Below are 55563 nucleotides of genomic sequence, written 5' to 3'. Positions count from 1 at the left end.
GCGGCGATCACCGGCGAACTGCCGGAGGCGGCGCTGAACAACATCGTCCGCAACACCCAGGCGATCGGCCGCTGGGACGTGCTGCTGCCGATCGTCGCCCGCATGGACGCACGCCTGCAGAAGCGGGTGATCAACCTGCCGGTGATCCAGGACGACGCGATCTTCGGCGACATCGTCCGCGCGGTGTTCCGGCTGCCGGACATCCGCCCGGTGATCCTGCTGCTGACCCAGCTGGAAGCCGATGCCCGCAGCCGCCTCGATGCGGTCGCGCGCCAGATCGGCCTGAGCCTGCCGGACCCGGCCCTGCTGCTGCCGCTGATCGGCGGCCGCTGAACCGGCGTGGCCGCTCGCGGGAACGGCCATAAAATGCGTGTATGAAACACGCAAAATTGCGGTCGCGGGCCTGCTGCGCTAAGGTCCGGCGCCGCCGCCGAGCCATCCGCACGGCGCCCGACCACGCCCATCCCGATCAGCGCCGCCAGCTGCGCTGCCGCCACCGAACGCCAACCCCGAACTTCGCCATGACCGCGCCTGTCCTGTACCGCCTTGAGGCCGATGTCGCGACGCTGACCCTGAACCGGCCGGACACCCTGAACAGTCTCGATCTCGCCACCATCGACGCCCTGCTGGCCGGTGTCGACCGGGCGCTGGCCGAGCAGGCCCGGGCGCTGGTGCTGACCGGCAGCGGCCGGGCGTTCTGCGCCGGCGCCGATCTGGGTGCCGACAGCCTCGCCGGAGTCGCGCCGCAGGACATCGACCTCGGTGCTGCCATGCGCAGCCACTACAACGTCATCGTCGAACGCCTGCACCGCCTGCCGATCCCGGTCGTGGTGGCGGTCAATGGCGTTGCCGCCGGTGGCGGCGCGGCGCTGGCGCTGGCCGGCGATCTGACGATTGCGGCGCGCTCGGCCTCGTTCCGCTACCTGTTCATCGACCTCGCGCTGATGCCGGACATGGGCGCTACCTGGCAGCTGCCGAGGCGGGTCGGGCAGGCGCGGGCGCGCGGGCTGTCGCTGCTGGGGGATACGCTCGATGCCGAAACGGCCGCCCAGTGGGGCCTGATCTGGCAGGTGTTCGACGACGCAGCCCTGCCGGCGGCCGCGCAGGCGCTGGCCGTGCGGCTGGCGGGCAAGTCGCCATCAGCGCTGCGCGAGACGCGGGCCGCTCTGGATGCGGCGCTGGCGGTCGATCTGCCGGCCCAGCTTGAGCAGGAAGCGGCCGGTCAGACCCGGCTCGGCCGCGAGCCGGGCTTTCTCAAGGCCGTGACGGCGTTCCTGGCCCGACGGACCCGCAAGCCGGGCTGACGCGCCGGCGGGTCTGCCGCCTCACCACTTGATGAACGGCGGCGGGCTCAGCGGATGGCGCTTGAACCAGCTGCCGGCGAGGCCCATCAGCGTCTTGTGGAAGCCTTCATTGGGGTAGGCGGCCTTCAGCGCCCGAACCGTATCGCCAGCGATGCCGAACTTGACCAGCCCCAGCGACACGTCGACCAGATCGGCCTTGCGGAACGCTTCGACCAGCGGATACGCCGGGTCCTTGAAGGCGCGCAGCTTGTGGTGTTCGTCGATCATCAGCTCGATTTCCGTGGCCCAGGCGTCGAGCCCCTCGGCGGCCAGATAGTCACGCGCGCGGCGCGACGACGGCGGCAGGTAGTCGATGGTGCCGTCCGACCAGATGCCGAGATCGTGAAAGCAGGCGGCGATCGCGATCTTCCGGCGGTCGTCGTCGCCGGCCTGCGGCAGCAGCGCCAGCGTAAAGGCTGCCATCCGCTGGCAATGGTTGCGGTAACCGGGGAAAGCCGGGCCGATCTGCGCCTTCCAGGATTCCAGCAGGGTGTCGAGCAGGGCCAACGGTGCCATGGGTGTCGGGTCCGGGTCAGGAATGGTGGCCGCATGGTCGCCCTAAACCGGCGGCGGTCGAAGTGGCCTGATGGACAAACAGCGCCGGAATCGGGCCAACTGCGGCGGGTTCCTTCAACGCCGTTCATGCCATGTCTGAAGCAGCTGCCCGGCCGGTCATCGCGGTCGTCGTCTTCGACCAGATCAGCCCGTTCCACCTCGCGGTGCCCTGCGTGGTGTTCGGCGATCCGCATCCCGGCCTGCCGTCGTTCGACCTGCGCGTCTGCGCCGTGACACCGGGCCGGCTGATGACCACGGCCGGCTTCCCGATCGAGATCGGCCACGGCCTGGAAGCCCTGCGCGAGGCGGCAACCATCATCGTGCCGAGCTGGCACGATCCGGCCGAGCCGCCGCCAGCCGTGCTGCTCGACGCACTGCGCGCCGCCGCCGACCGCGGCGCCCGGATCGTCGGCCTGTGCCTCGGTGCCTACGTGCTGGCCGAGGCCGGCCTGCTCGACGGCCGTCGGGCGACCACCCACTGGGGCTACGCGCAGGATTTCGCGGCCCGCTATCCGGCCGTCCGGCTCGACCCGCAGGTGCTCTACGTCGACGAGGGCGCGATCGTCACCTCCGCCGGTACCGCCGCCGGCATCGACTGCTGCCTGCATCTGCTGCGCATGGCCTATGGCGTGGAAGTCGCCAATGGCGTCGCCCGGCGCCTGGTCGTGCCACCGCACCGGCAAGGCGGGCAGGCGCAGTTCATCGACCAGCCGCTGCCCGGTTCGGCGCGCGATTCACGGCTTGCCGAGGTCATCGACTGGCTGCGCGCGAATCTTCACCAGCCGCACAGCCTCGATGCGCTGGCCGCCCGCGCGCTGATGAGCCGGCGCACCTTCACCCGCCAGTTCCGCTTGCAGACCGGTGCCACGGTCGGCGACTGGCTGCTGGCCGAGCGGCTGGCGTTCAGCCAGCGGCTGCTGGAAACCACCGGCCAGCCGATCGAGCGGATCGCCCAGCTGGCCGGGCTCGGCTCGACCTCGTCGCTGCGCGCGCACTTCCAGCGCAGTTTCGGCGTGTCGCCCTCGCAGTGGCGCCGCAGCTTCAAGGGCGGCTGAAGGCGCCTGCATGGGAAGCCCCGCCGCCGCCGGGAGAACGGCGGCTGCGGGGCAGGGTGCCGCCGGCCGCTTACGGCGCGGCGTAGCTTTCGACGACGCCGACGTGGTCGGTGGAGTTGCGTGCCGGTCCGGTCGCGCCGACGCCGGCACCGCGACGGGCGAAGCCGCGCACGAGATCCAGGTAGTCGGCCTGCGAGCGGGCCATCGCCACCGCCAGCACGGCGTCGCGCGCTTCCAGCAGGGTCGGCGCGTTCGGCGTCAGCTTCAGGCCGCCGATCACGTAATCCATCATCCGTTCGCGGCTTTCGCTGAAGCTGTAGCGGCCGCTGGCCAGCATCGTCGAATAGCCTTCCCAGAGCATGTTGGCCCAGATCTCGCCGGTGTTGTGGACCTCGGCATTGTCGGCGCCGTCCTGGCCGAATGCGGTCGGCGTGCCGACCGGCAGCGGCGTGCCGTTCTGGATATGCCGGAAGGTCAGCGAGTTGAATGCGAAGTTGCGTGAGAACGGCTGGCGGCGGATGCCGAAATACTGGTAGGCCGCGTTGAAGCTGGCGGTGGCGTAGTAGGCCAGCGGGTAGGCGCCGCCGTAGCCGGCATTGCCGGGCACCGTCAGATCGTCCGGGCGCGCGGTCAGCGTCAGCGCTGCGAAATCGCTCCAGCCTTCGCCCATGCCGCGGCCCTGCGAATTCGACAGGCCGCTGGCATCGCCGACCAGACGGTTCGACACGTAGTGGAAGAACTCGTGGATGATGATCTGGTTGTCGAGCGTGCCGTCGAAGTCGGTTGACGGCAGCCGGTTGAGCCGCATGCGCAGCGCCTGGCCGCGTGCCAGCTGCGCCTTCAGCGACTGGCCTGCGTCCTGCCGGATCATCACCGCCGGAATGCGGTACAGCCCGTCGGTGGTGGCCGGCAGCGGCAGGTTCACCGGCAGCTGCGGCACATCGGCATTGCCCATCGGGATCGGATCGGCGAGCGGATCGTTGTTGATCACGATCAGGCCGACCGCGCCGCTCGCAGATGCGAACTGCGCCTTGGTGGAGAACGCGCAGTTGCCGCGATCGATCAGCGCGATCTTGCCGCGCAGCTTGCGATCGGCTGCGGCCGGCAAGGTAGTACCGGTCAGCGGCAACGGCTGGCCGCCGGCGCAGCCATCGCTGCTGGAAATTCCACCGCGCTCATTGGCGACCGCGATTGGCGCGGTCACGTCGAAGGTCTGCGGGCCGAAGCTCGCGGTGCTGAACACCAGCGCCGGCCCCTGCGCGGGTGCAGTGACCCGCACCGCGCCCTTGATCGGACCATCGAACAGGTACATCTGCATGCGCGGGCTGCTGCCGTCGGCCGGCGTCAGCATGTTCGCGTTGTTGCGGCCCGAGGCGTCCTGGCCTTCGGCAAGCACCGGATCGCCGCCGTCGCCGCCACGGCCGTAGTTGCTGGTCTGGGCGTTGCCGGCCGCCTCGTCGAGGCCGCGGTCGTAGAAGATGTCGTGCAGCCAGTTGTTCAGATAGAACAGGTTGACGATCGCCGCCTGCCGCGCCGTGGCGCCAGCCGGATCGGCGTCGGCGGTGATCGGATGATCGAACGTGGCCGGGCCGGTCAGCGTGGCGCGCACATCGTTGGTGCGCGGCTGGTAGCCATCGGTCAGCGTGGCGGACGCCGGCGCGCCGAACAGCAGGCCGTTGTCGAGATAGGCGTCGGTGTTGTTGCCGGTGGTGGTGGTCGCGCCGGCCGGCAGCCAGGGGTCGCCGGTGGAGATCGGCCCGGAGTCGAGCGTCACCAGATTGGCGACCGCGCTGACCCGGGGCTGGAGGGTGGCGGGCGTGGCGCCCGGGAACGGCGCCAGGCCGTTGCCGATGGGCGCGTCGAACGGCTGGTGGATGCCGTCGGCGTCGGCAAACACGCGGTAGCGGTGCACCGCCTGGTCGACCAGGTTCTTGCGGAACAGCACGGCGCCGGTTTCCGCCGAGATCACCGTGCCGTAGGCGCGCGTCGTGCCATCGCTGCCGCCGCCGAGCACTTCCACGTACCAGCCGGCCACCAGCCGGTCGGCCAGCGGGAAGTAGACGCGGCGGGCGCGCGGCTCGCGGCTCAGGCTGAGGTCGCCGGCCGGCAGCACCCGGAATGCGGTGTAGCGGCCGCTGCCGGTCGATGGCCGCAGCGCGGTGGCCAGCACCTGGCCGCCGGCGTCGGCGATTGCGGCGGCCACCGCCTGGGCGGCGCCCAGCCGCAGCGGTCCGCCGGCACTGCCGGTAGCGGCGAAGTAGCCGGAGGTGGCGATGTGCTCGCCGCTGCTGCCGATCAGCACGCTGAACTGGCGATTGAACACCTCGACGCCGTCGACCGACTGCTGCAGGCGGACGATGCTGGCGCCGTCGCGGCTGGTGTGGACGACGCGCGCCGTCGCGGCATCGAGATCGGCGCGGCTGACGCCCAGCAGCGACGCCTGCCGGCCCGCGTATTCGCGCGCCCGGGCCACGGCCAGCGCGGCGGGCGCCAGCGTACCGGCCGGCACGATCGCGCTGCCGTCAGCCGCCCACAGGAAGGTGGCGGCGCCGAGCGCGGCGTCGACCGTCGACGCCAGGCCGGCGCGGCGCGGGGCGAGGCGGGCGATGCTGGCGGCGCGGTTGCGCAGGCTGGTGTTCGGCGCGGTGCCGGGGCTGGCGAACGAGGCGTCGAAGTTCGCCGGGGGCGGCGACAGGCTGTCGGCAGCGGCGGCACTGCCGAAGGCCGCAAAGGCGGCGGCAGCTGCCACGATCAATCGCATCATCATGCAATCTCCAGTCGGAATAAGGTCAGGGCGCGGGCCTGGCACTGCGAACGGCAATCGCCATGCCAAATCTGAAGAGGCTGTCAGGAAAATGTAACCGACTGTTCACAGTGCCGCCGCTGCTGCCCACCTCGCGACCGCTGGTAGAGATTGCCCAGCGGCATGGCCCCAAGGGCGCGAGCCCGCGTCCTGCGGCAGACTCCAGGCATGTCCGACTCCCTCGACGTCATTCCTTCCGGCCAGGCCTGCGGTGCGACCGTGACCGGCGTCGATCTGTCGCAGCCGCTGCCGGCAGCAACAACGGCCCGGTTGCGCGCGCTCTGGCTGCAGCATCAGGTGCTGTCGTTTCCCGGCCAGCAGTTGTCCGACGACGATCTCGAACGCGTCACCCGCGCCTTCGGCGGCTTCGGCGAAGACCCGTTCATCGCGCCGATTCCGGGCCGCCGGCATGTCATTGCGGTCGAGCGCCGGGCCGACGAGCGTTCCTCGCTGTTCGCCGAAACCTGGCACAGCGACTGGAGTTTCCAGCCGCGCCCGCCGGCCGGCACCTGCCTGTACGGCATCGTCATTCCGCCGGTCGGCGGCGACACCCTGTTCGCCAACCAGCATGCCGCGCTGGAGGCGATGCCGGACGCACTCCGCCAGCGCCTGGAAGGGCGCGTCGCACTGCATTCGGCGAAAAAGGCCTATGCGCCGGACGGCCTCTACGGCGCGCGCGACCAGCCCGGGCGCTCGATGGTGATCCGGCCGTCGAGCGACGCCGAAGCCGTGCAGCGTCATCCGCTGATCCGCCGCCATCCGGAAACCGGCCGGGAAGGGCTGTTCGGCTGCCTCGGCTACATCATCGGCATCGACGGCATGGACGACGCCGAAGCGCTGCCGCTGCTGTTCGAGCTATACCAGTGGCAGTCACGGCCGGAGTTCCAGTACCGCCACCGCTGGCAGCCGCAGATGCTGGTGATCTGGGACAACCGCGCGCTCTTGCACGCCGCCACCGGCGGCTACGCCGGCCATCACCGGCTGCTGCACCGGACCACGATCGCCGCCGCCTGAGGCTTCAGCGGGTCACGCGGCGCAGCACCTCGCGCATGCCGTTGGCCTGATTGGCCGGCGGAATCACGCCGTCGGCCACCAGCCGCGCGTGCAGCTTCGGCAGGTTCCAGTGCGGGCACGAGGGCATCAGGTGGTGCTCCAGGTGGTAGTGCTCGTGATGCGGCGCGAACAGCAGCTTCTCGATCCAGTTCAGCCGGGTGCTGCGCGCGTGCAGCAGCGGATCGGTGGAATCCGGATCGTGGATCGCGCCGTGATCGGCCAGCACGCGCACCCGCATGGTCAGCGGGAACGGGATCAGGAAGGCCAGCGCCCACAGCAGATACAACTCGCCATGACCAAGCGCGTGCAGCGCGCCCCAGATCACCAGCTGCCAGGCGATCGACACCGCCCCGCCGCGGCGCAGGAAGCGGCCGGCGTAGTCGGTGAAGCGTTGCGGACGGTCGTAGGCCAGCTTCTCGACCAAGCCGTTCTGCTGGAACTTCCAGTAGCCGGCGGTCATCGCGACGATGCCGATCAGGAACTTCACGCCGGATTGCCCGGACAGGTCGCGCAGCAGTTTGCGGCGCAGATTGGCCTTCGACACCGGATAACGGTCGACCATGATCCGGTCCGGATCATCCGGCGTGCCGGCCAGCCGGTGATGGGCCATGTGGTAGGCGCGGTACATCGGCATGTGGTTGAAGTTCGGCAGCGCGCACAGGTATTGGCCGACCCAGTCGTTGATCCGGCTGTTGGCGAACAGGGTCTTGTGCGCCGCCTCGTGGGTCAGGATCGCTAGGCCGACATGGACGCCGCAGAGCATCAGCACCGACAGCAGCCAGGCCAGCGGATGCGGCCAGGCGATCGGCAGCGCGAAGGCGGCGACCATCAGGCCGTAGTCCTGCGCGACCGATGCCGCGCCGCGCCAGTTGGAGCGCACTTTCAGCTGCTCGCGCAGCGCCGGGTCGAGCGTGTAGGTCTTCATCGGGTGGCCTCCGGGCCGGTACCCAAAAACTGGCCGTGACGGCCCAGCCCTTCGGCGAAACGGGTAGCGCCGGCGCGGGTTTCGCCGGTCTGGATGGTGGCGTGACCAAGCGCGAACTCGTGGGCGATCGCCTCGGCCTCGCTCAACGACCACTGATCGAGCGCGCTCTGGCGATCGCTGCGCAGGCAAGCCTGCGGGAAGGCGCTCAGTTCCAGCGCCAGCGCCGTCGCCGCGTTCAGCGCTTCGCCGGTCGGCACCCGGCGATTGGCCAGCCCGATCGCGAAGGCTTCGTCGGCATCCACGGCGCGACCGGTCAGGATCAGGTCCATCGCCCGCGACTGGCCGATCAGCCTCGGCAGCCGCACGGTGCCGCCGTCGATCAGCGGCACGCCCCAGCGCCGGCAGAAAACGCCGAACACGGCGCTGTCGTCGGCAACCCGCAGATCGCACCACAGCGCCAGTTCCAGGCCGCCAGCCACGGCCGGGCCGGACACTGCAGCGATCACCGGCTTCGACAGCCGCAGCCGCGAAGGCCCGAGCGGGCCGCTGCCGTCGACGCCGACATGGTTGATCCGCGCGGGATCGCCGCTGCTGACCGCTTTCAGATCGGCGCCGGCGCAGAACGCGCCGCCGGCGCCGGTCAGGATCGCCACCCGCAGTTCCGGATCGCGGTCGAAGGCCTCGAACGCGGCGACCAGCGCGTCGGCGGTCGGCCGGTCGACGCAGTTGCGGACCTCCGGCCGGTTGATGGTGACGGTCAGCAGCGGCGGTGCGCGGTCGACCTGTACGAGCGGGTTCATTGTTTCATTACTGATTTGTGCATGTCGAGACGTTATCGGTAATGATCCAGCGGTGCAACCAGTATCCTTCCGCGATGACCACGCCGCTGACCGCCAAGACCCTGATCCTCGACCTGCTGCTGGCCATCGAAGGCGAGCCGCTGTCGGCGCGCGACGCGATCAGCGGCGCGGCGCTGCTCGGCATCCGCGAGAACAACGTGCGCATCGCGCTGATGCGGCTGTCGGCCGAAGGCCTGATCGAAGCGGTTGATCGCGGCGTCTACCGGCTGAGCGGTGCGGCACACGAACTGGCCGGCGAGGTCGCCACCTGGCGCAGCATCGAAAGCCGCACGCGGCCGTGGAGCGGCGGCTGGCTGGTGGTGCACAGCGGACCGCTCGGCCGCAGCGACCGCAGCCGCACCAAGGCCCGCACGCGGGCGCTGGACATGCTCGGCTTCCGGGCGCTGGAGCCGGGGCTGGAAGTGCGGCCCGACAACATCGAGACCGGCATCGACGCGGTGCGCGCGCGGCTGGTCAAGCTGGGACTGGAAGCCGACGCGGCGGTGTTCGTCGCCAGCCAGTTCGATGCCGCGCGCAGCGCCCGGATCGCCACGCTGTGGGACGGTGCGGCGCTGAATGCCGCCTACCTCACGCTGCGCCGCGACCTGCTGGCCTGGCTGCAGCGGGCGGCGCGGCTGGAGCCGGATGTCGCGGCGCGCGAAGCGCTGCTGATGGGCCGCAAGGCGATCCGCCAGGTGGTGTTCGATCCGCTGCTGCCGGCGCCGATGGTCGACGTCGATGCCCGGCATGCGTTCTTCGACACCGTGCGCGCCTACGACCGCGCCGGCCAGGCGATCTGGCGGCGGGTGCGCGGCCTGCCGCCGCTGGACTGAAAGCCGGCGCGCGGTTGGGGCGGCTGCAGCCGAAATCGTTCGGCGACGGCGACGGATTCCTGCCGGTGGCGCGTTGAAGTGGCAGCAGCGCTGCGTAACCGCAGCGCGAGTTCCCGTCTCCACTTCACTCAAGAAGCCCGCCCATGCCCGTCTCGTCGTCACCGTTTCGCCGCCTGCTGGCGCCCTCGCTGCTGCTGTCGGTCCTGTCGCTCGCTGCCTGCGGCGGCGGGGGCGGCAGCGACGACACGCCCGACCTGATCAGCGCCACCCGCGTCATCGGCCAGGCCGACTACGTGTCCGGCAGCGCCAACCGGGGCGGCGCGGTATCAGCACTCGGCATCGCCCAGCCGCTCGGCCCGATCGCCACCGACGGCAGCCGTTTCTTCATCGCCGACTACGGCAATCACCGGGTGCTCGGCTATGCCGAGATCCCGACCGCGACGACGCCGGCGCTGTTCGTGCTCGGCCAGGATTCGGCCGCCGACAGCACGCCGGGCACCGGCCCGACGCGGATGGCCCTGCCGGCCAGCGTCGCGATCGCCGATGGCCGGCTGATCGTTGCCGATGCCGGCAACAACCGGGTGCTGATCTGGAACCGCCTGCCGGTCGGCAACACGCCGCCGGACGTGGTGGTCGGGCAGGTCGATCTGCTGACCGATGATCCGGGCACGGCGGCCGACAAGCTGAGCTTTCCGGTGGCGGCGACGATCGCCAACAACCGCCTGATCGTGTCCGATCAGAACAACAACCGGGTGCTGATCTGGAACACCGTGCCGACCGCGAACGGCACGCCGGCGGACGTGGTGCTGGGCCAGCAGACCTTCACCACCTCGGTCGCCGACGACGAGGAGGATGGCCTGAATTCGCCAGCCGGCATCTGGAGCGACGGCTTCCGCCTGCTGGTCGCCGACTCCGGCAACAACCGGGTGCTGGTCTGGTCGCAGCTGCCGCGCAGCAGCGGCGCCAACGCCAGTTTCGTGATCGGCCAGAGCGATTTCTCGCGGGTCACCGCCGGCGTCGGCCAGGGCGCGCTGCGCACGCCGTTCGGAGTCGCGTCCGACGGCACGCGGATCTGGATCGCCGACTCCGGCAACAACCGGGTGCTGGAGTTCGACGCCTTCCCGATTGCCAACAACGCGCTGGCGGTCGACGTCTACGGACAGGACCGCGACAGCTTCAGCGCCCGGCTGCCGAACGACGACGACCAGGACGGCGTCACCGACGACACGCCGAGCGCCCGCACGCTGTCGTCGGCCACCGGCGTCAGCGTGTTCGCCAACGTGCTGTACGTGGTCGACCGCAACAACCACCGCGTGCTCGCCTTCCCGGGCTGATCCGACGATGCCGAGGCTTCCATCCCTGGCCGCGCTGGCAGCGGCCGGCCTGCTCGCGGCCTGCGGCGGTGCCGATCTCACGGTCGGCAGCGGCACCGGTCCGACCGGGCTCTACCTCGCCTACGGCAGCACCGCGACCGGCAGCATCCAGGTGCCGGAATGCGTGGCCGCCCAGGTCACGGCGGTGCTGGTGTTCGCCGGCGACGACGCCAGCACCGGCGATTTCTCCAGCCGCGTGGTCTGGACATCATCGGCGCCGGACACCGTCTACGTGTCGGACGGCGTCCACGCCGGGCCCGATGGCGTGGTGGTGCCGGCTGGCTCGGTGATCGGCCTGAAGCCGGGCCAGGCGCAGCTGACGGCGACGTTCTCCGAGTTCAGCGCCAGCACCAGCGTGGAGGTGGTGGCGCTGGCCGGGCTGCGGATCGCGCCGGCGCTGACCGATCTGGTGCCCGATCTCGACCAGCCGTTCCAGCTGCTGCTGCGGCCCAACGCGCAGCGGCCGGAGCTGGATGTCACGACCTCCGCCCAGTGGCAGTTCGCCGCGCCGACCGCGATCGCGGCTGTCGACGCCGGCACCGGCGTGGTCAGCGCCAACAGCGCCCGCGACGGCCAGTCGGCCACGCTGGTGGCGCGGGTGCCTGGCTGCGGCCGCGAAGTCAGCCTGCCGCTGCGGGTGTCGACGCCGACGGCGTTGCAGGTCGAGTACGAGCAGGGCAGCGAACTGCGGCTGCCGGAGGGCTACAGCGAAGCGCTGACGGTCAGCGCCCGCTTCGCGACGGCCGACAGCGTGGCGCAGAACCTGGCGAGCCAGATCGAGATCGACGACCTCGACGACGACCGGCTCACGGTGGCGCGCGGCGACACCCGTCTGTATGTGCAAGCGGTCGATGCTGCGGAGGCGCCCACTGGTTTCACGCTGCGGCTGCCGGATCGCAGCCTGAGCATCGCCAGCAAGCGCTGGCAGGTCACCGATACCGCGCTGCTGCGGGTGACCTTGGCGCCGGAAGACCTGCGCATCCGCTATCCCGACACCGGCCTGCTGGTGGCCAGCGGCCTGTTCGCCGACGGCGTCACGCGGCCGATCAGCCGCCACGTCGCCTGGACCAGCGATGACCCGACGGTGAGCATCGCGGTCGGCGTCACCGACGACGCCGGCACCGTCACCGTGCCGGACGCCGAGGTCACCACGACGATCGGCGCGGCCAACACCCAGGCCACCGACGACGCCGACGATTTCGTCACCCTGCGCGGCTACGCGGCCAGCAGCCCGGACCCGAACGCGGGGCGTTCGCCGTGAGCGCGCTGCGTCTGCCCGTGCTGTCGCTGTGGTGGCTGCTGATGCTGGCCGGGCTTGCCGGCTGCCAGCGGGGTGCCCGCATCGAGCTGGAACTGGTCGCCAGCGCCGCGTTCGCCGACAGCCATCTGCTGGCGATGCCGACGGCCGTTGAGCTGATCGACGCGCGCGGCCTGCTGTTCCGGCTGCCGGTGGCACGACCGCTGGAGATTGATCTGGTGACGCTGGCCGCCGCGCCGCTGCAGCTGAGCCTGCGCGGACAGCTGCCGGCCGGTCGCTACATTGGCCTGCGGCTGGTGTTCGAACCGACGGTCTGGTTCGAGCGCCCCGGCGGGCCGCGCGCACCGCTGCTGGTCGATCCGCGCTCGGCCTTCGCCGACCTCGATCTCGACCTGGCGGCCGGCAGCCGCCAGCGGCTGATGGCGCTGCTCGATCTCGATGCCTCGGTGATCCGGCTCGGTCCGTTCCAGGACCTGCAACGCTTCCAGCCGCGCCTGAGCCTGGTCGCCGGGCAGTCGCCGAGGCGCGACGCGGGTTCCTGGGCGCCGGCGGCGGCTGAGGTCGCGGCGCTGTCGCAGGTGCTGCGCCGATAATCGGGAATGGTGAACGCATGCTGGCTGAACCGTCCTGTCCGATCGCGCCGCCGCTGCCGCGGCCGTCACCGGCGCGCGCGGTGACCGGCGACGATCCCGATCTGGCCGATGTCCGGCGCGCGGCCGAAGGCGACCAAGCGGCCTATGGCCGCATCGTCGGCCGCAATATCGATGCGCTGACGCGGGTTGCCGAGCGGATGCTCGGCAGCCGTGCCGAAGCCGAGGACGTCGCCCAGGACGTGCTGCTGCGCGGCTGGCGGCAGACCGCCAGCTGGCGGGCCGGCGAGGCGAAGTTCTCGACCTGGCTGCACCGCGTGGCACTGTCGCGCTGCACCGACCGGCTGCGGGCGCGGCGCGAGACCTCGCTCGACGACAGTCCGGAGATCGTCGACCGCAGCCCGACGCCGGAAGCCGGCCTGCAGCAGCAGTCGGTGGCGCTGCGGGTGCGCGCTGCACTGGCCACGCTGGCCGAACGGCAGCGCGCCGCCGTTGTCTTGTGCCACTTCGAGGAGATGACCAATATCGAGGCCGCCGCCGCGCTGGAAATCTCGATCGAGGCGCTTGAATCGCTGTTGTCGCGTGGGCGTCGGGCGCTGCGGGCAGCGCTGCAGCCGGATCGCGCGGCCCTGCTCGGAGATCTGACATGAATCCCGGAATGCCTGTCGAAACGTCAGCCGGAATGACCCTTCAACGTTTCGCCGAACTGGTCGATGCCTATGGCGCCGACGCCCGACGCTGGCCGCTGGCCGAGCGGGCTGCCGCCCAGGCACTGGTGGCCGCCGATCCGGCGGCCGCCGCGCTGCAGCAGCAGGCGGCGATGCTCGACGCGATGCTCGATGCCGATGTCGCCGCGCCGGCCAGCCACACGGCCCGGCGTGCGCTGATGGCGGCGCTGCCGGCACGCGGTCCGGCGCTCGCCACCCGCTGGCAGGAACTGCTGGCGCTGCTCGGCGGCTGGCGGATCGCGCTGCCGGCGCTGGCGGTGGCGCTGGTGGCGGGCGTCAACATCGGCGCCACGGTTGGCACCGGCGTGCTGTCGTCCAGCACCGACGCCAGCGCGGCAGTCGGCACGGCCACCGACAGCGAGGCACCCGACGACAGCGGCTACCGCCAGGGCTTTGCCGAGCGCCTGATCCTCGATCTCCAGAACGTACCGCAATGACGTCCGAACCCGCTTCCCCGATGACGCCTTCTCCACCAGCGCCCCGGCGCAACAACTGGTTGATCGCCTCGGCGGCGCTCAACATGTTCCTGCTCGGCGGCATCGCGGCCGCCGTGCTGTTCGGTCCGCACCGGCCGCATCGGGGCGCCGGCTTCGGCGGCCCGCCGCCGATGCACGAAAGCGGGCCCGGGCGGTCGTTCGCCGATGCGCTGTCGCCGGCCGGACGGGCGAAGGTGATGGCGATGCGGGCCGAGGACGAGACGGCGATCGACGCGCAGCTGTCGGCCTTGCGAGACGCGCGCCGGGCAATGGACCAGGCCTTCGTAGCCGAGCCGTTCGACCGGGCCGCTTTCGATGCCGCCTTCGCGGGCCTGCGGGCGGCGGAGGCGGCGATGTCGGCCCGGATGGGCGAGCGCGTCGCGGCACTGGCCGGCGCGCTGTCGCCGGAGGATCGCCGCGCTTTCGTCCGCAGCCTGCCGAGGATGCCATTCGGCCCTGGCGGCCCAGGCGGCCCCGGCGGGCCGGCAGGCCCGCACGGTCCCGGCATCGGTGGCGGCCCGCCGTCGATGCCGGAGCCGCGCTGACCGCGCCCCGGCCGGCTTCAGCGGCTGGCCAACGCGTCCGGCTGGAGGTCGGATGACGGCGCGGTCGTCATGATCACCGGCGGCAGCAGCTTGTACATCACCGGCGTGACCAGCCGCCCGATCAGGGTCGACGACACCAGCCCGCCGATGATCACCCAGGCCAGCGGCGAGTACAGCCCGGAGCCCTGCAGTGCCAGCGGCAGCAGGCCGCCGATGGCAGTGAGCGAGGTCAGCAGGATCGGCAGGAAGCGCACTTCGCCGGCCTGCTCGATCGCCTGGTTCAGCTCGACGCCGTCGCGGCGCAGCTGGTTGGTGAAGTCGACGAGCAGGATCGAGTTCTTGATCTCGATGCCGATCAGCGCGATGAAGCCGATGATCGCCGAGAAGCTCAAGGAATAGCCGCTGGCGAACAGCGCGACGAGCCCGCCCATCACGCCGAGCGGAATCACGGTGGCGACGATCAGGGTCGACTTGAAGCTGCCGAACTCCAGCACCAGCACGGCGAGGATGCCGAAGGTGGTGATCATGATCGCCGCGCCGAAGCCGGCGAAGCTTTCGGCGCGGCTTTCGGCTTCGCCGGAGATGTCGTAGCGGTAGCCGGCCGGCCAGTCGTAGGCGGCGAGCCGGTCGACCACGGCGCGGGTCAGCGCATCGGTGTTGAAGCCGGTGCGGGTGTAGCCGGAAATGGTCACCGACCGCGCCCGGTCGTAGCGCTCGATGCGGGCCGGCGATTCGACCAGCTGCAATGCCGCCAGCTGCGCCAGCGGCACCTGGCTGCCGTTGACGGTGCCGACGTGCAGGCCGTCGAGGCTGTCGAGCCCGGCGCGGCCCTGCATCGGCGCGCGCAGCACCACCGGGTAGTTGTCGCCGTCGGCGGTGCGGAAATCGCCGGCCGGCAGCCCGGCCACCGCCATCCGCAGGGTCCGGTCCAGTTCCACCGGCAGCACGCCGAGCAGGCCGGCGCGCGCCGGGTCGACCGCCAGCTGCACGTCGAGCCGGCTGCGGCGCAGCGGGTTGATGACGTCGCGGGTGCCCGGCACGGCATTGATGATGGCTTCGACTTCGGCTGCGAGCCGGCGCAGTTCGGCCAGTTCCGGACCGACGATGCGGATCGCGATCGGGGCGGCGATCGGCGGGCCGTTCTCGAACTCCTTGAGCACGATCTCCGCCCCCGGAATCTGCGCGAACTTCGCACGCAGGCGGTCGTAGACGGCGGTGGTGCGGCGTTCGTCGTAACGCGCCAGTTCGACGAACACCTCGGCGTAGTTGGCGGCCAGCTCCTTCTGGAACACGTTGTAGTAGATCTGCGGATTGCCGCGTCCGAGGTTGGCCATCACCTTGGCCACGTCCGGTTCGCCGGCCAGCGCCGTTTCCACCTGCCGTAGCACGGCGTCGCTGGCCGCCAGGCTGGCGCCGGCCGGCAGGCTGATCTGCACGAGGAACTGTGGCGTGCCGGCCTTGGGAAACAGCGAGAAGCCGATCGCCGGCACCAGCGCCAGGCTGGCGACAAACAGCAGGCCGGCAGCCGTCGCGGTGGCCGCCGGCCGGGCCAGCGCCCGGTGCAGCAGCGGCGCGTAGACGCCGCGGATCAGCTTCAGCGTGGCGCGCAGGAAGGCATTGCCCTCCTCATGCTCCTCGCGCGGCAGCATCCGCGAGGCCAGGAACGGGATGATGGTCAGGCTGACGAACAGCGAGGCGGTGACCGTGAACACCACCGCCACCGGCAGCGAGCGGATGAACTTGCCGGCGTTCTCCGGCAGCATCAGCAGCGGCAGGAAGGCGAACAGCAGGGTCGCCGTGCAGCCGAGCACCGCCAGCGAAATCTGCTTGGTGGCGAGGATTGCGGCATCGACCCGCGAATGGCCCTGGCGCAGGAAGCGGGCGATGTTTTCGGTGACCACGATCGAATCGTCGACCAGCAGGCCGAGCGCCACCACGAAGCCGGCGATCGACAGCTGGTTGATCGAGAAGCCGGCGAAATGCAGCGCCGCGACCCCGGTGGCCAGCGACAGCGGAATCGAGATCATCACCACGCCGGCCGCGCGCAGGCCGAGCGGCAGCAGGGTGATCGCCACCAGCGCGATGGCCAGCACGAAGTCCAGGCTCAGCCGCGACAGCCGGCGATCGACGTTCTTCGACTGGTCGAACGCCCGTTCCAGCTTCACGTCGGCCGGCAGCGTGGTCGCGAAGTCGGCTACTGCCGCGTCGATCGCCTGCTGGGTGGCGAAGATGTTCTGCGCGTCCTTCTGGTTGGCGGTGACCCAGATCGCCCGCCGGCCGTTGTAGCGCGCGGTGTACTCGACCGACTCGTAGTCCCAGTCGACGCTGGCGACGTCGCCGACCGTCACCAGCCGGCCGGGGCTGCCGCCGATCACCGTGCGGCGCACGGCATCGAGCGAGGCATAGCTGCCGGAGGTGCGCAGGTTGAAGCGGCGGCTGCCGATGTCGATCGGTCCGCCGGGGATATTGGTGTTCTCGCCGCTGACGGCGGCCAGCACGTCGCTGGCCTTGAGCGTCAGCTCGGCCAGCCGGTGGAAATCCAGCGCCACCCGCAGCTCGCGTTCGGGATAGGCCCAGGTCTTCGCTTCGCGGACGGCGGGGATGGCTTCCAGCCGGTCTTCGAGGTCTTCGGCGAGATCGGCCAGCCGGCCGTAGCTGGCGGTGTCGGACACCAGCGCCAGCTGCACGATGTTGACCAGCCCCGGATTGATCTTCTTGACCTCCAGCCGGGTGACGCCGGCCGGCAGCCGCGGCCGCAGCGCGGCGATTTCCCGCGACAGCTCGTCGTACTTCTTCTCGACGTCGACATCGGTCTGGAATTCCACCTGCACCAGCGCCAGCGAATCGTCGGCCCGCGTGAAGAGATGCTTGACGTCGTCGATCTCGTTGATCGCGTCCTCGATCGGCTCGGCGAGCTGCCGCTCGACCTCGATCGGATCGGCACCCGGATAGATGGCGATGACGTTGAACGCCGAGATCGGGAAGTACGGGTCCTCGGTGCGCGGAATGCTGTTCAGGCTCGACAGGCCAAGCGCGGCCAGCAGCCCGAACATCACCAGCGTGAACGGGAAATTGCGGACCGAGAAGGCCGGCAGGCTCATGGCGCGGCTCCGGCGATCACCTGCACTGTCTCGCCGTCGTGCAGGTAAGCCGCCCCTTCGGTGACCACCTGACTGCCGTCGGGCAGCGGTTCGGCAAGCGCCACGGTGTCGCCGCTGAGAAAGGCGATGCGCGGCTCACGGCTGTGCACGGTGCCGGTCGACGGATCGAACAGGTACAGCCGGGCCTTGTCCTGATCACCTTCGACCAGAGCCGCCACCGGCAGATAGCTGCGGGTCGCCGCCAGGCTGCTGGCCGGCGTGATCCGCGCGCGGCCGATCAGGCCGGTGAACGCCGGCAGCCCGGCATCGCCGGTGTCGACCGCGAGCTGGCAGCGCCAGGTGCCGGTGCGCGGATCGCTGGCGCGGGCGATTTCCTGCACCTTGGCCGCGAACCGGCGGTCGGGCAGGGCGTCGAAGCGCACGTCGGCGCGATCACCGACCGCTACCCGCAGCGCATCGCGATCAGCCAGGCCGACCTCCAGCACGGTGCCGCTGCCGCTGGCCGACACGGTCAGCACCGGGCTGCCGGCGGCGACCAGCTCGCGCGGTTCAGCGTGCCGCGCCAGCACCCGGCCATCGGCGGGGGCGATGATTTCCGCGTGGCGGCGATTGAACTGGGCGGCATCGAGCTGGGCGCGTGCCACCGCTTCGGCGGTGCCGAGGTCGTCGAGCTGCTCGCGGGTCACCACATCAGCGGCGAACAGCGTCCGGCCGCGGGCCAGATCGCGCCCGGCCTTGGCCAGCGCCTCGCGCGCCTGGGCCACGGCGGCGTCGACTTCCGCCGCCTCGATCCGCGCCAGCCGCTGGCCGGCACGGACGGCATCGCCTTCGCGGACTTCCACCGCCGCGATCACGCCGCCGACCTTGAAGGCCAGCGTGGTCTGGTCGCGGCTGGCGGCGAGGCCGCTGGCCTGTACCGGCGGCTCGGCCGGCCCCCGGCTCACTGCCGCGATCCGTACCGCGCGCAGCGGCGGCGCGGCGGTATCGGGCGCCGGCCTGGGGCTGCAGCCGGCGAGCAGCGCCAGCGAAACGGCGATCGGCAAGGGCAGGCGGGCAGTCATGGCGTGGCACTCGAAACGACGGTGGACAGGGGGAAGCGGGCGCGCGTGTATTCCTGCTCGGCGCGGGCGATCTGCAGCGCGCTGCAGGCGATCACCCGGCCGAGCCGGGCTTCGGTGCGGGCGCGCTCGGCGTCAAGGAATTCGATCGGGCTGGACTGCCCGGCATCGCGCTTGTTCTCGGCGATGCGGAAGCCTTCCTCAGCCGCCGCGACGCGCGCCTCGGCGGTCAGCAGCGCGCGCTCGGCGGTCAGCGCCTGATCGTCGGCAGCCAGCTGCGCCAGCGCCAGCTGCCGGCGCAGGTCGTCGCGCAGCGCCTGCAACTGCTGGTGTTGCGCGCGGGCCTGCGATTCGGCGGCGCGCCGGCCGCCGAAGTCGAACAGCGTCCAGCTCAGCACCAGCGAGGCGGTGGACACGTCGGAATCGCGGTCGATCGCATAGCCGGTGCCCTGCACGCCGCTGTCGGCGACCAACGACAGGGTCGGCAGGAAGCTGGCGCCGGCCAGCCGGGTGGCCTGGTCGGCGGCGCTGATCCGGGCGTCGAGATCGCGCAGCTCGGGGCGGGCACCGGCAGCGGCGGCGCCGTCGGCAACGCGGTCGATCGCTGGCGACACGGCCTCGGCGACCGTCACCGGCTCGGCCTCGTCGCGATTGCGCAGCAGGTTCAGGTAGCGGCGCGCGCCGCGTTCGTCGCTGCGCGCGGCCTGGAGCCGCTGGTCGACGGCCAGCAGCTCGGCCTCGGCGCGCAGCACGCGGTCGCGGGTGGCCTTGCCGGCGGCCAGCAGCGCTTCGGCGACGCGTCGGTTCTCGGCCAGCGTGCGGACGCTGGCGTCGAGTATCTCGACGCCGGCCTGCGCCTGCGCCAGCTGGAAGTAGGCGGCCTTCACATCGCGCACCAGCGTGCGGGCGAAGGCCTCACGGCCGGCGCGGGCGCCGTCGAACTCGGCGGCGCGGATGCCGATCTGGGCGCTGATCTGCGGTGCGTAGAGCGGTGCGCTGAGCGTCAGCCGGGTGTCCTGTTCGGTGCGGCGCAGGAAGTTGATGTCGGTGTTGCCGATGGTCGGGAACTGCGTCGGGTTGGCGCCGCCGGCGGTCAGTGCGTTGAGCGTCTGGTAGATCGGGTTGACCAGATCGCCGGTTGGGATGCGGGTGACACGACCGCCGTCCGCCACCGTGTAGCGGGCGTTGAGCGCCAGCTGCGGCGCCCGCCGGGCGCGGGCGGCCGCAAGCCCCTGGGCCGCCGCCTCGACGGCGAAGTCCTGCGCCTTCAGCGCGGCATTGCTGGCCAGTGCCTCGGCGACATAGCCCGCCAGCGGATCGGCCGTCGGCAGCTCATCGGAATGCGCGGTTACCGTCAGCAGCAGCCCGGCGAGCAGCGAAAGTGCGGGGCTCGGGTGCAGCCGATCGATCCAGCTCCGGGCGCGACCCCGACCGTGATGAGAACTGGATGAATGTCCATTCATTAGACGCATGTCATGTTCCGGACCCGAAAATCAGCGGGCGATGGAGCGGGTCGCCATGTCGATGGCGTCGTTGATGAAGGCGTTCAGGGCAATGCCCTCGTGGGCGAAGATCTCGCTTTTGGTCATCACCAGCTGGGCGACGCCGTGAGTGAATCCCCACAGCGTCATCGCCACCCGCAGCGGATCGCCGAGATCCGGCCGCAGGCTGGCGTCACGCTGGCCGGCGACCAGCGCGGCCACCGTTTCGGCGTGCACGAGGCGGCCGGCCAGCATCATCCGATGGCAGACGCTGTCGACCTCCTCGAGATCGGTGTGCTGAGCCTCGGCACGCGCCAGCGCATCGAAATAGACCGGGAATTCCTGCACGAAACCGAGGTAGGCGCGGCCGATCGCCTTGACCTGGTCGACCCCGCGCGCATGCCGGCCGCGGGCTTCGGCGAAGCGCTGGCGCAGCAGGTCCAGGCCGCGCAGGCACAGCGCCAGCTGCAGTTCCCGCTTGTCCTTGAAGTACAGGTACAGCAGCGCCCGCGAGACCCGCGCGGTGCGCGCGATGTCGTCCATCTTGGCGGCGTCGAAGCCTTTCTCGGCGAACACGGCCTCGGCGGCGTCGAGCAGGTCCTCGCGGCGGCGCTCCTTCTCTTCGTAGCGGCGGGATTCGATCGGGTCCATGACGTGAATCTAGATTTTTACTAGACACGTGTCAAATAAAATTGGTCGATTGTGATGAAGGCGCCGCCAGCGGCGCGCCGCCGACGGGGCCGATCGCGACCCGCCGGCCGGCTTCCGGCGGGCACTTGGCGGGCCGCGCGCAAAGATCGCTGCAAATTGCCAGACGGCTGTTTATTCTCCGGTCGTTCAGCGAACCCGCCGAGACGGGTCGCGAGGTGCCGGCCCGGCCGGTGGGGATCATCAAAGTGGTACGGCAACGAGACGAGGCCACGGCGGCAGCATGCCGGAGAGCCACCGTCCGACCGACATCGTGCGAATGACACAGCAGTTCCAAGGGAGGAGGATTTCAATGCGTGCAGCCCAGCGTGCAGCGTGTGCCGTGGTGATCGCCGGCAGCCTGTCGCCGATCGCGGTGACGGCGACCGAATTCGGTTTCAACTTCATCGACCAGGACTTCACGGCGGTCCTGAACCAGACGCTGGTGGCCGGCGTCGCGTTTCGCCTGGAGCCGCAGGACGCGCGGCTGATCGGCAAGTCCAACATCGATCCGAACGTCTGTTCCGGCGTCTACCAGCTCTGCCAGGGCCTGAATCGCGAGCAGATCTATCCGGCGCAGAAGCTGCGGCGCTCGCCGGGCGCGGCGTCGATGAACTTCGACGACGGCAACCTGAACTTCAACCAGGGCGACGTGACCCAGAGCCCGATCGTGTGGACGCATGATCTGAAGATCGAATCCGGCGACTTCGGCTTCTTCTATCGCGGCCGCGCGATCTATGACCCGGCGCTGTACCACGGCAAGGTGCGCTACCGGAACCGCATCACGGCGGCGAACGCGGCGGCGGTCGGCACCTCGGGCACGGTGCGCAGCAATCCCTCGAACCGCTATTTCGGCCAGGTCTACGGCCCCGGCCAGGCGTTCACCGAAGCGCGCAACGAGGATGAGGGCCAGCAGATCGGCCTGCGCTACCAGTTCCTCGACACCAATTTCTTCGGCTCGGTGGCGCTGCCGGGCGAGCGCGACCTGCAGTTCCGCATCGGTCGCCAGACCGTGCAGTGGGGCGAGTCGACGGTGGCGATCCTGAACTCGGTCAACCAGGCGCAGCCGATCAACGCCAACGCCTTCTTCCGCAGCGGCAACGGCCTGCTCGAAGACCTGTACGTGCCGGTCAACATGCTGCGGCTGTCGACCAACATCGTCGAAGGCGTGTCGATCGAGGGCTACTACCAGTTCGAATGGCGGGCGGTGGAAATCCCGACGCCGGGCACCTTCAACTCCTTCGTCGATCTCGGCACCCAGGATCAGCGCGGCTTCGTCAACGCCAGCTTCGGCTCGGCGGCGGACGATTTCGACCAGGTGGCCGGTGGCCGTCTCGACAATCCGCTGACGGCGGTGACGCCGACCAGCCTGACGATTCCGCGTCTGCAGGACAACCGCGCCAAGGATCAGGGGCAGTACGGCTTCAAGCTCAGCTACTACGCCGACTGGCTGAACAACGGCACCGAGCTGAGTGCCTACTTCATGAACTACCACTCGAAGCTGCCGTACGTCAGCACCTACGCCACCGATGCCAGCTGCGCCCGGCGCGAAGGTTCGGCGGTCGGCATCGACGCTCGCAACACGACCGAGTTCCTGCAGTCCTGCCCGAACCTGCCGATCGCGCTGCAAGGCATTGCCGGCCAGACCTCGCTGACGCTCGATACCTTGCAGCTGCTGGCGGCGAGCCCCGGCTCGGCGGCCGACATCGGCGGCGATCTCGGCGCGTTCGCCAACCTGATCCTGCCGCGCCCGGGCCAGCAGGCTTCCGATGCCGTGCCGTTCGATACGGCGCGCATCCAGCTGGAGTATCCGGAGAACCGCAAGCTGATCGGCTTCAGCTTCAACACCACCTACGGCGACTACAGCTATCAGGGCGAAGTCTCGTACCGCCCGAACCTGCCGCTGCAGGTGGCGATTGTCGACCTTGCGTTCGCCGCCTTCGGCCCGACCCTGAGCCGCTGCCATGACCAGGCGATCGGCTGCTTCGGCACCACCAATACCGTGGCCTTCACCGAGGACGGCGGCAACCAGTACAGCGTCTACGACAGCAACAACTTCGTCGACGCCAACGGCAACAACCCGTACCCGGACAACCTGAGCCTGATCGTCGGTTCGGTGCCGGGCTCGGCGCGCAGCTTCCCGAACTTCATCACCCCGTATCGCGGCGGAACCATCGGCGAGAACGCGCCGAACTCCTACATCCAGGGCTGGATTCCGGGCAAGGTGCTGAACTACGTGTTCGGCGCCACCCGCGTGCTGTCGGGCACCGAGAACTGGATCGGCGCGGATCAGGTGATCCTGCTCTACGAAGTGGCTGCCACCCACGTGCTGAACCTGCCGAAGTTCGACCAGCTGCAGATCGAAGGACCAGGCGCGGCTTACACGCATGCCTCGGCCGGTGCCGATGGCTCGGGCGCCGACGGCTCGCGTCTGGCCTGCTCGACCAATCCAAGCTGCTCGTTCGGGCCGGACGGCCTGCGCTTCAACCCGTTCCAGGCCAAGCGCAACCAGTTCGCCCATTCGCTAGCCGGTGGCTACCGCGTGGTCGGCCGCATCAGCTATGAATCGGTGCTGCCGGGCATCTGCGTGCAGCCGCTGTTCATCTTCCAGCACGACGTCTACAACAACTCGCCGGGCCCGGGTGCCAACTTCGTCGAAGGTCGCATCCAGCTGAACTCGCTGTTCGAGATCCGCTACGAGAAGTCGACCTCGCTGACCATCACCTACAACATGTACACGCGCGGCGGCGCGAACAACCAGATTCGCGACCGCGACAACATCGGCTTCTTCCTGCGCTACCAGTTCTGAATGGTGGCGACCGGCCAGCGACCCGTCCATGAGTCGGGGCGCTGGCCGGACCGGATTGCTAACATGCGCGCCGTTCCTGACACGGTGACCGCCTGATGAACCGATACGCTGCTGCCTCCGCCCCGCGCCTGTCCGGAGGCTTCCGATGAATGCCGATTCGACCGTGGCCATCATCGGTGGCGGACAGGCCGGCAGCGAATTTGCTGCCGAGCTGCGGACGCTGGGTTTCCCGGGCCGCGTGGTGATCATCGGCGATGAGGCCGAGCTGCCGTACAAGCGGCCGCCACTGTCGAAGGGCTTCCTCACCGGCACGGTCACGGCCGATCAGCTGCCGATCCGCTCGGCAGCGGTGCACGAGAAGAACCAGATCGAATTCATCGGCGGCGTGACGGCCACGGCGATCGACCGCAACGCCCACACCGTCACGCTGTCCGACGGCCAGACGCTGACCTACACGAAGCTGGCGCTGACGACCGGTGGCCGCGCGCGGCCACTGCCGATTCCCGGCGCCGACCTCGCCAACGTGCTGTCGCTGCGCTCGATGGCCGACGCCGCCGCGATCCGCGAACAGCTGGTCGAAGGTCGCAGCCTGGTGATCATCGGCGGTGGTTACATCGGCTTGGAGATCGCCGCTGTCGCCGTCAAGAAAGGCCTGTCGGTGACCGTGCTGGAATCGGCGCCGCGCGTGCTGGCACGCGTCACCGCGCCGGAGATTTCCGAGTTCTACACGCGCGTGCATCGCGAGGAAGGCGTCGACATTCGGCTGGGCGTGCAGATCGCTGCGCTGGTCGGCGAGGGCGCGGTCAGCGGCGTCAAGCTGGTCGACGGCAGCATCATCAATGCCGATGCGGTGATCGTCGGCATCGGTCTGATCCCGAACTGCGAGCTGGCTGTGGCGGCCGGTCTGATGGTCGACAACGGCATCGTCGTCGACGAACACGGCCAGACCTCCGATCCCGACATCTACGCCGCAGGCGACTGCGCCAACCGGCCGAGCGCGCTGCTCGGCGGCCGCGTGCGGCTGGAATCGGTTCCCAACGCGATGGAGCAGGCGCGCTATGCGGCGCGCGCGATCATGGGCCAGCCCAAGGCCTACGACGAGCTGCCGTGGTTCTGGTCCGACCAGTACGAACTGAAGCTGCAGATGTGCGGGCTGTCGGCTGGCTACGACCAGCTGGTGGTACGCGGTTCCACTGCCAGCCGCACGTTCTCGGCTTTCTACCTGAAGCAGGGCCGGGTGATCGCGGCCGACGCCGTCAGCCAGCTGCGCGACTTCGGCATGATGAAGAAGCTGGTGGCCGCGCGGGCCTCGCTGGCGCCGGAGCGACTGGCCGATGAATCGGTGCCGCTGAAAGACCTGGTCACCGAAGCCGGCGCTTGACCCGGCCAGCGGCTGCGCTGTTTTCAGGCTGATAGAATCCGGCGTCGCCTCTCGCGGCGACGGTCAGCCGGCTTGATGCCGGCGCATCGCTTCCAGACTGCTCTCTCCTTGACCATCAATCCCGTGGATTCCGTGTTTTCCGCCGGCGGCCTGGCTGCCGTGGCGGCCGCCGTTCCCCAGCTGCCTTCGGGCAAGGGGCGGTCGGCCGAACTGAGCGCCTTGCTGGCCCCGATCGACGAGGACATGCGCGCCGTCGATGCGCTGATCCGTCGGCGGCTGGCCTCCGAAGTGCCGCTGATCAACGAGATCGGCGGCTATATCATCGCCGCCGGTGGCAAGCGGCTGCGGCCGGCGCTGCTGCTGTTGGTCGCCCGTGCGCTCGGCGCCCGTGGCGAGCTGCCGAACCTGCTCGCCGTGGTCATCGAGTTCATCCATACCGCCACCTTGCTGCACGACGATGTGGTTGATCATTCCGATCGCCGCCGCGGCCGCAAGACGGCCAATGCCGTCTGGGGCAATGCCGGCGCGGTGCTGTCCGGCGATTTCCTCTATTCGCGCAGCTTCCAGCTGATGGTGGAAAGCGATCGCATGGCGGTGATGCGGACGATGGCCGATACCACCAATGCCATCGCCGAAGGCGAGGTGCTGCAGTTGATGAACTGCAACGACCCGGACATCACCGAAGCCCGTTACCTGCGGGTGATCGAGCTGAAGACCGCGCAGCTGTTCCGCGCGGCGGCGACGCTCGGCGCGATCGCGGCCGATCTGCCACCCGAGCAGCAGGCGATCTACGGGCAGTTCGGCCATGACTTCGGCATGACCTACCAGTTGATCGACGACCTGCTCGACTACACCGCCGACCCCGAAGTCAGCGGCAAGAATCTGGGCACCGATCTGGCTGAAGGCAAGCCGACGCTGCCGCTGTTGTACGCGATGCAGAAGGGCAATGAGGCCCAGCGCGCGCTGATTCGCGACGCCATTGCCAACGGTCGCGTCGAGCGCATCAAAGATGTGCTCGAAACGGTTGAAGCCACCGGAGCGATCCCGTATAGTCGCGCCCTCGCCGGGCAGTACAGCTACTCGGCACACGAAGCGCTGCAGGGTTTGCCCGAAACTCCGCACAAAAAAGCGCTCATGGAACTGGTTGATTTCTGCCTTCGGCGAGACAGCTAGATTCAGCAGCAAAACCGCAGTTTGCGGGGCGTAGCTCAGCTTGGTAGAGCGCTTGCTTCGGGAGCAAGAGGTCGTAGGTTCGAATCCTGTCGCCCCGACCATCATGAGGACCGCCACCCGGGCGGTCTCTCCACAGCCCGACACCTGATTGCACGGCGTGTCCGGTCTGCTCCAAGACCTTTCTCCACTTCGATTAGATGTCCTGATCGCGCTTGCGATCTGCAGCGTTCGCGCACGGCTGCGCCTGGCTGATGTCGCGCCGCTGGGTTCGAATTGCACTGCAGGTGCAGTTCATCGAATCACGACGTTTCCACTGCCGTTTTGATGCGCCGGTTGTGTCAGAAGTGGCCGCGGGAACAGCCTCTGCTGGCGCGAATCCGCACATCTTGTGCAGCGCCGGTGACTGCTCCAGAGTGCGTGCAGGCACCGGTTCCGAAGGCAGTGGAACCCGGCGCCCAATGTCTACAAGACCCCTACTTCCGAGGAGAAATCACCATGGGTATTTTCACGCATGTGGTCGTTGGCACCAATGATGTCGAGCGCGGCCGCAAGTTCTATGACGCCGTCCTCGAGACGATGGGCCTGAAGCGCGTCATGAACTTTGACGCGGCATCGCTGTGGAGTTCCGGCGCAGCGGATTCCGATCTGTTCATGATCACCAAGCCGGGCAACGGCCTGCCGGCGACCTACGCGAACGGCGGCACGATCAGCTTCGCTGCACCGTCGCGGGCAGCGGTGCACAAGTTCCACGAAATCGCGCTGGCCCACGGCGGCAAGGACGAAGGCGCGCCGGGCCCGCGTTCGTTCACGCCGACGGCGTACGCCGCCTATGTGCGCGATCCGGACGGCAACAAGATCTGCTGCTACTGCTTCGCCCCGGCCTGATCCGGAACGCGCCGCAGCCGTCGCTGAACGGTAGCGGCGCAACAAAAAAGGCGGAAGGTCGAGAGACCTTCCGCCTTTTTTGTGGCAGCGCCTGAGGCGCCGCCGGCGGCTTCAGATGGCGTCCGGGCCGGTTTCGCCGGTACGGATGCGCAGCACCTGTTCCAGCTCGGCCACGAACACCTTGCCGTCGCCGATCTTGCCGGTATGGGCGGCCTTGGTGATGGCATCGATCGTGGCGTCGACCAGGTCGTCGCGCACCGCGATCTCGATCTTCAGCTTCGGCAGGAAGTCGACCACGTACTCCGCACCCCGGTACAGCTCGGTATGGCCCTTCTGGCGGCCAAAGCCCTTCACTTCGGTGACGGTGATGCCGGACACCCCGATCGCGGCGAGCGCCTCGCGTACTTCGTCCAGCTTGAACGGCTTGATGATTCCGGTGATCAGCTTCATGTCGGGCTCGGTTTCACGAAAGAGGCGTGCACGGTAGCGGTCGTCACCGCGTCATACAACCCCGGCGGCACAAGGCGCGGCCGGGGTTGTGCAGCAGCGGCTGGCCGCTTCCGCATTGTCATGATTGATTGACATTGATACTGTCAATACATGAATGCACCTCTGCAGTTCCCGCCCGATATCTGTCCCGATTCACGGCCCCACGCGGTGGTCATCGGCAGCGGTTTTGGCGGCCTGGCCGCAGCCGTGCGGCTCGGTGCCCGCGGCTATCGGGTGACAGTGCTGGAAAAGCTCGATGCCCCGGGCGGACGGGCCTACGTCTACCGGCAGCAGGGCTATACCTTCGATGCCGGGCCGACCATCGTCACGGCGCCGTTCCTGTTCGAGGAGCTCTGGACGCTGTGCGGCCGGCGGCTCGCCGACGACATCGATCTGCGGCCGGTTTCGCCGTTCTACCGGATCCGCTTCGCTGACGGCGACTGCTTCGACTACACCGGCGATGCCGACGCGATGCGGCGCGAAGTGGCGAAGTTCTCGCCCGACGATGTCGCCGGCTACGAGCGCTACATGCAGGCCAGCGAAGCGATCTTCAAAGTCGGCTTCGAGCAGCTGGGCCATGTGCCGTTCAACTCGATCATCGACATGGTCAAGGTGCTGCCGGACCTGATGAAGCTGGCCAGCTACCGCACCGTCTACGGCCTGGTATCGCAATACGTCCGCGACGAGCGCCTGCGCACCGTGCTCAGCTTCCATCCGCTGCTGGTCGGCGGCAATCCGTTCAGCACCACGTCGGTGTATTGCCTGATCGCCCACCTGGAGCGGAAGTGGGGCGTGCATTTCGCGATGGGCGGCACCGGCCGCCTGGTCACCGGGCTCGTTGATCTGATCGAGGGGCAGGGCAATGCCCTGCGCTGCAACAGCGAAGTGGCCGAGATCCTGGTCGAGGCCGGCAAGGCGGTCGGCGTCAGGCTGGTCGATGGCGAGTGCATCGCTGCTGACATCGTGGTGTCGAATGCCGACGCCGCCTGGACCTACCGGCACCTGCTCCCGGCAGCGGCGCGGCACCGCTGGAGCAACGGCAAGCTCGAACGCGCGCGCTATTCAATGGGCCTGTTCGTCTGGTACTTCGGCACGCGCCGCCAGTACCCGGAAGTCGAACATCACACGATCATGCTCGGGCCGCGCTACCGGGAACTGCTCGGCGATATCTTCGACCGCAAGGTGCTGGCCGATGACTTCAGCCTGTACCTGCATCGGCCCACCGCCACCGATCCCTCGCTGGCGCCGGACGGCTGCGACACTTTCTACGTGCTGTCGCCGGTGCCGCACCTCGGCAGCGGCACCGACTGGTCGACCACTGCCGAGCGCTATCGCCAGGCGATCGAGAAGCTGCTGTCGGCGACCGTGCTGCCGGACCTCGGGCAGCAGATCGTCACCCAGCGGCTGCTGACGCCGCAGGACTTCCAGGATCGGCTGAACTCGGTCAACGGCGCGGCATTCAGCCTGGAACCGATCCTGACCCAGAGCGCCTGGTTCCGGCCGCACAACCGCAGCGAGGACGTCGAGCACCTGTACCTGGTCGGTGCCGGCACCCATCCCGGTGCCGGCCTGCCGGGCGTGCTGTCATCGGCCCGCGTGCTCGACGCCGTGGTGCCGGCCGCCGCGCATTTCGCCCATGTCTGAGCCCGACCTGGCCGCCACGCCGGCCGCCGATCTCGCCGCCTGCCGCCGCCTGCTGAGGGCCGGTTCGAAGTCGTTCTACGTGGCCTCGCTGCTGCTGCCGGCCGCGATCCGCGCCCCGGCCTGCGCGCTGTACGCGTTCTGCCGGTTGGCCGACGACGCGGTCGATGTCGACGGCGGCGGCCCGCAGGCCGTGGCGCGGCTGCGCGACCGGCTCGATCGCATCGAAGCCGGCACGCCGCTGGCGATTCCGGCCGACCGTGCGCTGGCCCGCGTCATGGTCAGCCATGCCATCCCTCGGGCGCTTCTTGATGCGCTGATCGAGGGCTTCGAATGGGATTCCACGGCGCGCGTTCACGAGACGCTGGCCGACGTACATGCCTACGCGGCGCGGGTGGCTGGCACCGTCGGCGCGATGATGGCGTTGCTGATGGGGGTGCGGGCGCCGGAGGCGATCGCCCGGGCCTGCGATCTCGGCACGGCCATGCAGCTGACCAACATCGCCCGCGATGTCGGCGAGGATGCCCGCAACGGCCGTCTTTACCTGCCGCGCAGCTGGCTGCGCGACGTCGGCATCGACCCCGACGCCTGGCTCGCGGCCCCCCGCTTCGACCGTCGCCTGCGGGTCGTCATCGAACGTCTGCTGTGCGAGGCCGACCGGCTGTACGCGCAGGTTGATGCCGGCATTGCCCGGCTGCCGTCGGCGTGCCGGCCCGGCATCACGGCGGCCCGGCTGCTGTACGCCGAGATCGGTCACGAACTGCGCCGTCGCGGCGGCGACTCGATCCGCCAGCGCGCCATCGTGCCGGCCGGGCGCAAGCTGGCCTTGCTGATGCAGGCCTACACGCGCGAACCGGACCCGATGGCCGGTGCCGCTGTGGCCGTCATCCCCGAATGCCGCTTCCTGATCGAGGCCGTGGCGCAGGCACCGCTGCCGCCACCGATCGCCACCGGCGGTGACATGGCACTGCCGTGGTGGCGCTTCCGGGCACGGGCGGTCTGGGTGCTGAACCTGTTCGAGCGGTTGGAGCGGGAGGAGCGCCAGGCGCAGGCGCGGCGCCGCAGCACGCCGCCCTGGGCTGAAGCCGCCGTCGGCCTGTCGCCGGCGGACGGCGCAGCGGCCAGCGGCGCATGACGATCGCCATGAGCCTGGCGCCGCCGGCCTGACGACAGAGGCTGCCGCGCTGCAGCCGGCGCCTCAACCGCAGCGGCGACCTTAGACTCCTCGAGTCGCGGGCACGGCGCTTTCGCGGGTTGCTGCAGTAACGGCCCGCTGCCGCTGCCGGCGCGGCTCAGCGCCGCGCTCGCGGCATCCGGAACGGCAGCATCCACTGCACCAGCGGATGCCGGTAGCGATCGAGATCCAGGCTTTCATGCACGCCTAGCGTGGCCTCGCCGCACAGTGTTGCGGCCAGCGTGGAGCGTGCGTAGAACGGTGTGTCCTCCAGCGTCTCGACGATCGCAGCGTCGCCGCGCGATTGCCGTGCGACGCGCCAGCCGCTATGCGGCAGCGCCACCGGCGGCGGCGCAGCGAAGTGCTCCGCCTCGCCGTGATGATCGAAGCGCAGGCCCAGTGCTGCCGTGCTGCCGTCGCGGCGCTCGATGTCGTAGAGCAGCGCTGCGCCGCCGTCGCGCAGCGGGCTGCGCGACCAGTGCCAGCGCCGCATGGCGTCTTCGATCGGCGTGTCGCCGTGGTTGCTGTCGAAATAGGCGTGGCCGGTCCAGCGCAAATTTGGCGCCTGCAGCAGCACCTCGATGCGGGCGCTGGCGGCAATCGGTTGCCAGCCATGGCCGGCGGCTAGCGTTTCGGTGTGGCGGGCCAGCGCCTGCGGTTCCAGCCGCAGGCAGCCGCGGATCGGCGACGGCCACGGCACCGTGGTCTCGTTCAGCGAGATGGTCAGCCCGTCCCGGTTCCAGTCCAGGGCGCTGTCGCCGATCGCGAGACTGTCGGCATCGCGGCTCACGCTGCCGCGTCGGCGTTCGGTCATCGCCCAGCGATGGCCCGATGCCCCGTACAGCGCCACGTTGAAGGCGCTGTGATCGAGCGGCTCGGGGGCCGGTGCGTGGCGGCGGGCGCGCCGGTAGTACGGCGAAAAGACGCTGCCGATGAAGGCGATCAGCGTCAGCCCGTGCCGGCCGTCATCGCTGAGGGCGTCGACGTACCACCAGCGATAGCCACCGGCAGCGACCGGTGCATCGAACCGAGGTCCGCCAGTAGCCGGCTGGCGGCCAGCCGGCCCGACAGCACCGCCATCGGCACGCCCGGCCCCGGATGGGTGCTGCCGCCCGCCAGGTACAGCCCCGGCATCCGGCTGCGCGCCCCCGGCCGCTGGAAGGAGGCCATCCAGCCGTGCGAGGCCGGGCCGTACAGCGCTCCGCCAGTCCCCGGAAACAGGCGATGGAAATCCGCCGGCGTGGTGATCACCGTGCGGGCCGGATTCCGTTCCAGCTTGAGGCCGCAGCGTTCCAGCAGCGCGAAGGTCGCGGATTCGCATGTCGTCACACTCTCGGCAGACAGGGACTGTTGATCGCCGTCGGGCGGCGCATTGACCAGGCACAGCAGGCGTTCGCCTTCGGCTGGAACCGGCCCCTCGTGGTCGCCCCGGTCCTGGGCGCAGAGGTAGACGGTCGGTGCCCGGGGCAGGCGGCGATCGACCAGCAGATCGCGGAATTCGGCGCGGTAGTCGGCGGAAAAGAACACGTTGTGATGCGACAGCGGAAAGCCGCTGCTGCGGGCCACACGGTTCCAGGTCAGCGCCGACAGCGAGCGTCGCGCCGGCTTCAGCGGCTTCACCGCCTGGCACGCGGCAGGGCCGAACAGGCCAGAGGCGAGGGCAGCCGGATCGGCGTTGACGATCACGGCATCAGCCTCCAGCTGCTCGCCGCTGGCGAGGCGGACGCCGGTGGCGCGCCGGCCATCGTCGAGAATCGTCGCCACCTCGCTGCCGTAGCGGATCGTTGCGCCGAGTTGCTGGGCCGCCTTGGCCAGCGCCTGCGCCAGCTGGTGCAGGCCGCCGCGCACCCGCCAGACGCCGTCCTGCTCGACATGAGCGACCAGCATCAGCGTCGCCGGCGCGGCGAACGGCGAGGAGCCGCAGTAGGTCGCGTAGCGGCCGAACAGCTGGCGCAGGCGCGGGTCGCGGAAATGCTGGCCGAGCGCGCGCCACATCGAGGTGAACGGGGCGATGCGCCACAGCTCGCCGAGCCGATGCAGGCCGATCGCCCGGGTCAGCGCCAGCGGGCTGTCGCAATGGCTGTGGATGAAAGGGCCTTCGAGCGTGGCGTGGATGGCGCGCGCACGGGCACTGAAGGCGAGGAAGCGGCGGCCTTCGTCCGGCCCGGCGAACGCCGCGATGGCATCGGCGGAGCGAGCCGGATCGGCGTGCAGATCCAGGTGCTGCTGGTCATTCCAGGCGTGCCGGGCCAGCACGCCGGCGCGCTGCAGGTCGACGGCGGCGGCGAAATCGAGGCCGGCATCGGCGAACAGCGCTTCGAAGACGCCGCGCATCGTCAGCACCGTGGGGCCGGCATCGAGGCGCAGCCCGCCGATGTCGACCTCGCGCAGCTTGCCGCCGGGGCTTGCCGCCCGCTCCAGCACGGTCACCGCCAGGCCGCGGGCAGCGAGATCGATCGCCGCCGACAGGCCGCCGGCACCGGCGCCGACGATCAGCACCTTGCGCGTCCGGGTCACCGTCGCTGCCGGCGGATCGACCCCGGCGTGTCGCGTTGACGCGACTGCCGGCAATGTCTATTGTGAATTACATAAATCATGTAAATCGAGATTTACATAAAACCAGCCTGATCGAAAGCGGGCAACCCCTTCAGTGCAGCGGCTTCGACGAGGAGAAGCGACATGGCGACCGTGACGCGAATCGAGCAGGCCCTGATGTCCGCGCTGGCCAGTACCGAGACCGGCGGTTGTCCGCCGAAGCTGGCAGCTGCTCTCCGCTATGCGGTGTTTCCCGGCGGCGCGCGGATCCGGCCGCGGCTGTGCCTGGCGGTGGCGCTGGCCAATGGCGACGATGATCCGGCGGCCACCAATGCCGCCGCCGTGGCGATCGAACTGCTGCATTGCGCCTCGCTGGTCCATGACGACCTGCCGTGCTTCGACAATGCCGAAACCCGGCGCGGCAAGCTGTCCGTCCACCGGGCGTTCGGCGAGCGGCTGGCGGTGCTGTCTGGCGACGGCCTGATCGTGCTGGCCTTCCAGCACCTGGCCACCGAACTGGCCGAGCGTCCACAGCGGCTGGCGGCGCTGACGCCGATCATTGCCCGCGCCATCAGCGCGCCAACCGGCATCGTCGCCGGGCAGGCCTGGGAATGCGAACCGCTGGCGGTGCTGTCCGATTACCAGCAGGCTAAGACCGGCGCGCTGTTTGCCGGCGCGACGATGGCCGGTGCCGCCGCCGCCGGCTTTGCCGAACCGGGCCAGTGGCGGGCACTTGGCGAACGGCTTGGCGAGGCCTTCCAGGTTGCCGACGACATCCTCGACGTGGCCGGCAACGCCGAAAAGATCGGCAAGCCGACCGGCCAGGACGCAAGTCTCGGCCGCCCGAACGCGGCTCGCGAACTCGGCATGGCCGGTGCGCTGGCGCGGTTGCAGATCCTGGTCGACAGTGCCATGGACGCGATCCCGGATTGCACCGGCGCCGCTGCACTCAGGGCGGCGATGCGGCTGGAGATGCAGAACCTGCTGCCGGTCGAGCTGCGCCGCGCCGCCTGAACGGCGCGCGGCCACGACCATGTCCACGCTCGGTGCCGATCCCGTGGCCGCTGCCTGGCGCGACCGCCTGCAGGCGGCGGCCAATGCGGCGATCGCCAGCCCGCGCTTCCGCCGTTTCGCGGCGCGCTTTACGCTGACCCGGCCGATCGCCCGGCGCCGGGCCAAGGCGGTATTCGACCTGGTGTCCGGCTTCGTCTATTCGCAGGTGCTGCTGGCCTGCGTACGGCTGGACCTGCTGAGCGTGCTGGCCGAAGGGCCGCTGTCGGAGGAAGCGCTGCGCCTGCGCATCGGTCTGCCGGCCGAGGGCTTGCAGCGGCTGATCGATGCGGCGATCGCGCTGCAGCTGCTGGCGCGCTGCCGCGATGGCCGCCTGCAACTCGGCAGCGTCGGCGCGCCGATAGCCGGCGATCCGGGCATCGCGGCGCTGATCGAGCATCACGCACTGTTCTATGCCGACCTGCGCGACCCGGTGGCGCTGCTGCGCGACGGCGCCCGCGCCGATGGCGAGCTGGCGCGCTACTGGCCGTACTGCGCGAACCGCGCCGGCACCGGCTTCGCGCCGGAGCGGATCGCCGCCTACAGCCAGCTGATGTCGACTTCGCAAAGCCTGATCGCCAGCGAAGTGCTCGATGCCTGGTCGATGCGTCGGCACCGCCGGGTGCTCGATGTCGGCGGCGGCGATGGCACCTTCCTGACCGCCGTGGCGACCCGCTGGCCCCATCTCGACGGCTTCCTGTTCGATCTGCCGCCAGTGGCCGAACGGGCCGCCGCCCGTTTTGCCGCTCACGGCCTCGGCACGCGCACGGTAGTGGTCGGCGGCAGCTTCCTGCGTGATCCGCTGCCGCTCGGCGCAGATCTGGTGACCCTGATCCGGGTCCTGCATGACCACGACGATGCCTCGGTGATGACCGTGCTGCGGGCGGCCCGCGCGGCGCTGCCGGCCGATGGCCAGGTGCTGATCGCCGAACCGATGTCGGCGACGCCGGGCGCGGAATCGGTCGGCGATGCCTACTTCGGCTTCTACCTGCTGGCCATGGGCCGGGGCCGGCCGAGAACGCCGGCCCGGATCGGCGAACTGCTGCTGGCCGCTGGCTTTACCCGGCCGCGCCTGATCCCGACCGCGATGCCGATGCAGACCTCGGTGATGGTCGCCGATGCCGCGTCCCGGTCGTCATGAATCCCGGACAGTTATTTTCATCGAAACAGTAAATATAAATTGACAGTTTCAACTGTCAGACTAAACTAACAGCAGCAACAGAAGTCCGACCAACGGACTCGACCATCCGCTTGAACGCACCGGAGGAACGGGCATCGACACCATCGCAGTCGTCTTCGAGCAGCCCGAACGCCTGGCGCTGACGCGTCTGACGCTCGCGGAGCCCTGCGCCGAGGATGTGGTCGTCGACATCTGCTGGAGCGGTATCTCGACCGGCACCGAACGCCTGCTGTGGACCGGCCGGATGCCCGATTTCCCCGGTATGGGCTATCCGCTGGTGCCGGGCTACGAATCGGTGGGCCGCGTGCGGGCCGTCGGCCCGGCGGCGAGCGCGAAAGTGGGCGACCTGGTGTTTGTCCCAGGCGCCCGCTGTTTCGGCGACGTGCGCGGCCTGTTCGGTGGTGCTGCGCAGACCGTGGTGGTGCCGGCCACCCGGGCGATCGTGGTGGCCGAACATCTCGGCATCGATGCCACGCTGCTGGCGCTGGCGGCGACCGCGCATCACGCGCTGGTCAGCCGGCGTTCCCGGCTGCCGGACCTGATCGTTGGCCACGGCGTGCTCGGCCGTCTGCTGGCGCGCATGACGCTGGCGCTCGGCGGCGCCGCGCCGACGGTCTGGGAAACCAATGCCGATCGCGTCGATGGCGCGCTCGGCTATCCGGTGATCGATCCCGAGACCGATCCGCGCCGCGACTACCAGACCATCTGCGACGTCTCCGGCGATGCCCACCTGCTGGACACGCTGATCGCCCGCCTGGCACCCGGCGGCGAAGTGGTGCTCGCCGGGTTCTACAGCGAGCGTCTGGCGTTCGCGTTTCCGCCTGCGTTCATGCGCGAGGCGCGGATCCGCGTCGCGGCCCAATGGCAGCAGCAGGACCTGATGGCCGCGAAGCAGCTCGCCGAATCCGGCCGCCTGTCGCTGGCCAACCTCATCACCCATCGGCAGCCGGCGGCCAGCGCGGACAGCGCCTACCGCACGGCGTTCGGCGATCCCGCCTGCCTGAAGATGATTCTCGACTGGAGCACCCCGCAATGAGCGCACCTGATGATGGCGTGTCCGCCATTCCGCTGAGCCAGCTCACCGATTACCTGCGCCAGGAAGCAGCATCGGCTCCGGACGCGGTCCACACCGGCCCGGTGACCAAGGAAACGCAGATCATCGCGATCTACGGCAAGGGCGGCATTGGCAAGAGCTTCACGCTCGCCAACCTCAGCTACATGATGGCGCAGCAGGGCAAGAAGGTCCTGCTGATCGGCTGCGATCCAAAGTCCGACACGACCTCGCTGCTGTTCGGTGGCAAGGCCTGTCCGACGATCATCGAGACCAGTTCGAAGAAGAAGCTCGCAGGCGAAGAAGTGAAGATCGGCGACGTCTGCTTCAAGCGCGACGGCGTGTTCGCGATGGAGCTGGGTGGCCCCGAAGTCGGCCGCGGCTGCGGCGGGCGCGGCATCATCCACGGCTTCGAAACGCTCGAGAAGCTCGGCTTCCACGAGTGGGGCTTCGACTACGTGCTGCTCGATTTCCTTGGCGACGTGGTCTGCGGCGGCTTCGGCCTGCCGATTGCCCGCGACATGTGCCAAAAGGTCATCGTCGTCGGCAGCAACGACCTGCAGAGCCTCTACGTCGCCAACAACGTCTGCTCGGCGGTCGAGTACTTCCGCAAGCTCGGCGGCAATGTCGGTGTCGCCGGCATGGTCATCAACCGCGATGACGGCACCGGCGAGGCGGCCGCGTTTGCCAGCGCGGTCGGCATTCCGGTGCTGGCGACGATTCCGGCCAACGAGGACATCCGCCGCAAGAGCGCCAACTACGAGATCGTCGGCCGGCCCGGCGGCCAGTGGGGGCCGATGTTCGCCGAGCTCGCGGAGAACGTGCACACCAGCATTCCGATGCGGCCGACGCCGCTGTCGCAGGACGGCCTGCTCGGCCTGTTCTCGGCGCACTCGACCGGCCGCGACTACGTGCTCGAACCGGCGACCGAATTCGACATGTGCGGCAAGACCGAGGTCGTCAAGACCTCGCTCGAAGTCATCTACGACCACGTCTAGACGGACGCCGCGCGCCATGGCCGACGATGCTCCGATGCTGGACAACCCGCAGGCGCTGGGCAGCGACGGCCTTGGCTGTCATTCCGGCAAGGCGCAGTTGGCCGAGGCCGCTAAGGCGGCCGGCAAGACCGTGACCCTGGAGCAGTACGCGAAGGATTATCCGAAAGGCCCGCACGACCAGCCGCAGTCGATGTGTCCAGCCTTCGGTTCCTTGCGCGTCGGCCTGCGCATGCGCCGCACGGCGACGGTGCTGTCCGGCTCCGCCTGCTGCGTCTACGGCCTGACCTTCACCAGCCACTTCTACGGCGCGCGGCGCACGGTCGGTTATGTGCCGTTCAACTCGGAAACCCTGGTCACCGGCAAGCTGTTCGAGGACATCCGCGAAGCGGTCTTCAAGCTCGCCGATCCGTCGCTGTACGACGCCGTGGTGATCATCAATCTCTGCGTTCCGACGGCCAGTGGCGTGCCGCTGCAGATCCTGCCGAAGGAGATCAACGGCGTTCGCGTGATCGGCATCGACGTGCCGGGCTTCGGCGTGCCGACCCATGCCGAAGCCAAGGACGTTCTGGCGGCGGCCATGCTGAAGTACGCCCGCAGCGAAGCCGAAGCCGGCCCGGTCGCGGCGCCGCGCGGCGGCGTCAGCGCCAAGCCAACGATCACCCTGCTGGGCGAGATGTTTCCGGCCGATCCGGTGATCATCGGCATGATGCTTGAGCCGATGGGCCTGGCCGCCGGCCCCGTGGTGCCGACCCGCGAATGGCGCGAACTCTATTCGGCGCTGGACGGCGCGGCGGTCGCCGCGATCCACCCGTTCTATACCGCCAGCGTCCGCGAGTTCCACGCGGCGGGTCGTAAGGTTGTGGCCTCGGCCCCGGTCGGCCATGACGGCACCGATGCCTGGCTGCAGGCGATCGGACAGGCGACCAATGTCAGTCAGACCCAGATCGATGCCGCCAGGAATCGCTTCCTGCCGATCATCAAGTGCGCGCTGGCTGCCGCGCCGATCAAGGGCCGGATCACGATGTCCGGCTACGAAGGCTCGGAACTGCTGGTGGCGCGGCTGCTGGTCGAGAGCGGTGCCGATCTCCGCTACGTCGGCACTGCCTGCCCGCAGACACCGTGGAGCGATCCCGATCGCGAATGGCTACAGGCCAAGGGCGTGCATGTGCAGTACCGCGCCTCGCTGGAGCAGGACCTCGCTGCGTTCGACGAATTCCAGCCCGATGTCGCCATTGGCACGACACCGGTCGTGCAGTACGCCAAGGAGCGCAGGACGCCGGGGCTGTACTTCACCAATCTGATTTCGGCACGGCCGCTGATGGGGCCGGCGGGGGCTGGCTCGCTGGCGACAGTGATCAACGCAGCACTTGGCAATCGCGATCGCTTCCTGGCAATGGACGCCTTCTTCGACGGTGTCGGCCACGGCGACAAGGCCGGTGTCTGGCAGGACGAACCGAAGCTGCGTCCGGAGTTCCGCGCCAGCTATGCCAAGAAGATGGAAAAGGCCCGCAAGGCATCCAAGGTCGAGGAGCCGATCTGATGCTCGTCCTCGATCACGATCGTGCCGGTGGCTACTGGGGCGCCGTGTACGTTTTCACGGCGATCAAGGGCCTGCAGGTCGTCATCGACGGACCCGTCGGCTGCGAGAACCTGCCGGTGACTTCGGTGCTGCATTACACCGATGCGCTGCCGCCGCACGAGCTGCCGATCGTCGTCACCGGCCTAGCCGAAGAACAGCTCGGCCGCGAGGGCACCGAAGGCTCGATGAAGCGGGCGCATGCCGCGCTGGATCCTGACATGCCTGCGGTGGTCGTCACAGGCTCGATCGCCGAGATGATCGGTGGTGGCGTGACGCCGGAAGGCACCGGCCTGCTGCGCTTTCTGCCGCGCACCATCGATGAAGACCAGTGGCAGTGCGCCAACCGGTCGATGAACTGGCTGTGGACGCAGTACGGGCTGAAGAAGGTTCCTGAGCGCAAAGCGCGCAAGGAAGGCCCAAACGGACCGGAAAAGCCGAGGGTCAACATCATCGGGCCCTGCTACGGCACCTTCAACATGCCGAGCGACCTGGCCGAGATCCGGCGGCTGGTCGAAGGCATCGGTGCCGAGGTCAATCTGGCGTTTCCGCTCGGCAGCCATCTGGCTGATGTGCCGAAGCTGATCAACGCCGACGTCAACATCTGCATGTACCGCGAGTTCGGCCGCCTGCTCTGTGAAACGCTGGAGCGGCCGTACCTGCAGGCGCCGATCGGGCTCCATTCGACGACCAAGTTCCTGCGCAAGCTCGGCGAGCTGCTGGGGCTTGATCCGGAGCCGTTCATCGAGCGCGAGAAGCACACCACGATCAAGCCGATCTGGGATCTGTGGCGCTCGGTGACGCAGGATTTCTACGGCACGGCAAGCTTCGGCATCGTTGCCAATGACACCTACGCCCGTGGCGTGCGCCATTTCCTCGAAGACGAGATGGGCATGCCGTGCAACTTCGCGATCTCGCGCATTGCCGGTGCGAAGACCGACAACGAAGCGGTGCGCCAGCTGATCAAGGACAAGCCGCCGCTGGTGCTCTACGGCAGCTACAACGAACGCATGTATCTGGCTGAGTCTGGCGGCGGCGGCATGATGAAGGCCACCTACATTCCGGCCTCGTTTCCGGGCGCGATCATCCGCCGCCATACCGGCACGCCGTTCATGGGCTATGCCGGGGCGACCTACCTGATCCAGGAATTCTGCAACGCGCTTTTCGACGCGCTGTTCCACATCCTGCCGCTCGGCACCGACATGGACCGCGTGGAGGCCACGCCGTCGCGGCTGGTCACCGAGTTGCCCTGGCTGGACGACGCCAAGGCTGCACTCGACCAATGGCTGGAACTGCAACCGGTGCTGGTACGGATCAGCGCCGCCAAGCGCCTGCGCGACCGCGCCGAAGCCGATGCCCGGCGTGCCGGTGAAGACGCGGTGAGCGCGGTACGGCTGGCGGCATCCAGGAAAGCTCTGACCGAAGGCGCGTCGGCATGAACGCGGCTTCGCCCCCCGATATCGCGGCAGCCGCCAATGGCCACCGCATGCATCAGCGAAGTGGAGCAATCCGCCTCGGAGATCCCTGCCGCGCGGGTAGCGCGGTAACGGCCGTCAAGGCCTGAGTGGAGGTTCTGGAAATGGCTGAAGAAAGAAGCGGTTCCTTGTCCGGACTCTCGGAGAAGGAAGCGAAGGAGTTTCACGGGGTGTTCATCACCAGCTTCATCCTGTTCACGGCGATTGCGGTGGTTGCGCATTTCCTCGTGTGGAGCTGGAAGCCCTGGGGCTGATTCGCCGCATGGTGGGAATCGTTGATCGGGCGCATGGCCCGGACATCGAATCATCGTTGTTCAAATCGTCATAGGAGGCTTAACCATGTGGAGAATCTGGCTGCTTTTCGACCCGCGTCGCATTCTGGTCGCGCTGGGTACGTTCCTGTTCGTCCTGGCAATCCTGATTCACTTCATCCTGCTCGGCACGCCGCGCTACAACTGGCTCGGTGGCGCTTCGGCGGCGCCGGCCACGACGTCGCAGCTGTCGCCGATGCCGGCTGCAACGGGGTCCGCAGGACAGTCGTAACGGCAATGCCTGCAACCGGTGGCGGATGAGACTGGATGCGTCCAGCTGATTCCGCCGCCGGAAGCAGTGCTTCAAAAACCCATCTAGCCGACAGACCAGGGGGTCTTCGTCATGGCGATGCTCAGCTTTGAAAGAAAATATCGAGTCCGCGGAGGCACCCTGCTGGGGGGTGATCTGTTCGACTTCTGGGTGGGGCCGTTCTACGTCGGCTTCTTTGGTGTCACCACGGCATTTTTTGCAGCACTTGGTACTGCACTGATCATCTACGGCGCCTCGCTGGGGCCGACGTGGAATATCTGGCAGATCAATATCGCGCCGCCGGATCTGTCCTACGGGCTCGGCATCGCGCCGCTGGCGCAAGGTGGCTTGTGGCAGATCATCACGGTCTGCGCGCTCGGCGCCTTCGTGTCCTGGGCGCTACGGGAAGTGGAAATCTGCCGGAAGCTCGGCATGGGCTACCACGTTCCCTTTGCGTTCAGCTTCGCAATTCTTGCGTATTTCACGCTGGTGGTGGTGCGGCCGGTGCTGCTGGGTGCCTGGGGGCACGGCTTTCCGTACGGCATCTTGAGTCATCTCGACTGGGTGTCGAACACCGGCTACCAGTACCTGCATTTCCACTACAACCCGGCGCACATGCTGGCGATCACGTTCTTTTTCGCCACCACCCTGGCGCTGTCGCTGCACGGCTCGCTGATCCTGTCAGCCACCAATCCACGCAAGGGTGAGCCGGTCAAGACCGCCGAGCATGAAAACACGCTGTTCCGCGACATCATCGGCTATTCGATCGGCGCGCTCGGCATCCATCGGCTCGGCCTGTTCCTGGCGTTGAGCGCGGTGTTCTGGAGCGCAGTCTGCATCGTCATCAGCGGCCCGTTCTGGACCCATGGTTGGCCGGAATGGTGGAGCTGGTGGCTCAATCTTCCGATCTGGGGCTAAGGGGGCAGTCATGGCTGAATACCAAAACATCTTCACCCGCGTACAGGTGACAGCACCCCCTTATCCGGGTGTGCCGTTGCCGGACGACGGCTCCATTGGCGGCCGCGAAGGCAAGGGCTTCCTGCAGCATCTGATCGGCAAGTTCGGCGATGCGCAGATCGGTCCGATCTATCTCGGCTGGACCGGGCTGACCTCGCTGCTGTTCGGCTTCATCGCTTTCGAGATCATCGGCCTGAACATGCTGGCCTCGGTCGGCTGGAACTGGATCGAGTTCGTCCGCCAGCTGCCTTGGCTGGCACTGGAGCCGCCGCCGCCGTCGTACGGCCTGAGCTTTCCGCCGCTGAACCAGGGCGGCTGGTGGCTGATCGCCGGCTTCTTCCTGACGGCCTCGGTGCTGCTCTGGTGGCTGCGCACCTACCAGCGCGCGAAAGCACACGGCATGGGGCCGCACATCGCCTGGGCCTTCGGTGCGGCGATCTGGCTGTATCTGGTGCTCGGCTTCTTCCGGCCGATCCTGATGGGCAGCTGGGGTGAAGCGGTGCCGTTCGGCATCTTCCCGCATCTGGACTGGACGGCCGCGTTCTCAATTCGCTACGGCAACCTGTTCTACAACCCGTTCCACATGCTGTCGATCGCCTTCCTGTACGGCGCGACGCTGCTGTTCGCCATGCACGCAGCCACCATCCTCGCGGTATCCCGCTACGGCGGCGAACGCGAACTGGAGCAGATCGTCGATCGCGGTACGGCGTCCGAGCGTGCCGCGCTGTTCTGGCGCTGGACGATGGGCTTCAACGCCACGATGGAATCGGTGCATCGCTGGGCCTGGTGGTTCGCGATCCTGTGCCCGATCACCGGCGGCATCGGCATCCTGCTGACCGGCACGGTGGTCGACAACTGGTACCTGTGGGGCATCAAGCACCACATCGTCGCCGCCTATCCGCAGGTCTGGGCTGCGCCGACCGTCGATCCCGCCACGCTGCCCGGAGGCACGCCATGAGCACGATTGCAGGCCGATTGAAATTGCTGGCGGCGCTGACCCTGGCGGGTGTTGCGGTTGCAGGCTGCGAACGGCCACCGGTCGATGAAGTGCAGCGCGGCTACCGCGGCACGGCGATGGTGCAGGTCTACAACCCGCGTGTCGTCGCCAAGCAGGCGGCCCTGAACGCCGTTCCGGAGCCACTGGCGGCGGCGCCGGAAGGCGGTCCGGCAGCCGGAACGATCTACCAGAACGTCAAGGTGCTGGGCGGGCTGTCGATCGCCGAGTTCACCCGCACGATGACCGCGATGACTGCCTGGGTGGTGCCGAAGGATGCCGCGCCTGCAGAAGCGGGCTGTAACTACTGTCACGTCGGCGGCAACTTTGCCGATGACGGCAAGTACACCAAGGTCGTCGCCCGCAAGATGTTGCAGATGACGCAGAAGATCAACGCCGAATGGAAGCCGCACGTTCAGGGTACCGGCGTCACCTGCTACACCTGCCATCGCGGCAAGGCGGTGCCGGAGTACGTCTGGTTCCAGGATGTCGACAACACCGCCGCCGCTGGCCTCGGCAATCGGGCAGGGCAGAACCGTTCGACCCCGGCGATCAACGGTGCTTCGCTGCCATCGGACCCGTTCACGCCGTTCCTGCTCGGTGCCGAGCCGATCCGCTTCACCGGCGCCACGGCCCTGCCGACCGGCAACCGGAAGTCGATCAAGCAGGCCGAATGGACGTTCGCGCTGATGACCCACATGTCGCAGGGCCTGGGGGTTAACTGCACGTACTGTCACAACAGCCGGGCGTTCAACGACTGGTCCCAGAGTCCGCCGCAGCGTGCAGTGGCCTGGCACGGCATCCGGATGGCGCGTGCGCTGAACAACGAGTTCATGGTGCCGTTGACCGAGGTCTTCCCGGCGCATCGCAAGGGGCCGCTCGGCGACGTCGCCAAGCTGAACTGCGCGACCTGCCATCAGGGGGCCTACAAGCCGCTGTACGGCGCCAGCATGTTGAAGGACTACGTGACGGCGCTGGCCGCTCCGGTTCCGCCGCCGGCAGCGCCGGCGGAAGCACCGCCGGCCGAAGGCGAGACGCCGGCAGCACCTGCCGCACCGGCTGAAACCAGTTCCACAAGCGAGCCGGCCAGCGACGTGCCGGGCTGAGGCTCCGCAGCAACAGCCTGGCGGGTAGCACTGCTTTCCGGGCTGACCTGACCCCCGGTTCCTCGTGGACCGGGGGTTCTTTTTTGGCGCTCGCTGGTGTCGTTGCTGTCACGAAACTGTCATCCGACCACCGGTGGCTGACCATCGTCGGCCGACTGTTTAGGCTGCGCTGGGCTCGTCGCGCAGGTGCGGGATATGAACAGGAAGGTCGATACGCAACTGATCGGATTGCGTTGCGAGCATTGCGGCACCCTCAAGGCCGCCTTGCTGGGTTGGCTCAAGGAACACGATGAAATGGCCTGCGATTGCGGCCAGCCGATCGTGGTGCGGCCGAATGATCTGGTCGATGCCGTCAAGCGCGCTGACGCCGTGGAGCGGCGGGCCCTGTCCTGACCTCGCACCTGGCTGCCCTCCTTGGCAGCAGAAGCTGCCGCGGGCCAGGCAGAGACTCAGATCGTCGGAAACTTGAGCTTCGCCTGTGACAGCAGATCCGGCGCCCGAGCCGCGATTGCCCCCCAGAACAGCAGCAGGATGAAGCGTTCGGCTTCGCGTTTGATTTCCGCATGGCGCGACGGCTGTTCGAGATAGTCCATCGAGAAGAACACCATCTGGCGCACGATCACCCGCGCGACGGCCAGCAGTTCTTCGTGTGACACCGCTGGCAGCATCAGCACGCCGAGCAGGTCTTCGGTCATGTCGACGGCGATGCCGTCGAGCAGCCCCTGCATCGCGCGGCGCATCACCGCACTGGTCCCGTGCAGTTCGCGGATGCCGACCGTGTAGGCCTCGCGATGGTCCATGACGAAGTCGAGTACCAGGCCGACCGATTCGCGGGCCAGCGCCTGTGCCTGGGCCAGGCCTTCCGCCGGATTCGAGAAGTCCGACAGCTTGAAACCCTTCTTGGCCGGTCGCATCCGTGCCTCGCGCAGACCGGCGCGCAGTTCGCTGCCCAGCTCGTCGAGCATCGCCACGCCCAGATCGTCGAAATCCTTGAAATGGCGATAGAAAGTGTTCGGGTTCAGGCCGGCGTGGCGGGCCACTTCCCGCAGACCTAGGGACGCCAGGCTGCGGGTGGTCGCAGCCAGTTCCAGCGCCGCTTCCATCAGCTTCTGGCGACCGCTCGTCGACCGCTCGATGGGCTTGTCCTTGCCGCCGCGATCGTCTGAATTCTTCGCCATATCCGTAAGTTGCGTTCGTGCCATCAAATAATGTCACAGACGCTGTTGACGTCTTTGTCTACAGTCGTCTACTGTTCATGTAGACGATTGTATACCCGATGAAGGCCTGCCTTTTCGGGAATCCAGACCTGAAGGGACTCGTCACCCCGAGGAGAAAGAAGATGAGCAGCCAGTCGACCCAGAAGCCTGCCCGCAACGCCAAGTCGAAGTCCGTGATGCCGGTTCGCCGCGACGCGCAGTTTCCGCTGCCCGCCGACCGCGTGCACGACTGGATGGGCGATGGCGGCGTGCAGTTCACCCACCTGATGAACACCATGTCGCTGGTGATTCCGGTCGGCGAGCGCTTCTTCATCGATGCCGTCCGTCACTACCGCGACCAGATCACCGATCCGGAGCTTAAGAAGGCGGCCACTGCGTTCATCGGCCAGGAAGCGATGCACGGCCGCGAACACGACGAATACAACGCACGCGTCATCGAGCGACTGCCGTCGGCCGCCGTGTTCGAGAAGCGGGTCAAGGCGTTGCTCGATGCGTTCCAGAACTACACGCCGCCGGCGATGCGCCTGTCGGGCACCATCGCGCTGGAACACCTGACCGCGATCATGGCCGATGGCCTGCTGCAGGACCCGAGAGTCAGCGCCAAGGCCGAGGCGGGTTACAGCGCGCTGTGGCGCTGGCATGCGCTGGAAGAAACCGAGCACAAGGGCGTGGCCTATGACGTCTGGGAAGCCACGCAGGGCAAGGGCGTGCAGGCCTATGTGGTGCGCGCCTTCGGTCTGGTGCTGGCGACGACCGTCTTCTGGGCGATGGTGACGCCGCACTTCCTGAACTTCGTCCGTCAGGAAGGCAAGCTCACCGAACGCAAGGGCTGGCAATCCTTCTACCGCATGGCCTTCGGCGAAGTCGGCTTCCTGCGCAAGATGGTCCGCCCGTGGTTCGACTACTTCCGTCCGGGCTTCCATCCCTGGGACGACGACAACAGCCACTTCCTGGCTGAAGTCGATCGCTTCACCGAAGCCTTCCGCACGCCGCGCGCGGCCTATCCGAAGGCGGCGTAAACGCCCCGGCGCGGACGCATCGTCGATGCGCCGCGCCTTTCCATCCCAACGCCAGTGACGGGCTGCTGCTCCGCAGCCTGGCGGCCCCTTGCGTCTTCAAGCACCCACCGGAATCCCTCATGGCCAGAAGCAAGCTCACCCGCGATGCCGCCGCCGTCGTCACCGGTGCCGGCAGCGGCATCGGCCGCGCCTTCGCGCTGGAGCTGGCGCGTCGCGGCGGCCGCGTGGTCTGCGCCGACATCAACCTCGCGGCTGCCAGGGAAACCGTGAAGCTGATCGAGGAACTCGGATCAGCCGGCACGGCGCTGCGCTGCGATGTCTCGAAGATCGAGGACGTCGAAGCGCTGGCTGCCAAGGCCGAGACCTGGCTCAAGGGGCCGCCGACCGTGGTCATCAACAACGCTGGCGTCGGTGCCGGCGGCAAGCCGGTCGGTGCGACCTCGATGGACGACTGGAACTGGGTGCTCGGCGTGAACCTGTGGGGTGTGATCCACGGCTGCCACGTGTTTGCGCCGACGCTTCGTGCGGCCGGACGCGGCGGCATCATCAATGTCGGCTCCACGGCCAGTTTTGCCGCTGCACCGATGATGGGCCCGTACAACGTGTCGAAGGCCGCCGTGCTGGCGCTCAGCGAAACCATGGCCGCCGAGATGCAGGGCAGCGGCGTGCACATCACGGCGCTGTGCCCGACTTTCGTAAAAACCAACATCGTCAAGGACGGCCGCATCGACGCCGGTACCTCCGGCTTCGCCGAAACGGTCATGAAGTGGACCGGCATCGAGGCCGACGATGTCGCCAAGCAGACGCTCGACGCGCTTGATCGCAACCAGCTCTACGTGCTGCCGCAGCTGGAAGCACGGGCCATCTGGCGCATGAAGCGCTTGGCGCCGTCGCTCTACGCCCGCGGTGCCGGCGTGCTCAATCGCTTGATGACCGCCAAGGCCTGATCCCTGAATTCCGCCTGACCACATTCAATCCAAAAGCTGGAGGAGGCTCCGATGCAACTCGATACCGCGAAGATGCTGGCCAAGATCAAGAACACTCAATGGGCGCTGGCCGACATCGACTGGGATGCGCCAGGTGCGGAGCTGGTCACCGGTGATCCGGAGCTGTACGCCAAGCTCAAGGTGTTCATGGCCGACCTGATGTGGATCGAGCATGTCGGCGCGCGCGCCTTCGCGGCGATGGCCAAGAAGGCACCGGACGACACGCTCGCCGAGATCTACCGCTACTTCCACGCCGAGGAGCAGCGTCACGCCAATGTCGAGATGGCCCTGATGAAGCGCTGGGGCATGCTCGAAGGTGATGCGGACAACCCGATCCTGCCGGGGGTGATCTGGACGGGCAACGGCCGATTATCCAGGAAACCGACGCTGCGCCGCTGTGCGGGCGACCGCCAGCCCGGCGGGATTTCGGCGCTAAACTTCTGCGCCGGCCAGCCTGCCGGTCCCTTCTGCATCCTTCGCCCACCGGCATGAACGATTTTTCCCACTGGGGCGTGTCGACGCTCGGCGTGCGTGCGGCCGAGCCGCGCACCGACGAGCGCGAACACTCCGCCGCTGTCCACCTGACCTCGTCCTTCGTCTATCGCACGGCCGCCGAAGCGGCGGCGGTGTTCGCCGGCGAGCAGCCCGGCAACATCTATTCACGCTTCACCAATCCGACCGTGCAGGCATTCGAGCGCCGGCTGGCGGCGATGGAAGGCGGCGACTGCTGCGTGGCCACGGCCAGCGGCATGTCGGCGATCCTGGCGATGTGCATGTCGGTGCTGAAGGCCGGCGACCACATCCTGGCTTCGCGCACGCTGTTCGGCTCGACGATCAACCTGTTCAACAACATCCTCGGCCGCTTCGGCATCGATACCACCTATGTCGATCCGGGCGATCTCAACGCCTGGGGCGCGGCACTGCGGCCGAACACGCGGCTGCTGTTCATCGAGACGCCGAACAATCCGCTGACCGAGATCGCCGACATCCGTGCGCTGGCCGACATCGCCCACGGCGCTGGCGCGCTGCTGGCGGTCGACAACTGCTTCCTGTCGCCGGTCCTGCAGCAGCCGCTGAAGCTGGGCGCTGATCTGGTCGTGCATTCGGCGACCAAGTACCTGGACGGGCAGGGCCGCTGCGTCGGCGGCGCGGTGGTCGGCGATGCCCAGCGGGTCGGCAAGGACCTGTTCGGCTTCATGCGCACGGCCGGGCCGAGCATGAGCCCGTTCAATGCCTGGGTGTTCCTGAAGGGCCTGGAAACGCTGGGCATCCGCATGCGCGCGCACTGCGAGTCGGCGCTGGCGCTGGCCCGCTGGCTGGAAACCCAGCCGGGCATCGCGCGGGTGTTTCATCCGGGGCTGGACAGCCATCCGCAGCACGAGCTGGCCAAGCGTCAGCATCTGAAGCTCGGCGGCGTGACCGGCTTCGGCGGCATCGTGTCGTTCGAGCTCGACGGCGGCCGCGAAGCGGCGTGGCGGGTGATCGATTCGGTGCAGCTGCTGTCGATCACCGCCAACCTCGGCGACACCCGTACGACAATCACTCACCCAGCGACCACCACCCACGGCCGGATCACGCCGGAAGCCCGCCGGCTGGCCGGCATCGGCGAAGGGCTGGTGCGCGTGGCGGTGGGCCTGGAGGACGTCGAGGACCTCAAGGCCGACCTCGCGCGCGGCCTGTAGCGGCGAGGCGGCCGGCGATGCATCACGACGACGCGCTGGCGCGGCTGCGGCTGCGGCTGGCGGACAGCAGCGAGCTGCGGCGGCCGGTCGCCTGCGTCGACCTGCCGCTGAAGCTGGGCCATCTGGTCACCGAATCGGCGGTGTCGCTGCTGAAGCCGGCGGCGGTGCTGGTGCCGATCCTGCGCCGGCCGCACGGCCACACGGTGCTGCTGACCCGGCGCGCCGACCATCTGCGCCAGCACAAGGGCCAGATCAGCTTTCCCGGCGGCCGCCGCGACCAGACCGACAGCAGCTACGCGTTCGCCGCGCTGCGCGAGGCGCAGGAGGAAGTCGGCCTGCCGCCGGAGGCCGTGCAGGTGCTGGGCTATCTCGACGATCACCCGACTCTGACCGGCTACCGGATCACGCCGGTGGTCGGCTATATCGACAGCCCGTTCTCGCCGGTCACCGATCCCGGCGAGGTTGCCGAGGCGTTCGAGCTGCCGCTGGGCCATGTCGCCGATGACGACTGCTTCCAGCGCAAGGTGCTGAGCCGGGGTGGCTTCGACGTGCCGTTCCTCGAAATCCAGTACGCCGGCCACCAGATCTGGGGCGCGACGGCGGCGATCCTCTGGAACCTGCGCGAGCAGTTGCGGGCCGGATGAACCGCGATCCGTTCGCCGAAGCCGCGAGCCTGCAGGCGGACGCCGCCGCCGAAGGCTTCGACTGGGACGATCCGCAGGGCCTGTGGGACAAGCTGGCGGAGGAAATCGGCGAGCTGCGCGAGGCGGCCGATCGCGAGCACCGACAGGAAGAGCTGGGCGATCTGCTGTTCATGATCGCCAACATCGCCCGCCACCTCGATCTCGATCCGCAGCGGGCGCTGGCCGCTGCCAACGACAAGTTCCGGCGCCGCTACGGTCACGTGGCGGCGCATCTCGACGAACTGCCGCCGCGCGGCGATCGGCAGCGGCTGCTGGCCATGGAAGCGCTCTGGCAGGCGGCCAAGGCGATCGAACGGCTGGGTGTGCCAGTGCTGGACAGCGCCCGCCTGCAGCTGCGTCCGCTGAACCACGGCGACGCCGCCTTTATCCTGCGGCTGCTGAACACGCCGGGTTTCCTGAACCAGATTGGCGATCGCGGCGTGCGGTCGCTCGCCGATGCCTGCCGCTATCTCGATGACGGCCCACTGGCCGGCTACCGCCGCGATGGCCATGGCCTGCTGGCGATCGTCGCCCGCGACAGTGGCCAGCCGCTGGGCCTGTGCGGCCTGCTGCAGCGCGCGACGCTGCCGCTGCCGGATCTCGGCTACGCGCTGCTGCCGGAAGCGATGGGGCAGGGCTTCGCCAGCGAAGCCTGCGCCGCCGTGCTCGACGATGCGGTCCGGCGTCTGGGCCTGCGCGAAGTGCTGGCGGTGGTCGCCGCCGGCAACGCGGCATCGCTGCGGCTGCTGGCGCGGCTCGGCTTCGTCGCCGATGGCGACATCACGCTGGACAGCGCTCAGCCCCCGCTGCTGCGGCTGCGGAAGGCGCTGCCGCCGGCTGGCGCCGCGCCGACGGCTCAGTAGCGCAGCAGCAGCCGCGCGCCGAGCTGCTGATCGTCCTCGGCCAGCTGCGACGGGCCGCTGCGTTGCAGCGAGGTTGCGGCATAGGCGTTGATTTCCGCGTACTGGCTCAGGCGCAGCAGCACTTCGATGCCGGCGTCGGCGCGCCGTGCGGTGCCATCCGGCCGGCCGGCCTGGGGGTCGCGGAACGTGCTGGCGCCGTACTCGGCGAACAGCGTCGGCTTTACCGATGCCCACTCCCAGCCGAGCGCCTTGGTGCTCAGCGACAGCCGGCCGGCGTAGCCGTGGTCACCGGCCGCCGTGCCGGGCTCGAAGGCGCGCTGGCCGCCGATGCCGCCGAGCACGAACTGCTCCAGCTGCGGCAGCGTCTTGGTCGCCAGCTGGCCGTTCAGCTCGATCGTCGGCACCAGCCAGCCGCTCGGGCCGTAGGTCGCGCGCAGCGCCGGCCGGATCACGCTGAACTGGCCGCCGGCCGGATCACCGGGGCCGAATGGCGACGAGGTGAAGCCCTGCGTCAGGTTCAGGCCGGTCTGCAGGTCGATGACGTCCAGGCTGCCGATCTGCAGCCGGCTGGCGGTGCCGACATTGACCTCGCCCTTGGTGTAGCGCTGGGTCAGCAGGCGGAAGTCCTCGAAATCCAGCGTCTGCTGACTGCGGGCGATGCGCAGGGTCAGCGTCACCCGCTCGGTGTAGTCGGCATGTAGCACGCTGAGCCAGGATACGCCGGCTTCGCCGATCTCGCCGTCCAGGCTCAGCCGCGTGGTGCTGCCATCGGTCAGCGTGGCGTCGGCCGACGGCGTGAAGTCGATGTAGCGGGCATCCACCGCGAAGACGCCGGCGCGGGTCACCTGGCTGAGCTGGGCATTGGCATCGCGGTACGGACCGCTGCTCTGCTCGTTGCGTAGGCCGGACGGCCGGATGCCGATGTTGCCGCCGACCAGCAGTTCGGTGCCGGCATCGATCGACATGCGGATCTGGGCATCGGCGAGGTAGCGGCCGGAGAAGCGGCTGCCGCTGGTGGTGAAGCCGCCCTGGCCTTCGATCTGCCGGCGGCCCGGCGTTGGCGGGTCGATCACCAGCCGGGCGCCGTCGCGGCCGTCCGGCTGCAGGCGCATCGTGTAGTTGTCGCCGGCCCGTTCGCTCAGCGTATCGGCCAGCACGCGGGCCTGTTCGAGATCGGCGCTGCGCAGTTCGGACTTGCGGGTCAGATGCTCGAACCAGCCTTGCAGCGACGGCGGCACGTCGATGGCGCTGATCCTGCCGCGGTCGATCGCCACATACAGCGTTTCGCCTTCGGCGGCATAGGCGGTGCGCGCTGCCGGGTAGCCGTTGAGCACGCAGGCGGCACCCAGCCCGCGGATGAAATCGGCTGGCGTCTGCGCCGCGCGGGCGACCCGCTCGATGCCGTCGGTGCCGATTTCGCAGCGATCCGCGACGTGGAAGGTCAGCGCGCCGATGCCGACATGGATATTGGCGGCGGGGCGGATCTCCGCCACGGTCACCAGCTGCGGTTCGATCGGCGGAGGCAGGGCAATGGCCACGATTCAGATCCGGACGGAGGCGGGCAGATCCCGCTGCAGGAAAACGAAAAGCCCGGCGCGAGCCGGGCTTTCGACGACAACCACGGGCGGAACGTTGACGCTCAGCGGCCGCCGGTGCCAATGGTGACGACCAGCGGGCCGGACGCTGCAACGTTGACGCGCAGGGTATCCGGAATGTTGACGATGTTCTGGTTCAGGAACGCCGGACCCGGCAGCGCGACCGTGACGGTGCGGATGTTCTGGGTGATCGGTTCGCCACGCAGCAGCGACGGCACGACCAGCAACAGGTCGACGCCGATCGGCGCCAGTTCCTGGGTGATGGCCGGATAGCCGCGAACGATGTCGGTCACCGTGCCGACCGGGCGCTGCAGCACGGCTGCCAGCGTCTGGCCGAGGCCGTTGGCCGGCGCGGCCTGTGCCGGTGCCAGCACCGAGCTGGCAGCGAGTGCCGCGATCAAGACGAGCTTCTTCATGTTTTCCCCTCCACGACGGATTTGAGTTGGATGACTGCCTGACAACGCTATCGACGATCGGCGGAGAGTCCTTCCGCCAAAAGTCGTGTTCGCCCGGAAGCCTTTGAAGCGAAAGATGATTTACCGAAACGTGCGGTACCATACGATCGCCGACAGTGTGTCTTCGGCGGCGATGAATTTCAAGCCGGCCGGGCGAGCCTGGCCGAGCGCCTGCGACCTGCGTTCATGGAAAGGCCCGGCAGTGCCGGGCCTCTCGGTTCAGCTGGCTGCGAAGATCAACGGTTGCCGGTGGTGATCGTCACGACGAGCGGGCCGGCGCCGGTGGCGCTGATGCTCAGCTTGCCCGGCAGGCGGGCGACGGTGGCGTTCAGGAACGCCGGGCCGGGCAGCGGCACGGTGATCGACTGCGAGGTGTTCTGCAGGCCCGGGGTGCCGAGCAGCGTCGGCGGTACGGCGTTCAGCGCATTGGTGACACCGGCAACGGCGTCGTTGGTGATCGTCGGCAGCGCCTCGACCAGACCGGCCACCGTCGAGCCCGGGGCCGCCAGCACGGCGCGCACCGTGCCGAGCACGCCGCCGACCACGCCGCCCGGGGCCGCCATCGCCGGCGTCGACACGGCTGCGGCGGCGAGGGCAAGCGCCAGGATCGTCTTCTTGTTCATTCAAAACTCCTTATTCATTCGTGATGTCAGGGGGGCCGGCGACTGCGAACGGTCGCCTAGGCCCGACAAGCGTAAAGGCAGTGTTCGGAATGAAACAATGGACAAAACATTAATTTTCGTAACAAATCTTGTGATTCAACCGTCATGTAACCGCCTCGACGCTCGCTGAAAGTCGCGCCGTGAACGCCCGCCTGCACGGCGGCATCCCACATTGCCGCCGTGCAGTGCGACACTCCGCCGCCGCGAATGCCGCCTGCCCCCATTTGCCGATTGCCGTACATGAGCGAAACGACCGAAACCGAACGCCTGCCGCTGCGCCTTTTCGCTGAAAAGGCCTATCTCGACTACTCGATGTACGTGGTGCTCGACCGCGCGCTGCCGCACATCGCCGACGGCCTAAAGCCCGTGCAGCGGCGCATCATCTATGCGATGAGCGAGCTGGGCCTGTCGGCGACCTCGAAACCGAAGAAGTCGGCGCGCACCGTCGGCGACGTTATCGGCAAGTTCCATCCGCACGGCGATTCCGCCTGCTACGAAGCGATGGTGACGATGGCGCAGCCGTTCAGCTATCGCTATCCGCTGGTCGACGGTCAGGGCAACTGGGGTTCGGCCGACGATCCCAAGAGCTTCGCGGCGATGCGCTACACCGAAGCCAAGCTCACCCCCTACGCCGCGACCCTGCTCGGCGAGCTGGAGATGGGCACCGCCGACTGGGTGCCGAACTTCGACGGCACGATGACCGAGCCAAAGCTGTTGCCTGCGCGGCTGCCGAACATTCTGGTCAACGGAACGACGGGAATTGCCGTCGGCATGGCCACCGATATCCCGCCGCACAACCTGCGCGAACTGGCTGCTGCCTGCCAGCTGCTGCTGAAGGACCCGTCGACGACGCTCGACCAGGTGATGGAAGTGCTCCCGGGCCCGGACTTCCCGACCGGCTGCGAAATCATCAGCGAGCGAGCCGAACTGCGGAAGCTCTACGACAGCGGCAACGGCATGGTCCGCATGCGGGCCCGCTGGGAGCGCGAGGACGACAACATCGTCATCACCAACCTGCCGCATCAGGTGTCGCCGTCGAAGATCCAGGAGCAGATCGCCGAGCAGATGCGGGCCAAGAAGCTGCCGCTGGTCGATGACCTGCGCGACGAATCGGATCACGAGAACCCGGTTCGCATCGTCATCATCCCGCGCTCCAGCCGCGTCGATGTCGAGCAGCTGATGACCCATCTGTTCGCGACCACCGACCTGGAAAAGTCGGTGCGCGTGAACCTGAACATGATCGGTCTCGACGGCCGGCCGCGGGTCAAGAACCTGCCCGAGATCCTGTCGGAATGGCTGGTCTACCGCGTTGCCACCGTGCGCCGCCGCCTCGAGCACCGGCTCAACAAGGTCAACGAGCGTCTGCATATCCTCGACGGCCTGCTGATCGCCTATCTGAACATCGACGAGGTGATCCGGATCATCCGCTTCGAGGAAGATCCGCACGCCGAACTGATGGCGCGCTTCGGCCTCAGCGACATCCAGGCCACCGCGATCCTCGACCTGCGCCTGCGCCACCTGCAGAAGATCGAGGAGATGCAGATCCGGGGCGAGCAGGACGAACTGGCCAAGGAACGCGCCAAGCTCGAAGACCTGCTGTCCTCGGACGCCAAGCTGAAGAAGCTGGTGGCCAAGGAAATCGACGAGGACGCCAAGAAATACGGCGACGACCGCCGCTGCCCGCTGGTGGCCCGCGCGCCGGCCGTGGCGATGGAAGCGACCGAGATCCTGCCGAGCGAGCCGATCACCATCGTGCTGTCCAAGGCCGGCTGGATTCGCGCCGCCAAGGGCCATGAAGTCGACGTGCACGGCCTGTCGTACAAGACCGGCGACGAGTATCTGACCTCGGTCGCCGGGCGCACCAACCACCTGCTGATCGGGCTGGATTCGAAGGGCCGCGCCTACACGCTGAATCCGCGCGAACTGCCGAGTGCCCGCGGCCAGGGCGAACCGGTGACCACCCGGCTCGACCTGCAGGACGGCGCCTCGATCGTCTCCCTGCTGGCCGGCGAGGGTGCCGACCGCTACGTGCTCGCCGGCTCCGACGGTTACGGCTTCATCGCCAAGCTCGACGACCTGCAGGGCCGCAACAAGGCCGGCAAGGCCTGCCTGAGCCTGGACGGCCAGCCGCTGCCGCCGCTGCTCACCCGCAAGCCGGACGATCGGCTGGCGGTCGCCACCGCCGAAGGCCGGCTGCTGGTGTTCCCGATCACCGAACTGCCGGAACTGGCCAAGGGCAAGGGCAACAAGCTGATCGGGCTGAAGGGCGAGGACCGCATCGTCGCCGCCTGCGTGCTGCCGGCCGGCAGTGCGCTGGAAGTCACCAGCCTCAAGCGCCGGCTGACCATCAAGGCCAGCGATCTCGACACAAGCTATGTCGCGGCGCGGGCCTCGCGCGGCAATCCGCTGCCGCGCGGCTACCAGCGGGTCGACGCGATGGCGGCGGTGGCCAGCGGCCGCACGGGCGAGTCCGGCTCTTGATTCGCTGCCGCTGATCGCCAGATTCCGGAAGTCGGAAACTCCATTCCTTACCGTCGTCGAACCTGAAACATGAAACGCATCGGCCTGTTCCTGCTGACCAACCTCGCCATCATGCTGGTGCTGTCGGTGGTGGCCAGCCTGCTCGGCGGTGACCGCTTCCTGACCCAGAACGGCCTCAACCT

51 protein-coding genes, 1 tRNA gene and 2 pseudogenes (2 of these 54 running past the window's edge) are annotated in these 55563 nt (G+C 68.5%); 38 read left to right on the top strand and 16 right to left on the bottom strand.

Translation table 11 applies throughout. The features are described 5' to 3' along the window. On the top strand, nt 1-333 hold the 3' end of the coding sequence (locus tag ACTIGJ_RS00515; RefSeq protein WP_439638316.1) for a hypothetical protein. Its footprint begins 720 nt before the window's first position; the window shows 333 of its 1053 coding nt (coding positions 721-1053); its start codon lies beyond the left edge, outside the window; its stop codon occupies nt 331-333. A 188-nt stretch (nt 334-521) separates the two neighbouring features. Then, nucleotides 522-1304, top strand: a complete 783-nt coding sequence (locus tag ACTIGJ_RS00510) for an enoyl-CoA hydratase-related protein (protein ID WP_439638315.1) — start codon at nt 522-524, stop codon at nt 1302-1304. Nucleotides 1305-1325: 21 nt separating this feature from the next. On the opposite strand, the gene ACTIGJ_RS00505 is transcribed toward ACTIGJ_RS00510, so the two are convergent. After that, nucleotides 1326-1859: an HD domain-containing protein gene (locus ACTIGJ_RS00505; protein ID WP_439638314.1), complete on the bottom strand. Its 534-nt coding sequence runs from the start codon at nt 1857-1859 to the stop codon at nt 1326-1328. A gap of 131 nt (nt 1860-1990) precedes the next feature. Here ACTIGJ_RS00505 and ACTIGJ_RS00500 point away from each other — a divergent pair, with 131 nt between their 5' ends. After that, on the top strand, nt 1991-2953 hold the full coding sequence (locus ACTIGJ_RS00500; RefSeq protein ID WP_439638313.1) for a helix-turn-helix domain-containing protein: 963 nt from the start codon (nt 1991-1993) through the stop codon (nt 2951-2953). Nucleotides 2954-3023: 70 nt separating this feature from the next. On the opposite strand, the gene ACTIGJ_RS00495 is transcribed toward ACTIGJ_RS00500, so the two are convergent. After that, nucleotides 3024-5720, bottom strand: a complete 2697-nt coding sequence (locus tag ACTIGJ_RS00495; RefSeq protein ID WP_439638312.1) for a M36 family metallopeptidase — start codon at nt 5718-5720, stop codon at nt 3024-3026. 204 nt (nt 5721-5924) lie between these two features. Between ACTIGJ_RS00495 and ACTIGJ_RS00490 the strand changes: the two genes are divergently transcribed. Beyond that, nucleotides 5925-6770 (top strand): TauD/TfdA dioxygenase family protein, encoded by an 846-nt coding sequence (locus tag ACTIGJ_RS00490; RefSeq protein WP_439638311.1) that lies wholly within the window; start codon nt 5925-5927, stop codon nt 6768-6770. 4 nt (nt 6771-6774) lie between these two features. Here ACTIGJ_RS00490 and ACTIGJ_RS00485 read toward each other — a convergent pair whose 3' ends face one another. Together ACTIGJ_RS00485 and ACTIGJ_RS00480 are read right to left on the bottom strand one after the other, a co-directional pair. After that, nucleotides 6775-7734: a fatty acid desaturase family protein gene (locus ACTIGJ_RS00485; RefSeq protein WP_439638310.1), complete on the bottom strand. Its 960-nt coding sequence runs from the start codon at nt 7732-7734 to the stop codon at nt 6775-6777. Continuing rightward, nucleotides 7731-8534, bottom strand: a complete 804-nt coding sequence (locus ACTIGJ_RS00480) for a crotonase/enoyl-CoA hydratase family protein (protein WP_439638309.1) — start codon at nt 8532-8534, stop codon at nt 7731-7733. Before ACTIGJ_RS00480 ends, ACTIGJ_RS00485 begins: the two co-directional genes overlap by 4 nt. A gap of 74 nt (nt 8535-8608) precedes the next feature. Between ACTIGJ_RS00480 and ACTIGJ_RS00475 the strand changes: the two genes are divergently transcribed. From ACTIGJ_RS00475 to ACTIGJ_RS00445, 7 genes are all read left to right on the top strand, one after another. Next, complete coding sequence (locus ACTIGJ_RS00475) at nt 8609-9406, top strand: PaaX family transcriptional regulator C-terminal domain-containing protein (RefSeq protein ID WP_439638308.1); 798 nt, start codon at nt 8609-8611, stop codon at nt 9404-9406. 143 nt (nt 9407-9549) lie between these two features. Next, nucleotides 9550-10740, top strand: a complete 1191-nt coding sequence (locus ACTIGJ_RS00470) for an NHL repeat-containing protein (protein WP_439638307.1) — start codon at nt 9550-9552, stop codon at nt 10738-10740. A gap of 7 nt (nt 10741-10747) precedes the next feature. After that, entirely contained in the window at nt 10748-12040 is a 1293-nt protein-coding gene (locus tag ACTIGJ_RS00465; RefSeq protein WP_439638306.1) for a hypothetical protein, read from the top strand. Further along, complete coding sequence (locus tag ACTIGJ_RS00460) at nt 12037-12630, top strand: hypothetical protein (RefSeq protein ID WP_439638305.1); 594 nt, start codon at nt 12037-12039, stop codon at nt 12628-12630. The genes ACTIGJ_RS00465 and ACTIGJ_RS00460 overlap by 4 nt, the downstream gene beginning before the upstream one ends. Nucleotides 12631-12647: 17 nt before the next feature. After that, complete coding sequence (locus ACTIGJ_RS00455; RefSeq protein WP_439638304.1) at nt 12648-13277, top strand: RNA polymerase sigma factor; 630 nt, start codon at nt 12648-12650, stop codon at nt 13275-13277. A gap of 32 nt (nt 13278-13309) precedes the next feature. After that, nucleotides 13310-13792: a hypothetical protein gene (locus tag ACTIGJ_RS00450; RefSeq protein ID WP_439638303.1), complete on the top strand. Its 483-nt coding sequence runs from the start codon at nt 13310-13312 to the stop codon at nt 13790-13792. Between the two features lie 20 nt (nt 13793-13812). Then, nucleotides 13813-14376 (top strand): periplasmic heavy metal sensor, encoded by a 564-nt coding sequence (locus ACTIGJ_RS00445; RefSeq protein WP_439638302.1) that lies wholly within the window; start codon nt 13813-13815, stop codon nt 14374-14376. Between the two features lie 17 nt (nt 14377-14393). On the opposite strand, the gene ACTIGJ_RS00440 is transcribed toward ACTIGJ_RS00445, so the two are convergent. The 5 genes from ACTIGJ_RS00440 to ACTIGJ_RS00420 are packed head-to-tail and all read right to left on the bottom strand — an operon-like array spanning nt 14394 to nt 20908. Then, nucleotides 14394-17477 carry an efflux RND transporter permease subunit gene (locus ACTIGJ_RS00440; RefSeq protein WP_439638301.1) on the bottom strand — a complete coding sequence of 1028 codons (3084 nt, stop codon included), beginning with the start codon at nt 17475-17477 and terminating at the stop codon, nt 14394-14396. Further along, entirely contained in the window at nt 17474-18538 is a 1065-nt protein-coding gene (locus tag ACTIGJ_RS00435) for an efflux RND transporter periplasmic adaptor subunit (protein WP_439638300.1), read from the bottom strand. Before ACTIGJ_RS00435 ends, ACTIGJ_RS00440 begins: the two co-directional genes overlap by 4 nt. Then, entirely contained in the window at nt 18535-20007 is a 1473-nt protein-coding gene (locus tag ACTIGJ_RS00430) for a TolC family protein (RefSeq protein WP_439638299.1), read from the bottom strand. Before ACTIGJ_RS00430 ends, ACTIGJ_RS00435 begins: the two co-directional genes overlap by 4 nt. A 21-nt stretch (nt 20008-20028) precedes the next feature. Beyond that, entirely contained in the window at nt 20029-20667 is a 639-nt protein-coding gene (locus ACTIGJ_RS00425; protein WP_439638298.1) for a TetR/AcrR family transcriptional regulator, read from the bottom strand. A gap of 31 nt (nt 20668-20698) precedes the next feature. Continuing rightward, a complete protein-coding gene (locus tag ACTIGJ_RS00420; RefSeq protein ID WP_439638297.1) occupies nt 20699-20908 on the bottom strand; it encodes a hypothetical protein in 210 nt (69 codons plus the stop codon). A gap of 108 nt (nt 20909-21016) precedes the next feature. On the opposite strand from ACTIGJ_RS00420, the gene ACTIGJ_RS00415 reads away from it, so the two are divergent. The 5 genes from ACTIGJ_RS00415 to ACTIGJ_RS00395 all read left to right on the top strand — a co-directional run bounded on the left by ACTIGJ_RS00415 (nt 21017) and on the right by ACTIGJ_RS00395 (nt 26951). Beyond that, entirely contained in the window at nt 21017-23512 is a 2496-nt protein-coding gene (locus ACTIGJ_RS00415; protein ID WP_439638296.1) for a DUF1302 domain-containing protein, read from the top strand. A gap of 145 nt (nt 23513-23657) precedes the next feature. After that, a complete protein-coding gene (locus ACTIGJ_RS00410) occupies nt 23658-24893 on the top strand; it encodes an NAD(P)/FAD-dependent oxidoreductase (protein ID WP_439638295.1) in 1236 nt (411 codons plus the stop codon). Between the two features lie 243 nt (nt 24894-25136). Further along, a complete protein-coding gene (locus tag ACTIGJ_RS00405; protein WP_439638640.1) occupies nt 25137-26066 on the top strand; it encodes a polyprenyl synthetase family protein in 930 nt (309 codons plus the stop codon). A gap of 24 nt (nt 26067-26090) precedes the next feature. Continuing rightward, nucleotides 26091-26167: transfer RNA gene (locus tag ACTIGJ_RS00400), tRNA-Pro, on the top strand. Nucleotides 26168-26561: 394 nt separating this feature from the next. Beyond that, nucleotides 26562-26951, top strand: a complete 390-nt coding sequence (locus ACTIGJ_RS00395) for a VOC family protein (protein ID WP_439638294.1) — start codon at nt 26562-26564, stop codon at nt 26949-26951. 111 nt (nt 26952-27062) lie between these two features. On the opposite strand, the gene glnK is transcribed toward ACTIGJ_RS00395, so the two are convergent. Next, entirely contained in the window at nt 27063-27401 is a 339-nt protein-coding gene (gene glnK / locus ACTIGJ_RS00390; protein WP_439638293.1) for a P-II family nitrogen regulator, read from the bottom strand. Between the two features lie 150 nt (nt 27402-27551). On the opposite strand from glnK, the gene ACTIGJ_RS00385 reads away from it, so the two are divergent. After that, nucleotides 27552-29084 carry a phytoene desaturase gene (locus ACTIGJ_RS00385; RefSeq protein ID WP_439638292.1) on the top strand — a complete coding sequence of 511 codons (1533 nt, stop codon included), beginning with the start codon at nt 27552-27554 and terminating at the stop codon, nt 29082-29084. Next, nucleotides 29077-30216 (top strand): phytoene/squalene synthase family protein, encoded by a 1140-nt coding sequence (locus ACTIGJ_RS00380; RefSeq protein ID WP_439638291.1) that lies wholly within the window; start codon nt 29077-29079, stop codon nt 30214-30216. Before ACTIGJ_RS00385 ends, ACTIGJ_RS00380 begins: the two co-directional genes overlap by 8 nt. A 157-nt stretch (nt 30217-30373) precedes the next feature. Here the strand turns inward: ACTIGJ_RS00380 and ACTIGJ_RS00375 are convergent, their stop codons facing one another. Next, entirely contained in the window at nt 30374-31069 is a 696-nt protein-coding gene (locus ACTIGJ_RS00375) for a hydratase (protein ID WP_439638290.1), read from the bottom strand. Between the two features lie 134 nt (nt 31070-31203). Continuing rightward, nucleotides 31204-32772, bottom strand: coding sequence for a 1-hydroxycarotenoid 3,4-desaturase CrtD (gene crtD, locus ACTIGJ_RS00370; RefSeq protein WP_439638289.1), 1569 nt, complete (start codon nt 32770-32772; stop codon nt 31204-31206). A gap of 162 nt (nt 32773-32934) precedes the next feature. Here crtD and ACTIGJ_RS00365 point away from each other — a divergent pair, with 162 nt between their 5' ends. The 12 genes and pseudogenes from ACTIGJ_RS00365 (at nt 32935) to ACTIGJ_RS00310 (ending at nt 44131) form a co-directional block, all read left to right on the top strand. Next, a complete protein-coding gene (locus tag ACTIGJ_RS00365; protein WP_439638288.1) occupies nt 32935-33804 on the top strand; it encodes a polyprenyl synthetase family protein in 870 nt (289 codons plus the stop codon). A 19-nt stretch (nt 33805-33823) separates the two neighbouring features. Next, complete coding sequence (locus ACTIGJ_RS00360) at nt 33824-34981, top strand: methyltransferase (RefSeq protein ID WP_439638287.1); 1158 nt, start codon at nt 33824-33826, stop codon at nt 34979-34981. A 133-nt stretch (nt 34982-35114) separates the two neighbouring features. Then, nucleotides 35115-36056, top strand: coding sequence for a chlorophyll synthesis pathway protein BchC (bchC, locus tag ACTIGJ_RS00355; RefSeq protein WP_439638639.1), 942 nt, complete (start codon nt 35115-35117; stop codon nt 36054-36056). Then, on the top strand, nt 36053-37069 hold the full coding sequence (locus tag ACTIGJ_RS00350; protein ID WP_439638286.1) for a chlorophyllide a reductase iron protein subunit X: 1017 nt from the start codon (nt 36053-36055) through the stop codon (nt 37067-37069). The genes bchC and ACTIGJ_RS00350 overlap by 4 nt, the downstream gene beginning before the upstream one ends. A 16-nt stretch (nt 37070-37085) precedes the next feature. After that, entirely contained in the window at nt 37086-38609 is a 1524-nt protein-coding gene (gene bchY, locus ACTIGJ_RS00345) for a chlorophyllide a reductase subunit Y (RefSeq protein WP_439638285.1), read from the top strand. After that, the gene (gene bchZ / locus ACTIGJ_RS00340; protein ID WP_439638284.1) at nt 38609-40084 is read left to right on the top strand and encodes a chlorophyllide a reductase subunit Z; all 1476 of its coding nucleotides are present in this window, start codon (nt 38609-38611) and stop codon (nt 40082-40084) included. The genes bchY and bchZ overlap by 1 nt, the downstream gene beginning before the upstream one ends. A gap of 140 nt (nt 40085-40224) precedes the next feature. Further along, nucleotides 40225-40368: pseudogene (gene pufB / locus ACTIGJ_RS00335) on the top strand (light-harvesting antenna LH1, beta subunit); the annotation flags it as partial. Between the two features lie 91 nt (nt 40369-40459). Further along, nucleotides 40460-40663: a light-harvesting antenna LH1, alpha subunit gene (gene pufA / locus ACTIGJ_RS00330; protein WP_439638283.1), complete on the top strand. Its 204-nt coding sequence runs from the start codon at nt 40460-40462 to the stop codon at nt 40661-40663. A 111-nt stretch (nt 40664-40774) separates the two neighbouring features. Next, a complete protein-coding gene (gene pufL / locus ACTIGJ_RS00325) occupies nt 40775-41599 on the top strand; it encodes a photosynthetic reaction center subunit L (RefSeq protein WP_439638282.1) in 825 nt (274 codons plus the stop codon). Nucleotides 41600-41609: 10 nt separating this feature from the next. Continuing rightward, a complete protein-coding gene (gene pufM, locus ACTIGJ_RS00320) occupies nt 41610-42596 on the top strand; it encodes a photosynthetic reaction center subunit M (protein WP_439638281.1) in 987 nt (328 codons plus the stop codon). Beyond that, nucleotides 42593-43738: a photosynthetic reaction center cytochrome PufC gene (pufC, locus tag ACTIGJ_RS00315; protein ID WP_439638280.1), complete on the top strand. Its 1146-nt coding sequence runs from the start codon at nt 42593-42595 to the stop codon at nt 43736-43738. The genes pufM and pufC overlap by 4 nt, the downstream gene beginning before the upstream one ends. A 195-nt stretch (nt 43739-43933) precedes the next feature. Next, entirely contained in the window at nt 43934-44131 is a 198-nt protein-coding gene (locus ACTIGJ_RS00310; protein WP_439638279.1) for a hypothetical protein, read from the top strand. A gap of 56 nt (nt 44132-44187) precedes the next feature. On the opposite strand, the gene ACTIGJ_RS00305 is transcribed toward ACTIGJ_RS00310, so the two are convergent. Beyond that, the gene (locus tag ACTIGJ_RS00305) at nt 44188-44916 is read right to left on the bottom strand and encodes a TetR family transcriptional regulator (RefSeq protein WP_439638278.1); all 729 of its coding nucleotides are present in this window, start codon (nt 44914-44916) and stop codon (nt 44188-44190) included. A gap of 161 nt (nt 44917-45077) precedes the next feature. Here ACTIGJ_RS00305 and ACTIGJ_RS00300 point away from each other — a divergent pair, with 161 nt between their 5' ends. From ACTIGJ_RS00300 to ACTIGJ_RS00275, 6 genes and pseudogenes are all read left to right on the top strand, one after another. Then, a complete protein-coding gene (locus ACTIGJ_RS00300) occupies nt 45078-45974 on the top strand; it encodes a metal-dependent hydrolase (protein WP_439638277.1) in 897 nt (298 codons plus the stop codon). A 119-nt stretch (nt 45975-46093) separates the two neighbouring features. Beyond that, complete coding sequence (locus ACTIGJ_RS00295; protein WP_439638276.1) at nt 46094-46921, top strand: SDR family NAD(P)-dependent oxidoreductase; 828 nt, start codon at nt 46094-46096, stop codon at nt 46919-46921. A 51-nt stretch (nt 46922-46972) separates the two neighbouring features. Then, nucleotides 46973-47281: pseudogene (locus ACTIGJ_RS00290) on the top strand (ferritin-like domain-containing protein); the annotation flags it as partial. Nucleotides 47282-47448: 167 nt separating this feature from the next. Continuing rightward, nucleotides 47449-48642: an O-succinylhomoserine sulfhydrylase gene (locus tag ACTIGJ_RS00285; RefSeq protein ID WP_439638275.1), complete on the top strand. Its 1194-nt coding sequence runs from the start codon at nt 47449-47451 to the stop codon at nt 48640-48642. A gap of 17 nt (nt 48643-48659) precedes the next feature. Continuing rightward, complete coding sequence (locus ACTIGJ_RS00280; RefSeq protein ID WP_439638274.1) at nt 48660-49286, top strand: CoA pyrophosphatase; 627 nt, start codon at nt 48660-48662, stop codon at nt 49284-49286. After that, a complete protein-coding gene (locus tag ACTIGJ_RS00275) occupies nt 49283-50188 on the top strand; it encodes a GNAT family N-acetyltransferase (protein WP_439638273.1) in 906 nt (301 codons plus the stop codon). Before ACTIGJ_RS00280 ends, ACTIGJ_RS00275 begins: the two co-directional genes overlap by 4 nt. Here the strand turns inward: ACTIGJ_RS00275 and ACTIGJ_RS00270 are convergent. The 3 genes from ACTIGJ_RS00270 to ACTIGJ_RS00260 form a co-directional block, all read right to left on the bottom strand. Then, nucleotides 50182-51726 (bottom strand): ShlB/FhaC/HecB family hemolysin secretion/activation protein, encoded by a 1545-nt coding sequence (locus ACTIGJ_RS00270; protein ID WP_439638272.1) that lies wholly within the window; start codon nt 51724-51726, stop codon nt 50182-50184. The genes ACTIGJ_RS00275 and ACTIGJ_RS00270 overlap by 7 nt on opposite strands. A 101-nt stretch (nt 51727-51827) precedes the next feature. Next, nucleotides 51828-52199 (bottom strand): hypothetical protein, encoded by a 372-nt coding sequence (locus ACTIGJ_RS00265; protein WP_439638271.1) that lies wholly within the window; start codon nt 52197-52199, stop codon nt 51828-51830. 275 nt (nt 52200-52474) lie between these two features. Continuing rightward, the gene (locus tag ACTIGJ_RS00260; protein ID WP_439638270.1) at nt 52475-52861 is read right to left on the bottom strand and encodes a hypothetical protein; all 387 of its coding nucleotides are present in this window, start codon (nt 52859-52861) and stop codon (nt 52475-52477) included. Nucleotides 52862-53140: 279 nt separating this feature from the next. Between ACTIGJ_RS00260 and parC the strand changes: the two genes are divergently transcribed. Further along, nucleotides 53141-55381: a DNA topoisomerase IV subunit A gene (gene parC, locus ACTIGJ_RS00255; RefSeq protein ID WP_439638269.1), complete on the top strand. Its 2241-nt coding sequence runs from the start codon at nt 53141-53143 to the stop codon at nt 55379-55381. Between the two features lie 69 nt (nt 55382-55450). Further along, on the top strand, nt 55451-55563 hold the 5' portion of the coding sequence (htpX, locus tag ACTIGJ_RS00250) for a protease HtpX (RefSeq protein WP_439638268.1). The gene runs 760 nt beyond the window's last position; the window shows 113 of its 873 coding nt (coding positions 1-113); it begins with the start codon at nt 55451-55453; its stop codon lies beyond the right edge, outside the window.

It is taken from the genome of Nevskia sp. (genome assembly GCF_051860985.1).
Lineage (GTDB): Bacteria > Pseudomonadota > Gammaproteobacteria > Nevskiales > Nevskiaceae > Nevskia.
This window is presented reverse-complemented; position numbering and strand designations above follow the sequence as displayed.

What these genes read in the sequence shown, in the direction of transcription:
- ACTIGJ_RS00510 (WP_439638315.1), top strand. Translation starts at nt 522, where the DNA reads ATGACCGCGCCTGTCCTGTACCGCCTTGAGGCCGATGTCGCGACGCTG.
- ACTIGJ_RS00505 (WP_439638314.1), bottom strand. Translation starts at nt 1,859, where the DNA reads ATGGCACCGTTGGCCCTGCTCGACACCCTGCTGGAATCCTGGAAGGCG.
- ACTIGJ_RS00500 (WP_439638313.1), top strand. Translation starts at nt 1,991, where the DNA reads ATGTCTGAAGCAGCTGCCCGGCCGGTCATCGCGGTCGTCGTCTTCGAC.
- ACTIGJ_RS00495 (WP_439638312.1), bottom strand. Translation starts at nt 5,720, where the DNA reads ATGATGATGCGATTGATCGTGGCAGCTGCCGCCGCCTTTGCGGCCTTC.
- ACTIGJ_RS00490 (WP_439638311.1), top strand. Translation starts at nt 5,925, where the DNA reads ATGTCCGACTCCCTCGACGTCATTCCTTCCGGCCAGGCCTGCGGTGCG.
- ACTIGJ_RS00485 (WP_439638310.1), bottom strand. Translation starts at nt 7,734, where the DNA reads ATGAAGACCTACACGCTCGACCCGGCGCTGCGCGAGCAGCTGAAAGTG.
- ACTIGJ_RS00480 (WP_439638309.1), bottom strand. Translation starts at nt 8,534, where the DNA reads ATGAACCCGCTCGTACAGGTCGACCGCGCACCGCCGCTGCTGACCGTC.
- ACTIGJ_RS00475 (WP_439638308.1), top strand. Translation starts at nt 8,609, where the DNA reads ATGACCACGCCGCTGACCGCCAAGACCCTGATCCTCGACCTGCTGCTG.
- ACTIGJ_RS00470 (WP_439638307.1), top strand. Translation starts at nt 9,550, where the DNA reads ATGCCCGTCTCGTCGTCACCGTTTCGCCGCCTGCTGGCGCCCTCGCTG.
- ACTIGJ_RS00465 (WP_439638306.1), top strand. Translation starts at nt 10,748, where the DNA reads ATGCCGAGGCTTCCATCCCTGGCCGCGCTGGCAGCGGCCGGCCTGCTC.
- ACTIGJ_RS00455 (WP_439638304.1), top strand. Translation starts at nt 12,648, where the DNA reads ATGCTGGCTGAACCGTCCTGTCCGATCGCGCCGCCGCTGCCGCGGCCG.
- ACTIGJ_RS00450 (WP_439638303.1), top strand. Translation starts at nt 13,310, where the DNA reads ATGACCCTTCAACGTTTCGCCGAACTGGTCGATGCCTATGGCGCCGAC.
- ACTIGJ_RS00445 (WP_439638302.1), top strand. Translation starts at nt 13,813, where the DNA reads ATGACGCCTTCTCCACCAGCGCCCCGGCGCAACAACTGGTTGATCGCC.
- ACTIGJ_RS00440 (WP_439638301.1), bottom strand. Translation starts at nt 17,477, where the DNA reads ATGAGCCTGCCGGCCTTCTCGGTCCGCAATTTCCCGTTCACGCTGGTG.
- ACTIGJ_RS00435 (WP_439638300.1), bottom strand. Translation starts at nt 18,538, where the DNA reads ATGACTGCCCGCCTGCCCTTGCCGATCGCCGTTTCGCTGGCGCTGCTC.
- ACTIGJ_RS00430 (WP_439638299.1), bottom strand. Translation starts at nt 20,007, where the DNA reads ATGCGTCTAATGAATGGACATTCATCCAGTTCTCATCACGGTCGGGGT.
- ACTIGJ_RS00425 (WP_439638298.1), bottom strand. Translation starts at nt 20,667, where the DNA reads ATGGACCCGATCGAATCCCGCCGCTACGAAGAGAAGGAGCGCCGCCGC.
- ACTIGJ_RS00420 (WP_439638297.1), bottom strand. Translation starts at nt 20,908, where the DNA reads ATGATCCCCACCGGCCGGGCCGGCACCTCGCGACCCGTCTCGGCGGGT.
- ACTIGJ_RS00415 (WP_439638296.1), top strand. Translation starts at nt 21,017, where the DNA reads ATGCGTGCAGCCCAGCGTGCAGCGTGTGCCGTGGTGATCGCCGGCAGC.
- ACTIGJ_RS00410 (WP_439638295.1), top strand. Translation starts at nt 23,658, where the DNA reads ATGAATGCCGATTCGACCGTGGCCATCATCGGTGGCGGACAGGCCGGC.
- ACTIGJ_RS00405 (WP_439638640.1), top strand. Translation starts at nt 25,137, where the DNA reads ATGCGCGCCGTCGATGCGCTGATCCGTCGGCGGCTGGCCTCCGAAGTG.
- ACTIGJ_RS00395 (WP_439638294.1), top strand. Translation starts at nt 26,562, where the DNA reads ATGGGTATTTTCACGCATGTGGTCGTTGGCACCAATGATGTCGAGCGC.
- glnK (WP_439638293.1), bottom strand. Translation starts at nt 27,401, where the DNA reads ATGAAGCTGATCACCGGAATCATCAAGCCGTTCAAGCTGGACGAAGTA.
- ACTIGJ_RS00385 (WP_439638292.1), top strand. Translation starts at nt 27,552, where the DNA reads ATGAATGCACCTCTGCAGTTCCCGCCCGATATCTGTCCCGATTCACGG.
- ACTIGJ_RS00380 (WP_439638291.1), top strand. Translation starts at nt 29,077, where the DNA reads ATGTCTGAGCCCGACCTGGCCGCCACGCCGGCCGCCGATCTCGCCGCC.
- ACTIGJ_RS00375 (WP_439638290.1), bottom strand. Translation starts at nt 31,069, where the DNA reads ATGACCGAACGCCGACGCGGCAGCGTGAGCCGCGATGCCGACAGTCTC.
- ACTIGJ_RS00365 (WP_439638288.1), top strand. Translation starts at nt 32,935, where the DNA reads ATGGCGACCGTGACGCGAATCGAGCAGGCCCTGATGTCCGCGCTGGCC.
- ACTIGJ_RS00360 (WP_439638287.1), top strand. Translation starts at nt 33,824, where the DNA reads ATGTCCACGCTCGGTGCCGATCCCGTGGCCGCTGCCTGGCGCGACCGC.
- ACTIGJ_RS00350 (WP_439638286.1), top strand. Translation starts at nt 36,053, where the DNA reads ATGAGCGCACCTGATGATGGCGTGTCCGCCATTCCGCTGAGCCAGCTC.
- bchY (WP_439638285.1), top strand. Translation starts at nt 37,086, where the DNA reads ATGGCCGACGATGCTCCGATGCTGGACAACCCGCAGGCGCTGGGCAGC.
- bchZ (WP_439638284.1), top strand. Translation starts at nt 38,609, where the DNA reads ATGCTCGTCCTCGATCACGATCGTGCCGGTGGCTACTGGGGCGCCGTG.
- pufA (WP_439638283.1), top strand. Translation starts at nt 40,460, where the DNA reads ATGTGGAGAATCTGGCTGCTTTTCGACCCGCGTCGCATTCTGGTCGCG.
- pufL (WP_439638282.1), top strand. Translation starts at nt 40,775, where the DNA reads ATGGCGATGCTCAGCTTTGAAAGAAAATATCGAGTCCGCGGAGGCACC.
- pufM (WP_439638281.1), top strand. Translation starts at nt 41,610, where the DNA reads ATGGCTGAATACCAAAACATCTTCACCCGCGTACAGGTGACAGCACCC.
- pufC (WP_439638280.1), top strand. Translation starts at nt 42,593, where the DNA reads ATGAGCACGATTGCAGGCCGATTGAAATTGCTGGCGGCGCTGACCCTG.
- ACTIGJ_RS00310 (WP_439638279.1), top strand. Translation starts at nt 43,934, where the DNA reads ATGAACAGGAAGGTCGATACGCAACTGATCGGATTGCGTTGCGAGCAT.
- ACTIGJ_RS00305 (WP_439638278.1), bottom strand. Translation starts at nt 44,916, where the DNA reads ATGGCGAAGAATTCAGACGATCGCGGCGGCAAGGACAAGCCCATCGAG.
- ACTIGJ_RS00300 (WP_439638277.1), top strand. Translation starts at nt 45,078, where the DNA reads ATGAGCAGCCAGTCGACCCAGAAGCCTGCCCGCAACGCCAAGTCGAAG.
- ACTIGJ_RS00295 (WP_439638276.1), top strand. Translation starts at nt 46,094, where the DNA reads ATGGCCAGAAGCAAGCTCACCCGCGATGCCGCCGCCGTCGTCACCGGT.
- ACTIGJ_RS00285 (WP_439638275.1), top strand. Translation starts at nt 47,449, where the DNA reads ATGAACGATTTTTCCCACTGGGGCGTGTCGACGCTCGGCGTGCGTGCG.
- ACTIGJ_RS00280 (WP_439638274.1), top strand. Translation starts at nt 48,660, where the DNA reads ATGCATCACGACGACGCGCTGGCGCGGCTGCGGCTGCGGCTGGCGGAC.
- ACTIGJ_RS00275 (WP_439638273.1), top strand. Translation starts at nt 49,283, where the DNA reads ATGAACCGCGATCCGTTCGCCGAAGCCGCGAGCCTGCAGGCGGACGCC.
- ACTIGJ_RS00265 (WP_439638271.1), bottom strand. Translation starts at nt 52,199, where the DNA reads ATGAAGAAGCTCGTCTTGATCGCGGCACTCGCTGCCAGCTCGGTGCTG.
- ACTIGJ_RS00260 (WP_439638270.1), bottom strand. Translation starts at nt 52,861, where the DNA reads ATGAACAAGAAGACGATCCTGGCGCTTGCCCTCGCCGCCGCAGCCGTG.
- parC (WP_439638269.1), top strand. Translation starts at nt 53,141, where the DNA reads ATGAGCGAAACGACCGAAACCGAACGCCTGCCGCTGCGCCTTTTCGCT.